Consider the following 56227-nt stretch of genomic DNA (forward strand, 5'->3'; position numbering starts at 1 on the left):
GCCAAGATTGTCGAGGAAATAGAAGAGGTTCGCGAGGCCGGTTTAGACACGGTAGAAGAGGAAATCGGCGACCTGCTGTTTGCCGTGACCAACTGGGCGCGGCATCTCGGTGTCGATCCCGAAGCTGCGCTCAGGGCCGGCAACGCCAAGTTCGAAGCACGTTTCCGGACAATAGAGGCCGATGGCGGCGACGCATTCGCCGCCATGACCCTCGATCAAAAGGAAGCCCTGTGGCAGTCGGTCAAGCGTCGCGGCGAATGAACCGGTCGTAATCGGTTTCCGACAAGCGCACGTCGTACGTGGTCTCGAGTTCGTCGTCCAAGCTGCCAAGAACCTCGCCGTGCGCATGCAGCCACGCCGCCCCGGCGCCATCGGTCGCGTCGAGCGTGATGCTGTACCGACGATGAGCCCCGGTCAGCTTGGCGGCAACCTGGTGGATCAGGTCATCCACCCCTTCCCCGCTCAGCGCCGAGATCGCGACGACGTCGTCTCGGTGTGCAGCCTGCGCGGCAATCTCGTCATGCGTATCGGCGTCGAGCAGATCGAGCTTGTTCCATACCTCGAAGCGCGGCGTGTTCTCGTCGACGCCGATCTCGGCCAGCACGGTTTCGACGTCCGTCCGTTGCGCCTCGGTATCGGGATGCGCGATATCGCGGATGTGGACGAGCAGATCAGCGGACACGACCTCCTCAAGCGTCGCCTTGAACGCGGCAACCAACTGCGTCGGCAGATCCGAGACGAACCCCACCGTATCGGACAGGATCGCCTTGTCGATGCCAGGCAACTGGATCTGCCGCAACGTCGGGTCGAGCGTCGCGAACAGCAGGTCCTCGGCCATCACGTTGGCGCCGGTCAGCCGGTTGAACAGCGTCGACTTGCCCGCATTGGTATAGCCGACCAGCGCGATCACCGGCCACGGCGCGCGCTGGCGCCGCTCGCGGTGAAGCCCCCGCGTGCGGCTGACCTGCTCGAGTTCGCGCTTAAGCCGGGCCATACGGTCGCGGATCAGGCGGCGATCCGCCTCGATCTGAGTCTCGCCCGGACCGCCCAGGAAGCCGAAGCCACCCCGCTGGCGTTCGAGATGGGTCCAGCTGCGTACCAGCCGCCCCGCCTGATAATCGAGATGCGCCAGCTCGACCTGCAAGCGCCCCTCGGCGGTCGCCGCGCGCTCGCCGAAGATCTCGAGGATCAAGCCAGTACGATCGATGACCTTGGTTTCGAGCGCCTTTTCGAGATTGCGCTGCTGGACCGGGCTGAGGCTCGCGTCGAACACGACCAGCCCAGCCTCCTCCATCCTCACCTGCGTCGCGAGCAGCTCGACCTGACCGCTGCCGATCAGCGTCGCCGGCTTGGGCTGGCGAACGCGGTAGGCGATCCGCTCGACGACCTCGACGCCGATCGCCGCGGCGAGACCAGCGGTCTCCTCTAAACGGGCATCGACGTCGCGCGACGCATCACCCTGATCGGGTAACACCACGATCGCGCGCGTACCGCGGGTGAACTCGTCCCGATCACGTTCGAAACCGCTACTCAATCGTCATGGTCCGCGTCATCGGCATCATCCGTATCAGTGGGTTCCTCGGCGAGGTTCAGCGGACGCGCCGGCTGTATCGTCGAGACCGCGTGCTTGTAGACGAGCTGCGCCATTCCCTCGCGCTGGAGCAGCATGCAGAACAGGTCGAAGCCGGCGATCTGACCCTGCAGCATGACGCCGTTGATCAAGAACATCGTGACGCTGTCTTCGGACTTGCGCACCGCGTTGAGGAAAATGTCCTGCAACAACGGATGCTTCTTCTGGTTCTCTCCGACCGCGTCTACGATCGCTGACACGTCCATCGGTCCAGCGGGCATGATCGTCGAAATGGCGTGCTTGTAGATCAGCTGCGACTGACCATCGCGGCGGAGCAGCACGGAAAAATTATCGAACCATGTGACGATGCCCTGGAGCTTCACGCCCTTGACGAGGAACATCGTGACCGGCGTCTTGGAGCGCCGGAGTGCGTTCAGGAAGAGGTCCTGAAGCGAGCCTGGTTTATCGGCCAATGGGATAACCCTTTGTTTTTGGCGGGACTTTGCCCACAAGGCGCTGTTTCCCAGCGTCGGAGATGCACCCGGTTACCGGGCACCATATGTGATCTATGATCGACACGCCCATAGTTCCAGAGGGCGGCGAAATTACGGCGCGTTATTCGTCGCGTGTTTCGGTTATGCCGAGCAGCTTGAGTTTGCGGTGGAGTGCCGATCGCTCCATGCCGATGAAGCTTGCGGTGCGCGAGATGTTGCCCGAGAAGCGCCGGATCTGAACGCGCAGATATTCGCGTTCGAACGTCTCGCGCGCCTCCCTCAGCGGCGATCCCATAATCGCGGTCGACCCAGCAGACCCGATATCCCCCTGATCCCCGAGCACCTCCGCGGGCAACAGGTCGAGATCGATACGGCCAATCCGATCGCCCGGCGCCAGAATGATCGTGCGCTCGACAACGTTGCGAAGCTGGCGAACGTTGCCGGGCCAGTTGTAGGATTGCAGCGCGACCATCGCATCGGGCGCGATTTCGGGCGTCGGGACGCGCCGTTCGGAAGCGTAATGCGCGATGAAATGCTGAACGAGAGCTGGGATATCCTCGCGACGATCGGACAGCGGTGGGATCGTGACCGGCACGACGTTCAAACGGTAATAGAGGTCTTCGCGGAAGCGCCCCTCGGAAATCTCGAACACCAGATCGCGCGCGGTCGCAGATACGACCCGAACGTCCACCTTCACCACCCGCGTGCCACCGACCCGTGTAAAACTTTGATCGGTCAGCGCGCGCAGGATACGCGCCTGCGTGGCAATCGGCATGTCGGCGATCTCATCGAGGAACAGCGTTCCGCCATGCGCCTGTTCGAACAGACCAGGGCGGACAAGATCGCCCGCTTCCTCGACGCCGAACAACTCCTCGTCCATCCGCTCGGGCGTCATCCGCGCCGCGCTGACAATAATGAACGGAGCGTCGGTCCGTAAACTCCAGCCGTGCAGCAGACGCGCGGCGACTTCCTTGCCGACGCCGGCCGCCCCCATGATCAGTACTCGGCTGCCCGTCGATGCAACACGTTTCAACGTCGCCCGGACCCCGTTGATCGAGCCGGAATTGCCGGTCAGATCGGTCTCGCGCCCTACAGTCGCCCGCAGTGACGCCACTTCGCGGCGGAGACGCTCTGTTTCCGTCGCGCGCGCAACCATGATGAGCAAGCGCTCTGCTTCGAACGGTTTTTCGATGAAGTCCGAGGCGCCACGCCGGATGGCGGCGACAGCGGTGTCTAGATTGCCGTGACCGGAGATCACGAGGACCGGGATCGACGGGTCGCGACGCTTGATTTCGTCGAGCAGTTCGAGCCCGTCGAGGCGCGAACCTTGCAGCCATACGTCGAGCAACACGAGCGACGGACGACGCGCGGCGATCGCCTCGAGCGCGGAATCGCTGTCGCCAGCGTCGCGCGTGTCATAGCCCTCATCCTCGAGGACTCCAGCCACGAGTTCGCGAATGTCACGTTCGTCGTCCACGACGAGAATATCGAGCGCCATCAAATCATATCCGGTTACGGGTCATCACGGCGAGTTGGCCCTCCCCTGCCAACTCGGGTGCCGATGCCCCTTGGTCGAGCGCGGCCAGCGCCTTGGCGTCGAAGGTCATGGTGACGATTGTACCGCCACCGGGTCGATCGGAAAAGCCGATCGTACCACAATGCTCCTCAATGATCTTCTTGACGATGGCAAGCCCAAGTCCCGTGCCACGTGCGCGGGTCGTCACATAGGGTTCCATGATCCGGTCTCGGTCCGGGGGCAGGCCGATGCCGGTGTCCGCCACCGCGATGCTGACGCTGCGGCCCGGATCCTGGCTGAGCGTCATGGTCACCGAGCCGCCAGGTTCGCCACGCGATTCAACCGCTTCTACGGCGTTCTTCACGATATTGGTGAGCGCCTGCCCAATCTGGCGGCGGTCGCAGACGAGCGACAGCGCAGGATCGTCGTTGACGAGGTGGAAGCCGATCGCGGGGTGCGCCACCTCGTGCAGAAACAGCGCCTGGCGCGCAGCATCGACCAGCGACTCTTCGCGAAACACGGGCTTGGGCATCCGCGCGAACGACGAGAACTCGTCGACCATGCGGCGAAGGTCGCCGACTTGACGGATGATAGTGTCGGTCAGCCGGGAGAACGTGCCGTCCTGCGCCTCGATCTTGCCGCCATAGCGACGCTGGAGCCGTTCGGCGGCAAGCTGGATCGGCGTCAGCGGATTCTTGATCTCATGGGCGATCCGCCGCGCCACGTCGGACCATGCCGCGCGACGCTGGTCGAGCAATTGCTGCGTAATATCGTCGAACGTCAGGATCGGCCCGGTGGTCGGTCGCGCAATCCGGACGGCCAGCGTCCGCATGTCCCCCGCCTGCCCTACCTCGACGATCGCCTCGCGGTCGCCGCTGTCCAGCATGGCATCGAGTTCGGGCGCGACATCGACTAGCCGGCGACCGACCAGACTGTCGGTGCCGACGACGGTCGCCAGAAGTCCGGTGGCCGATTCGTTGGCGATCGTGATCGTCCGGTCGCGGCTCGTCGCGACGACGCCGGCGGACACGCCCGCCATCACCGCCTCGATCAGGGCACGACGATTTTCAAGTTGACCGTTGGCGGTGACAAGTTCGGTATTCTGTTCTTCCAGACGGCCCGTCATTTGATTGAAGGCGTTTGCAAGCGTACCAACCTCATCCCGACTGCGTGGGTCGGGTACGCGCGCCGTCAAGTCGCCCGCCGCAACCCGGCGCGCAGCATCGACCAGTTCACCGACAGGCCGCACCAGGCGATCGGCAACGGCCAGTGCGATCCATACCGCGACGCCGACGATCAACAGCGATATCAGCAACAGCGCCGCGTTGAATCGCAATTGCAGGCTTCGCGCCCTAGCCAGCAGCGATCGATAGCTCGTCAGGACGTCGTTCGCGCGCGTCGTCTGCTCGGACAGCGATTTTGTGTCCTCGACGCGTCCCGCATACAGGAACAGCTCGTCCGATCCCGGCAGCATCGTGATAGTCTGTATGCGGTCGCCCGTGACCGCGACGACGGCGCTCTTGCCCGATCGCAGTTCGGCGATCGCCGACGGCGTGACACGCCGCGTGAAATCGATCTCATACGGATTGACGATGGCAAGCGTCTGGATGCCCTGCTGCGGAGAGACCTTGAACAAAGCGGCCTCCGAAAGGCTGCGGTAATAGACTTGCTGGAGGAACCAGCCAGAGAAGTCCGGACTCTGCAGCGATCGCTCGCGTAGATAGGCGGACATGTCGCTAGCCATCGTCACGGTCGCTTCCTGCCACCGGTTGAGCTGACGCGCATACGAAGACTGGGCGAGACCAGTCGCGTTCTCGAGCATTCCGCGCGCTTGATCGGAATACCAGAACTGCACGCCGTACTGGAACAACAGCGACGCAAAGATCGTGACGAGCAGCATCGGCACTGCGGCGACGATCGAGAACAGGCCGACCAACCGGACGTGAAGGCGCCCGCCGCCCCCGACGGGCGAGCGTGCGGCACGCCGCATGGCGACGCGGCGTCCCAGCAACATCAGGAGTGCGATACCGGGCACAAGGTTCGCGACCAGCAGCAACGCAACGAGTGGCGGCGCAAGGAGACGCTGCGGCGCGTCGGTCCCCGTGATGACGAAGTAACTCGCTATGCCGATCGCGACCGCCACGGCGACGACCAGCGCCTCGATCGCAGGCGTCACGGCAAACCGCGGCGAAAGCCCGTCTTCATCCATAGGTAGCGCCGCGGAAGCGATCATCGGTGCCCCGATACAACGTCAACCGTTGCCATTAAACCACATAATGACCGAGTTCATGCCATTCCGGCGTTTTCACGCAGGAATTTCGCCGCCGAGATCGATCCCGAGCGTGTCGAGCCGCTTGCGAAGCGTGTTGCGGTTGATCCCCAGCGCCCGGGCGGCACGTAGCTGATTCTGTCCGTGGCGGGCGAGCATCGCCTCGATCAGCGGCCGCTCGACCTCACCGATCACCCTATCGTATAACGTTCCATCGTCGAGTGCGGCGGGATCCTCTCGTGCGATCCGCTCGATCATCGCGCGGACGGCCTGCGCGATGTCGACGTCGGGAAGCTCGTTCGCATCGACCTGCGTTCCTATCATCGTCCGGATCGCCTCGGCATCGATCACTTCGTCGCGAGCGAGGACGGCAAGACGACGCATCAGGTTTTCGAGTTCGCGAACGTTCCCGGGCCATGCGTGCGCGCCCAGCGCGGTGATCGCATCCGTGGCGAGCTGGCGTCGCGGCAATCCCTGGATCGCGGCATGATCGAGAAAATGCCGCGCGAGCAGGGCGATGTCCTGCCGGCGTTCTCGGAGCGCGGGGAGCGCGATGGGCACGACGTTCAGGCGATAGAAAAGGTCTTCGCGGAACTGACCAGTCGCGACTTGCGAGGACAGGTCCCGATTGGTGGCCGCGACGATCCGTACGTCGACGCGGATCGTGCGAGCCCCGCCGACGCTGGTGAATTCGCCGGACTGGAGGACGCGGAGGAGACGCGTCTGTGCCTCCATCGGCATGTCGCCGATCTCGTCGAGGAACAGTGTGCCGCCCGACGCCTGCTCGAACCGGCCGGCGTTGCGCGTCGCCGCGCCGGTGAACGCGCCACGCTCGTGCCCGAACAGCTCAGCCTCGATCAGTTCGCGTGGGATCGCGGCCATGTTGATCGCGACGAACGGCGCGGCACTGCGTCGGCCGAGATCGTGGATGGCGCGGGCGACCAGTTCCTTGCCGGTACCTGATTCACCCGAGATCAGCACGGTCAGGTCATTCGACACGACCCGTGCGATGATCCGGTAAACGTCCTGCATCGCTGCGGAGCGACCGATCAACGGAAGCGCGCGATCTTCCTCATGGAGCGCATCCTCGCTGACCATGCCGCCCCTCGCCAGGGCTCCGGTTACTGCGCGTGTAAGGACGTCGAGGTCGAACGGCTTGGGGAGGTATTCGTACGCGCCCACTTCGGCGGCGCGGACAGCGGTGGTCAGTGTGTTCTGCGCGGACAGGACTATGATCGGCAGCAGGGGAAAACGCGCGGCGACGCTGCGGACATGATCGATGCCGTCACCGTCGGGGAGGATCACGTCGGTGACGAGGACATCCGGCAGCGACGCCCCGAGCGCACGTTCGAGCTGAGCGAGACTGTCGGCGACGGTGACGTCATGCCCTGCACGGCGTAGCGCCTGCGCGACGACGGTCCGGATCGCGGCGTCATCGTCGACGACCAGAACGGTGCTCATGATGCCGCTCTGGGAAGCAACAGGCGGAGGACGGTCATCTCGGGCTTTCCTTCGCGGGCGTATTGGACGATTCCCCCCATGTCGCGCGTGAGCTTGTCGACCAGCGCGAGACCGAGCCCCTGCCCTTCGCGGCGGCCGGAGACGAACGGATCGAACAGATGATCGGCGATATCGGCCGGGGCGCCCGGGCCATTGTCGAACACGCAAATTTCGATCGGCAGCGGCAGGCGCGGTTTGCCGGGCGCCGAACTCACGGTGATGCCGTGGCGGTAGGCGGTGGTCAGCACGATTCGGGGTTCGCGTTCGTTTCGAACGGCTTCGCGCGCGTTCTTCAGCAGGTTTATGACGATCTGAAGCAACGCGTCGCGGTTGATCTGTGCGGGTGGGAGCGACGGATCGAAGCGTTCCTCGATCGTGATCCCGCGCGCGAACCCGGCAAGTGCGAGCCGGCGCGCATGACCGAGCAGTGGGTAGATGTTCTCGCTGGCAAGCGGCAAAGGTCGCGTGTCGCTGAAGTCCTGCATCCGGTCGATCAACGCGGCGATGCGGTCGACCTCTGTGACGATCAGCGTCGTGAGTTCGCCTGCACCCAGCAACTGCGCTGCACCGCGGATGCCGGACAGCGGGTTCTTGATCTCGTGCGCCAGCATTGCCGCCGCACCAACGGCGGCCCGCGCTCCGGCAGCACGGTCGGCAAAGTGCCCAAGACGCCGCGAGGTCGCGGACGCGTGCAGCGTGATCGCCCGCCAGCCGGGGTAATCGGCAATCTGCGTTTCGGCGAAATCGACGCGGATCTTCACACCCCGTGCCGTCGATATCTCCGTGTCGTAAACGGCCAGGCCATGGCCGTCGCGGTTACGCGGATCGTCGGGCGGCGGGATGATCGCGTCGAGCGGCTGTCCGATCATCAGCCGTTCGGACAGGTTCAGCAGTTGCTCGGCAAGCGAGTTCGCATGGGCGACGCGGTGATCAGGATCGACGACTACAACGGCGACCGGTAACGCGGCAAACAGCTCTGCAAAGCCCGGCCGCACGCGAGAGTGCCCGGGGACTTGGCCAAGGACCTGGGTGTCAGGCAGCCGCAAGGTCCCGCCAGGGCGCGTAGAACTCGGCCAGCATCGCCTTGACCTGCTTGGGGTCGGGAACCTGGTTCACCTTGTTGCGGAACTCGGCCGAACCGGGGAGGCCCTTGGTGTACCAGCCAATGTGCTTGCGCGCCATGTTGACGCCGGTCTCGATCCCATAATGCTCAAGCATCGCCTCGTAATGCCCTGCGATCGCGTCATATTGCTCGGTGATCGACGGGTCCTCGATGCGACGGCCGGTGGCGAACCATTCCATCACCTGACCGAGCACCCAGGGGCGTCCGTAAGAACCGCGTCCGATCATCAGGCCGTCCGCGCCGGACTGGTCCATTGCCGCCTCGGCGTCCTCGATAGTGCAGATGTCGCCGTTGACGATGACGGGCACGCTCACCGCGTCCTTCACCTTCCGGACGAAGCCCCAGTCGGCGCTGCCCTTGTACATCTGGTTGCGCGTGCGACCGTGGACGGTGATCAGCTTGATGCCGAGGTCTTCCGCGATGCGCGCGAGGTCAGGGGCGTTGAGGCTGTCATGGCACCAGCCCATCCGCATCTTGAGCGTCACCGGCACGTCGACCGCCTTGACGGTGGCGTCGATGATCGCGCTGGCAAGCTTGGTATCGCGCATAAGCGCCGAGCCCGCGTCGCCGTTGACGACCTTGCGCACCGGGCAGCCCATGTTGATGTCGATGATCGCCGCGCCGCGATCCTGGCTGAGCTTGGCCGCTTCGCCCATCTCGTACGGCGTGCAGCCGATGAGCTGCATCGATACCGGTTCCTCGAGCCGATCCCACGCAGCCTTCTGCAACGACTGGCGCGTCTCGCGGATGGCAGCCTGGCTCGCGACCATTTCGGTGACGTTGAGGCCCGAGCCATAGCGTCGCACCAGCGTGCGGAACGGCATATCGGTGACGCCGGTCATCGGTGCGAGCACGACGGGGCTTTCGATCCGGACGGGACCGATCTGGATGGGGGACAAGTTACGCATGAATGTGCCTGAAAAAGAGGCATCGCTCTACGGTGTCCCGCCGCTTTTCGCAAGACTGGCGAGTGTCGGAACGAACCGCTAGGTCGCGGGGATGACACAGACCCAGCGTATCGCCGCGATCATCGTCGCTGCCGGAACCGGCGTGCGCGCGGGGGGATCGCTTCCCAAGCAATATGCGCTGGTCGGGGGGCGGCCGATGATCGCCTATTCGTACGACGCATTTGCGGCGCATTCGTTAATCGGCGCGATTATCGTCGTGGTGGCCGACGGGCAACAGGCGCTGGCGATGCAGGCTCTGGGGCGCGACGCGACGATCGTCGTTGGAGGTGCGACACGGCGCGAGTCGGTGGCGAACGGGCTCGCTGCGATCGCCAACGCGACGCACGTGCTGATCCACGATGCCGCCCGCCCGTTCCTTTCTGCCGACGTCATCGATTCGCTCGTCGCCGCGCTGAAGACCAGGGACGCGGCCGTCCCGGTCCTCCCGGTGACCGATACGCTGGCGCGCGGCAGCGTCCTGCTCGGCGACATCGTGCCCCGCGCGGACCTTAATCGGGTGCAGACCCCCCAGGCGTTTGCCGTGGAAGCCTTGCACGCCGCGCACGCCGTCTGGCCCGCGGACGAAGAGGCCACCGACGATGCGCAGATGGTGCGGCGACTTGGCGTCGGCGTCGCGTTGGTGCAGGGCTCGACGATGCTCGAGAAAGTCACGCACCCCGAAGATTTCGCGGCCGCCGAAGCGCGCGCCAACGCGAACACGACGTATGAAACCCGCACCGCGATGGGGTTCGACGTCCACCGTCTGGAAACCGGCGAGGAGCTTTGGCTCGGCGGCGTTCTGATCCCGCACGACAAGGGGCTGTCGGGGCATAGCGATGCCGATGTCGCGCTCCATGCGCTGACCGACGCGTTGCTCGGGACGATCGCGGCAGGGGATATCGGCACGCATTTCCCGCCGAGCGACCCGCAGTGGAAGGGCGCCGACTCCGCGCAGTTCCTGCAGCACGCGGCCAAGCTGATCGCCGACAAGCGCGGGCGGATCGATTTCGTCGACCTGACGATCATGTGCGAGGCGCCGAAGATCGGGCCGCACCGTGCGGCGATGACTGCGCGGATCGCACATCTGCTTGGGCTCACGCTCGACCGGGTCAGCGTCAAGGCGACGACCACCGAACGCCTGGGCTTTACGGGCCGCGGCGAAGGGATCGCGGCACAGGCCGTGGCGACCGTACGTGTCCCTGGAATGCCAGCATGAGGGTCCGCATGAAGATCGGCGCGATGATCGCCGCCGTCGCGCTCCTCGCCAGCCCCGCGGTGGCACAGCAGCGCTGCATCACCGGACCCGAGGCCGAATCACTGACGCTGGTGGCGATGCCCGACATTATTCGCGAGACGGGGCGCGTGTGCGCTGCCCAGCTTCCTACCACCAGCCTGATCCGGCGGCAATCGAGTGCGCTGATCGGGCGGTACGAGACCGAAGCCGAGCGAGCCTGGCCGGCGGCGCGGGCGGCGATCGTGAAGCTGAGCGATCCCGCTGTGGATGCGCTGCTCGATTCGGACTTCGCGCGGCCGTTGCTGACGACCCTGCTGGTGCCGCAGATCGTCGGGCGCATCGCGCTGCGGGATTGCGGCACGATCGACCGTCTGGTCACGTTGCTCGAACCCCTGCCCCCTCGGAACACGGCGGGGATCGTCGTCGAGACGCTGCGCTACCTGAAATCGCAAAAGGCGCGGGGCGGTGCTATCTCGGTGGCGTCGTTACCCCTTTGCTCGGTGGAGACTCGCTGATGGATACGATCCTTCCCGCCGAACTCGTCGACGCCGCACGCAAGGTGATCGAGCAGAACCGCGCGATCGGCCGACGCGTGGCGGTTGCCGAAAGCTGTACCGGCGGGCTCGTCGCCACCGCGCTGACCGAGATTCCGGGATCGTCCGACGTGTTCGAAGTTGGCTTCGTCACCTATTCGAACGACGCCAAGCTGGGCGTGCTCAAGATCAGTTCGGACGTATTGGAGACGTTCGGCGCAGTCTCGATCGCGGTAGCCTGGAGCATGGCGCAGGCGGCGTTGAAGCAGTCCGGCGCCGATATCGCCGTCGCCATCACCGGCGTCGCGGGCCCCGGCGGCGGATCGCTCAAGAAGCCGGTCGGCACGGTCGTGTTCGGCCGCGCGGAAAAGGGGCGAGACCCCTCTGACGTCCACGCCGATCGCAAGGATTTCGGCGATCTCGGCCGCGGCGGCATCCGGCTTCAGGCGGCGTTGTGTGCGCTCGAGCTCTTGCTGCCGGACGCATCCGAACCGTAAAGCTCGGCGGCGCGCGTTTCGAACGCGCCGATCATTTTGCGCAGTGCAGCGCCGAATACCTGCCCGGCGATCATCTCGAACATCCGGTTCTTGAACGCGAAGTCGACGGTGAAATCAACCGCGCACCCTTGCGGCTCGGGTCGGAAATGCCATTCGTTGCGCAGGTATTTGAGCGGGCCGTCGACATAATCGACGGTGAGTTCACTCGGCTGGACCTTCTCTACGCGTGACGTGAACGTCTCGCGCAGGCCCTTGAAGCCGACGATCATGTCGGCAAGCGTTTCCGTTTCGCTGTTCGATCGCACCCGCATCGCGCTGACCCAGGGCAGGAATTCCGCGTAGCGACCGACATCCGCCACCAGGTCGAACATCTGCTCAGGCGTGTACGGCAAATGACGCGTTTCCGAATGCTTCGGCATCAGATGCGCGTCACGCCCAGCTTGGCGTCGCGGTTCGCACGAAGCTGTGCGAAGTCGTCGCCGGCGTGATAGCTGGACCGTGTAAGGGGGGACGATGCGACGAGCATGAAGCCCTTCGCACGAGCGATCGAGGCATAGGCGTCGAATGCCTTGGGGGGCACGAACTCGGCGACTTTCGCATGGCGCGGCGTGGGTTGGAGATATTGGCCCATCGTCAGGAAATCGATGTCGGCGCAGCGCATGTCGTCCATCACCTGATGGATTTCCAGACGCTCTTCGCCGAGCCCGAGCATCACGCCGGACTTGGTGAAGATCGACGGATCGTGACGCTTCACGCTCTCCAGCAACCGCAGCGACGCGTAATAACGCGCACCTGGACGGATCGTCGGATAAAGCCGCGGCACCGTCTCGAGATTGTGATTGTAGACGTCGGGACGCGCCTCGACGATCGACTCGATCGCAGCCTGCGCCTTGTTGCGAAAGTCCGGTGTCAGGATCTCGATCGTCGTCGTCGGGTTGGAAGCGCGGATCGCCTGGATCACCTTCACGAACTGCGACGCACCACCATCGGGCAGGTCGTCGCGATCGACCGACGTGATGACGATATGGTTGAGGCCCATCTGCGCGGCTGCATCCGCAACGTTCTGCGGCTCCATAGCGTCGACCGCGCGCGGCATGCCGGTCTTCACGTTACAGAAGGCGCACGCTCGCGTGCACGTGTCGCCTAGGATCATGACGGTCGCGTGCTTCTTCGACCAGCATTCGCCGATGTTCGGGCATGCCGCCTCTTCACACACCGTCGTCAGGCTTTTCGAGCGCATCAACTCACGGGTTTTTGCAAAGCCAGCGGAGGTCGGCGCCTTGACGCGGATCCAGTCGGGCTTGCGCGCACGAACCGGCGCAGCCATCGGGGTCATGTCGTTCATGGATGCCAGATAGCCCCGCCCTGCCCGTGAGACAATGGTGGCGGGTGACGGCGACGGGTTGGAACGACCGGACGAAACCGATAAATCATGGAACCAGTTTCAACATGACAAGTTTTTCATGTTGCATCGCAAACTGATATGGAAGGCTAACCGTGCCAACTCACTTTCCGGAAATGATCGAAGGCTATCACCGCTTCAAGGACGGCCCCTGGGAGGAGCAGCGCGAGCGCTGGAAGGAACTGAAGGACGGCCAGAGCCCCAAGGTGATGATCATCGCCTGCTCCGATAGCCGCGTCGAACCCGCACAGATTTTCGATACGCTGCCGGGCGAAGTGTTCGTCGTCCGCAACGTCGCCAATCTCGTACCGCCGTTCGAGACCGGTGGCGGCCATCACGGTGTCTCGGCCGCGATCGAGTTCGCTGTCACGCAGTTGAAGGTCGAAGAGATCGTCGTGATGGGCCACGAGAAGTGCGGTGGCTGCAAGGCGGCGCTGACTCAGGCGTTCGCCGATGCCGAGCGTGGTGCAGGCGGGTTCGTTTCCGACTGGGTGAGCCTGCTCGACGGTGCCCGCGAGAAGGTCATCGCGAAGTACGGCGACAGCGAACAGGCCGGCCGCGAGATGGAACTTGAGTCCGTCCGCACCTCGATCGCGAACCTGCGCACGTTCCCGTTCGTGACCGAGGCCGAGGCCGCCGGTACGCTGGCGCTCCGCGGTGCTTACTTCGGTATCGACAAGGGCCAGATGCTGCTGCTCAACGAGGATGACGAGTTCATCCAGGCCGAAGCGGCAGAGGCCAAGTCGGCGAAGGCCTAACGGGTCAGCGAAGGCCTAACGCCTTCTCCCCCACGCGTTTGACCTTCGGGTCGAGCGGTGGCGGAACCATCGACACGCCGGCTTCGAGGCGGTCCGCGATCAGCGTCAGCGCTGCGATCCGGGCCGCCTTTTTGTCGTTCCCGTCGATCACGGTCCACGGCGCAGTCGCGGTATCGGTACGCGCGAACATCTCGGCCATCGCCTCGAGATAATCCTTCCGACGCGACCGGTTATGGAAATCGTCGAGCCCCGTCTTCCAATGCTTCCAGGGATCGTCGAGCCGTGCCTTCAGCCGACGATCCTGTTCCTCCTGCGTGGTGTGGACGAACAGCTTGATCAGCGTCGTGCCACTTTCGACCTGCTGCGCCTCGAATGCGTTGATCTCGTCATAGCCGTGGCGCCATTCGGTTTCGCTAGCGAAGCCTTCGACGCGCTCGACGAGGACACGGCCGTACCAGCTGCGATCGAACACAGCGATGTGTCCGTTGCCGGGCAGGCGGTTCCAGAAGCGCCAGAGGAAATGGTGTGCCTTCTCATCCGCAGTGGGCGAGGCAATCGGCCACACCTTGTAGTTGCGCGGGTCCCATTCGGCGGAGAGGCGCTGGATGATGCCGCCCTTCCCCGCCGCGTCCCAGCCCTCGAACATGACGATCGCCCGCGCTCCGCCGACGATGTGCGCGACCTGGATATGCTCGAGGCGTTTCTGGAGCGCGGCCAGGTCATGCTTGTACTTGCCGTCATATTCGTCGCCGGCTTCGTAATCGGACAAGTGTATCGTCATGCGCTGCGCTCCATCACCGGTGTCGATTACCCTGCGTTCGGTGCGACCGCCTTGGTCACATCCTTCGGGCCATCGACGGTCAGGCGGATGTTGAGTTCCTTCAGCTGCTTGGCGCTGACCGGGCTAGGTGCGCCCATCATCAGGTCCTCGGCCTTCTGGTTCATCGGGAACAGCACGACCTCGCGGATGTTCGGCTCGCCCGCGAGCAGCATCACCATCCGGTCGATGCCCGGTGCCGAGCCACCATGCGGCGGTGCGCCAACCTTGAACGCGTTGATCATGCCGGCGAAGTTCGTGTCGACGTCGGCCTGTGTGTAGCCGGCGATCTCGAACGCCTTGTACATGATCTCCGGACGATGGTTCCGGATCGCGCCGGACGACAGCTCGACACCGTTGCAGACGATATCATACTGGTACGCCAGGATATCGAGCGGATCCTTGTTCTCGAGCGCGTCCATCTCGCCTTGCGGCATCGAGAACGGGTTGTGGCTAAAATCGACCTTCTTCGCGTCCTCGTCATATTCGAACATCGGGAAGTCGACGATCCAGCAGAACTCGAAGCGGTTCTCGTCGATCAGGCCGAGGTCGGCACCGATCCGCGCACGCGCGGCGCCCGCGAGCTTGGAGGCGGGCAGTTCCTTTCCGGCAGCGAAGAAGATGCCGTCGTTCGGGCCGAGGCCCATCTCCGCGATCAGTTTCCGCGTCGCTTCCTCGCCGTGGTTCTTGGCGATCGGGCCGCCGAGTTCGCCGTTCTTCTGGGTGATGTAGCCGAGGCCGGCATGACCTTCGGCGCGCGCCCAGTCGTTCATGTCGGTGAAGAATTTGCGGCTCTTGTCCGCGGTGTTCGGCGCTGGGATCGCACGGACCACGTCACCACCGGCGACGATCCCGGCGAACAGGCCGAAGCCCGAGTCGACGAAGTGATGACCGACGTCATGGATCAGGATCGGATTGCGCAGGTCAGGCTTGTCGCTGCCGTATTTCAGCATCGATTCGCGGTAGGGGATGCGCTTGAACGGGAGCGCAGACACTTGGCGTCCCTTCCCTTGCCAGTCGCCGAACTCCTCGAACACGCCGTGCAGGACGGGCTCGATCGCGTTGAACACGTCGTCCTGCGTGACGAAGCTCATCTCGAAATCGAGCTGGTAGAACTCGCCCGGCGAACGATCGGCGCGCGCGTCCTCGTCGCGGAAACAGGGCGCGATCTGGAAATAGCGGTCGAAGCCAGCTACCATCAACAGCTGCTTGAACATCTGCGGCGCCTGCGGGAGCGCGTAGAACTTGCCCGGATGGACGCGGCTCGGCACCAGATAATCTCGTGCGCCCTCGGGCGACGACGCGGTCAGGATGGGCGTCTGGAATTCGGTGAAGCCTTGCGAATTCATGCGATTGCGCAACGACGTGATCACCTGGCTGCGGAGCATGATGTTGGCATGCAGCCGCTCGCGACGCAGATCGAGATAACGATAGCGTAGCCGGATATCCTCGGGATACTCGGCCTCGCCCGCGACCGGCATAGGCAGCTCGCCGGCCATCGACTGGACGGTTGCGGCGGCCGCACGGATCTCGATCCCGCCGGTGGGCAAGTTCGGGTTCACGGCTTCGGGCGCGCGTGCGGTCACCTTGCCGGTGATCGTCACCACGCTTTCGCTCTTCAGACCCTCGATGACCTTGAACACCGGGCCGCTGACGTCGGTGACGATCTGCGTGATGCCGTAGTGATCGCGCAGATCGATGAAGACGAGATCGCCGTGATCGCGCTTCTTGTGGACCCAGCCGGAGACGCGGACCTCTTCGCCGACCTGTTCGGGGCGGAGGGCGGCGCAGTTGTGGGTGCGATAGGCGTGCATGATGGGTCTTCTCGGACGATAAACAGGTGGTCCGCGCTTCCCTTCATCACCCGCCTTTGTCAACCTCGGCGACCCTCGCTATGGAAACCTGATGCATATCCACCCGCTTATCTCCGACAGTGCCACGCTCGCCAATCTGTGTGCGCGCATGGCCGACGCCGACTATGTGTGCGTCGACACCGAATTCATGCGCGAGAGCACCTATTACCCGGAACTCTGCCTGATCCAGATCGCAGATGACAAGGAAGCCGCGGCGATCGATCCGATGGCGCCGGGCATTGACCTGAAGCCGCTGCTCGACCTGCTCGTCGAGAATCACGACGTGCTGAAGGTGGTCCATGCCGGCGGGCAGGATATCGAGATCGTCTACAACCTGACGGGTAAGACGCCCTTCCCACTGTTCGACACGCAGGTCGCGGCGATGGCGCTCGGCCAGGGCGAGCAGATCGGCTATTCGAACCTGGTCGACAGCTGGCTCGGCATCGCGGTCGACAAGGGCGCGCGGTTTACCGACTGGGCGCGCCGACCGCTGGACGCGCGACAGATCGAATATGCGATCGGCGACGTGACGCATCTCTCGAAGATCTTCCCGAAGATGCTGGAGCGGTTGCGGAAGACAGGGCGCGGCGTGTGGCTCGACCAGGAGATGGAGCGGCTCGGGGATACCGCCAATTATGCGAACGATCCGGATCTGGCGTGGAAGCGCGTGCGGATATCGGGGCGTAAACCTGATGTGCTGGGGCGGTTGAAGGCACTCGCGCGGTGGCGTGAACTGGAGGCGCAGGCAAAGGATCTGCCGCGCGGGCGGATCGTCAAGGACGAGACGCTGGGCGACATGGCCGGGCATCCGCCGAAGAAGCAGGCGGATTTGGCCCGCGTCCGCGGGTTGTCGGCGACCTGGGCGGGCAACGATATCGGCGGACGCCTGATGGCGGCGATCGAGGGTGCACAGGCGCTCGGCGAGGATGAACTGCCGCCGCGCGACGATCGCAAGCCGGGGCTTGGCAAGGAGGGATCGCTGGTCGCGGACCTCCTCAAGCTGTTGCTGAAGATCCGCTCCCGCGACATTGATGTGGCGTCGAAATTGTTGGCGCGGACGGATGAGCTCGAGGCGCTGGCTGCCGGCGTGCGGACCGGGCTGCCTATGCTGGAGGGCTGGCGGTTCGATCAGTTCGGGCGGGATGCGCTCGATCTTGTCGAGGGGCGACTGGCGTTTGCGGTGATCGGTGGCAAACTGAAGATGACGCGTACGGAGGATGCCGCATGAAGATCTTGGCAATCATCACTCTGCTGGCCGCGGCGGCGTGTACGCCAGTCGAGATGCGGGGCGAGACGCCTGTCGTCGCCCCGGTCACGGCCGGATGCAATCCCGCGTCGCTAGGCGATCTGGTAGGCAAGCGAGCCAGCGACGCGCGGGCGGACGTGATGCAGACCCGCTCGGGCGCGCGGACGCTTCGCTGGATCGCGCCGAACACGATGGTCACGAAGGATTTCCTGACCGATCGGCTGAATGTCTATGTCGACTCGAAGGGTCGGATCGAGCGTTTTACCTGCGCCTGAACCTGGTCCTCCCCTTGAAGGGGAGTATCTAGTCGAGGGCCAGCGCGGGCTTGCGGCCCAGAGCGGCAGCAAGGGCGGCGTGACGACGCTCCACCGCTTCCCCGTATAATCCGCGATCCTCAGGGCGCAGTGTGAGCGTCAGTGACACGCCGTCGTCAGTGAGGCGCGAGCGTTTCAACGGTCCGGCTAAACCGCCGCTCATGCGCTGGCCCAGTCGCATCGCCAGGCCCCAGGCAGTTGCGCTCTTTACGGCTGCAGGTGTGGCCAGCTTCCCGATCGTTTCGCCGGCGGACAGATCACCGCCTAGACTCGTGTAGAGCGCCTGCCCCAGCATTCCCCGGCCCGGCGCATCGATCGCTACCCAATTGCCGTGCAACGCGACCTCGACGCCACGTTCGGCGCGGAACTCCGGATTGGCACGCCAGCCTACGTCCGCAAGGAGGCATGCCGTGTGGCGGATGCGTGCCATTGCGGGCGGCTCGGTGGAGAACAACGGGGCGATCCAGCGATCGAGGAGGTCGCCATGCTCGGGAAAGCGGCCCAGCAGGCGACCCTCTTCGCGCGCGGCGACGATCAACGGGTCGAGCGCACGCGTGGCGGGCTTCAGATCGTCATACAACAGGCCCTCGCGCAGGCCATAAGCGGACACGATTGTCGTCTTGCTGCCCAGCTGACGCATCAGCACGCCAAGCAACGCTGCGGCGTCGGCAAGTGTGGCGGTACGCCCCGAGGAGAGACCGGGGATCGCCTTGAGGCGTGGCTTGGAGAGTTGCGGAATCGTTCGGCTAAGCCGCGTTATCGTCGCGGGCGTCATCGCATATTGGTGGATGATCGGTAGCGGATAGTCCGACAGTTCCATGTCGAGCCGCGCGAGCGCGCGCCACGATCCGCCGACGAGATACAACGGAAGCCCCTGCCCCTTCGCGGTCCAGCCGGCCTCGCGCACCAAGCGCGCGACGTAGCGGGCGAGCACCTTGCCGCGCTTCGCCCGGATCGGGCCGATCCGCAGCACGCCGAGAGGAAACGAGACGCGGTCCTCGATCTTGCCACGACGGACGCGGACGAGTTCGAGACTGCCACCGCCGAGATCGCCGACGATGCCATCCGCTTCAGGGATCGCGGACAAGACACCGTAGCCGGCCGCGCTGGCCTCCTGCTCGCCAGACAGCGTCTCGACGGTGAGCCCGAGTTGTTCAGCCGCGGCAATGAGTTCGCCACCATTCTTCGCATCGCGAACCGCCGCCGTGGCAACCGTGCGGAGGGTGGAGCATTCCATTTCCTTCGCCACCGCAGCGAACCGTGCGAGCGCCACGCGCGCCGTCTTCAGCGCGGACTTCTCAATCGACCCCGTCGCCGCCAGACCGCGACCGAGTCCGGCCAGCACCTTCTCGTTGAAGCGGATCGCCGGGAGCCTCGGCGGCCCCTGATACACCACCAGGCGGATCGAGTTCGAGCCGATGTCGATGATCCCGGTGCGCGGATGATCGTCGGTCTCGGTCTTGGGCGGGGAATTGCCGAACAGGATATTCGTGACGCTCATCGTTTTCGCCGGAGCGACAACGTCGGCACGGCATTGCTGGTCGCTAGCGAAGCACCACGGCCGGAGAGGGACGGGTTGGTCATGAAATACCGATGTAGGTTGAACGGACGGTCGGCGGGATCGACGCGGATATAGTCGCCGTCGGGTTGCAGTTCCCAGCTCTGTTCGTTGTCGATCAAATTGGCGACCATGACCTGATCGAGGATCTGGTCGTGGACGGTCGGGTTGAGGATCGGCAGCATATATTCGACGCGGCGATCGAAGTTCCGCGGCATCCAGTCGGCGGACGAGATGAACAGTTTCGCGCCGTCGTTGGGCAGCGCCTTCCCGTTGCCGAACGCCCAGATGCGGCTGTGTTCGAGGAACCTGCCGATCACCGATCGTACGCGGATCGTCTCGGACAATCCGGGCACGCCGGGACGAAGGCAGCAGATGCCGCGGATGATTAGGTCGATCTCGACGCCCGCCCCGCTCGCCTCGTACAGTTTTTCGATCACCGCTGGATCGACCAGCGAGTTCATCTTTGCCCATACGCCCGCCTGCTTGCCGGCTCGTGCGTTGGCGATCTCGACGTCGATCAGGTTCATCAGGTTCAGGCGAAGATCGCGTGGGCTGAGGCTGACCTTCGCCATGTCGGTCGGTTCGACATAGCCGGTGATGTAGTTGAACATCTGCGCCGCATCGCGTCCCACCGCGGCGTCGGCGGTGAAGAAGCTGAGGTCGGTATAGATCTTTGCGGTGACGGGGTGATAATTGCCGGTGCCGAAATGGCAGTAGGTGCGGAACGCCTGCCCTTCGCGGCGAACGACCAGCGACACCTTGGCGTGCGTCTTCCAGTCGATAAAGCCGTAGACAACCTGCACGCCGGCGCGCTCCAGTGCGGAGGCCCAGACCATGTTCTGCTCTTCGTCGAACCGCGCCTTCAGCTCGACGACCGCGGTGACGGACTTGCCCGCTTCTGCCGCGGTAATAAGCGCGTTGATGACCGCGGGTTGCTTGCCGGCGCGATACAGCGTCTGTTTGATTGCGACAACGTCAGGGTCGTTCGCCGCCTGTTTCAGGAATGCGAGAACCACCTCGAACGTCTCATACGGGTGGTGGACGACAATGTCCTTGGCCTTGATCGCCGCGAAGCAATCGCCGCCGAATTCGCGAATTCGCTCGGGGAATCGCGGGGTGAACGGCGGGAACTTGAGGTCGGGGCGATCCTCGTCGACCAGACCGTCGAGATCGACGATGCCGAGCAGGTTGCCGCTCTCGGTGATGATAGCGTCGGCGCCACCGAGCTCGTCCTTGAGGACCGCGGCGAGCACGTCGGGGATGCCCGTTTCGAGTTCCAGGCGGATCACGCGACCACGGCGGCGGCGCTTGATCGCGTTGGCGAAGTAGCGGACGAGGTCCTCCGCTTCCTCCTCGATCTCCATGTCGCTGTCGCGCAGGACGCGGAAACTGGCAGCGGCAAGGACTTCGTAGCCGGGGAACAGGACCGGCGCGAACCGCTTCAGGATCGATTCGATCGAGATGTAGCGTGCGGGCTCCCCGGGAAGGCGAACGAAGCGCGTCATCGTGTGCGGCAGCATCACGAGTTCGCGAACCGGCTCGTTATCCGAGCGGCGGACGAGATCGAAGATTACCGACAGGCCGCGGTTCGGGATGAACGGAAACGGATGCGCGGGGTCGAGCGCCTGGGGGGTCAGGATCGGGAAGATCTGATCGCGGAAATGCGTTTCGAGCCACTCGTCAGCTTCGCCCTCGACGGCATCGCGCCGCAGCACGAAGAGTCCGGCCTCGTCGAGGAGCACGCGCAGGTCGCCCCACACGGCCTGCTGGCTGGCCATCAGTTCGTCCGCCTCGCGGATGATCGCGGTTAGCTGCTGTCCCGCGGTAAGCCCATCCGCGGATCGCCGATCGACGTCCTGCGTCTGTTGTCCCTTCAGGCCGGCAACGCGAACCATGAAGAATTCGTCTAGGTTCGACCCCGAGATCGACAGGAAGCGGAGCCGCTCGAGCAGCGGATGCGCGGGGTTACACGCCTCCTCCAGCACGCGGCGGTTGAACGCCAGCCAGGACAGCTCGCGGTTGAAGAACCGATCGTTCGGCTCTGCGCCGATGGGATCATCGTCGTCTTCCGCTTGGCGGACGATATGTGCTGGACGGTTCATCGGGCCTCTGGGGGTCTTATGGTGGCGTGAAGAGCGGGAGGTCGAGAGCGAGTTGCGGCCGGAGGATCAGGCCAGCCTCGGTTAGTGTGGTTCGTGCTAGAGGAATGGACAAGCGCTTGCGGCGTTCCATAGCCTCCTGATCGAGCGCATCGACGGTTCGCGTTACGGTAATATGACTACGCTCGATTCTGGTCGCGAGCCAGTCGATCAGATCGGGCCGCGCGTCGAGGCTGCGGCGCTCGAACAGATGCGCGAGCAGCAGCCGCATGAGCTCGTCGTCGGGCGCGCCGATCGCTGCGATCGGGCTGGCGGCGAGACGCGAGCGGAGATCGGGCAGCTTCACCTTCCATTCCGGCGGCGCAGCGTCGGCGACGATCAGCAGCGGCTTGTGCTCCTCCTGCGCGCGGTTCCAGGCGTGGAACAGCTGCGCCTCGGGCACGCGCTCGGCATCGTCGATGATCGTGCCGCCGCTCTTCGCCGCAAAGATCCGCGCCAGCAGGCTGCGGCCCGATTTGCGCGGGCCGGTGAGGATGGCGGTCATGACGGGCCAGGTCGCGGTGTGCTCCAGCGTGTGGACCGCGCGCGAGTTGGAGGGGGTAACAAGGAAGGCGTCGTCGCGAGGGTCCGCCGGCCACCCGAGTGGCAGCGCGATTTGAGTCATCTTGGTCGCGCTCACCCTGTCGTCACGGTATCCGCGGGAAGGTCCTGCGGAAGAAGTTGGGAAACCCGGCGGATGCGGATCGTCTGGCCGGCGCCGAATACCTGATAGCCGCGGGCTTCGAGCGCGGACTTGAGCGCGACCGGATCGCCGTCATAGGCAACGCGCATCAACGATACGCCGCCGAGTGCGAGGCTGGTCGTGGCCGCCGAGCGGACGCCCGGGATCGCGCGGAGTGCGGCCTCGGTCGACGACACTGCGGTGGCTGCGGGTGTGTCGAACTGGACGATGATCGAGATACCCTCGCCGCCTGTCAACGCCGCCGTGTTGGCGTCCGCGGTCTCGTCGGTGGGCAGGTCGTCAATCACCGCGGCTTCGGGCGTTGGCGGCGGCGAGAGGCTGTAGTCGACGCGGAGCGAGCCGTTGCGACGCGCCTGCTGATACAGGTCGTCGATACGCTTCACGCCGGTGTCGAGCAGTTGCGGCAGGCCGTCGGACGTTCCTACACGGAGCGTGAAGCGGCCGATCAGGTCGTTGTCGGGGCCGTGGCGTGCTTCGAATACGCCGATCACCGGGCCGCCGGGCCATTGGCGATAGAGCTTCACGACTGGGGACAGCACGTCGCTCGCGCCATATTGGTCGAGGATCGTCCGCCACCAGCCTCGGCCGGGACGCTGCGTCTGGCCGACGTTGAGCAGGAGCGCATCGGGGCCCGAGCCTGACGGACGGACATAGTCGATGCTGCTGTTACCGGTGCGATAGCGCGCCCAGGCCTGCTGCCACTGCGTGCTCTGCTCGAATGCCTGGCCGACGCCGCCCGAATATTGGATCGGGACAACGAGCATGGGCTGCGAGCGATCGGCATAGGTCGAGATGCCGAGGAGCGATCCGGCGCGGGTGCGGTCGAACAGCACGCCTAGCTTGGCGATGTAGCGCAACGGGCCGATCTGTTCGTTCTCGACGACGATTCCCGAGACCAGCGAATCGAGCGTGCCGTCGGAGACGAGGCCACCACCACCGCCGAGACGGTTCGACAATTGTACCCAGGCCTTGCGCTGGGCGAGCCGCCAGCCGCCGTAGCGGGCTGCGGCGGCGGTCTTGCCCGCGACGTCGACGGTGACGCCGCTCACCTCGTACGCGCTGCCGCTGTCGACCGGGGCTGCGCCGCGGCTGCCGCCCTCGATCTGCGCGAGCACGGCTCCACCGCTGAGCAGGAGAGCGGCGCCGGCTAGGGCTGTGGGGAGGGTACGGATACGCATCAAGCGGGCCTTTTGGCGAAGCAGACGTGGAAATCCAAGCGCGATGTGGCTAGCAGCACCGATCATGACCGATACGCCAGACTCCGCCACTCCCGACACGGGCTCCTATACATACGCTCAAGCAGGCGTTTCGATCGCCGCGGGCAACGCGTTGGTTCGCGCGATCGCGCCGCTTGCGCGCTCGACGCGGCGGCCGGGCGCGGATGCCGATCTCGGTGGGTTCGGCGGCATGTTCGACCTGAAGGCTGCGGGGTTCGTCGACCCGTTGCTTGTCGCGGCCAACGACGGTGTCGGGACGAAGTTGAAACTGGCGATCGAGTGGGACCGGCATGAGGGCGTGGGCGTCGACCTGGTCGCGATGTGCGTCAACGACCTGATCGTGCAAGGTGCCGAGCCGCTGTTCTTTCTCGATTATTATGCGAGCGGGAAGCTCGATGCCGCCGTTGCAGAGCGCGTTGTCGCCTCGATCGCGGAAGGGTGCAAGACCGCCGGCTGCGCGCTCATCGGGGGCGAGACCGCCGAGATGCCGGGTATGTACGCGGACGGCGATTACGACCTCGCGGGCTTCTGCGTCGGTGCGGTCGAGCGGAACAATGTGCTGACCGGGCGCGAGATCGCTTCGGGTGACGTGATGCTCGGATTGGCGTCGTCGGGCGTACATTCGAACGGGTTCTCGTTGGTTCGGCGCCTTGCCGCCGATCGTAGTTGGAAGCTCGATCGCCCCGCGCTGTTCGACCAGGACCGGTTGCTGATCGATCATCTCATGGCGCCGACTCGGATCTACGTCGCCAGCCTGCTGCCGTTGCTGCGCGAGCGCCGGATCAAGGGACTGGCGCATATTACGGGCGGTGGCCTGCTCGAGAACATCCCGCGCGTGCTGCCCGACGGCGTGCATGCGGTGGTCGATGCGGACGCGTGGGAGCAGTCGCGGCTGATGGCGTTCCTGCAGGCGCAGGGTGCGATCGAGCCGGAGGAGATGGCGCGGACGTTTAACTGCGGGATCGGCATGGTCGTGATCGTCAGTGCCGACGAGGCTGAGGCGGTTACCGCGGCGCTTCAGGCGGCGGACGAGACGGTGTTCACGATCGGGCAAATCGAGACTGGGGCGCATGGCTGCACGGTTCGTGGGTCGGCGGGCACGTGGAGCGCGCGCGAGGACTGGACCGCGACGCATGGCTGACAAGACGCGCGTCGGCGTGCTGATCTCGGGGCGCGGATCGAACATGATGGCGCTGGTCGGCGCATCGCGTGCGGCGGAGTGCCCGTATGAGATCGCGCTGGTGGCGTCGGACAAGCCGGATGCGGCTGGGCTCGCATGGGCGCGGTCGGAGGGAGTGGCGACGTTTGCGCTGTCGCCCAAGGGTTTGGGGAAGCCGGCTTACGAGGCGGCGATAGATGCGGCGTTGCGCGAGGCCGGCGTCGAGATCGTCGCACTGGCAGGTTATATGCGGTTGCTGTCGGACGGGTTCGTGGCGGCGTGGCGTGACCGGATCGTCAACATCCATCCGTCGCTGCTGCCCAAGTACAAGGGGCTCGACACACACGCGCGGGCGATCGCGGCGGGGGATGCGGTCGGCGGGTGCTCGGTGCATGTCGTGACCGAGGAACTCGATGGCGGTGTGGTGCTGGGGCAGGCCGAGGTGCCGATCCTTGCTGGCGACGATGCTGATGCGCTTGCGGAGCGCGTGCTGGCGGCGGAACATGCGCTGTACCCGAAGAGCTTGGCGGAGTTCGTGACGCGATGACCGATCTGTCTCCCCTCGACCGCGTTCGTGCGGCGGCGCTTGCATTGCCCGAGACCGAAGAGAAGGTTTCACACGGCCAGCCGACCTTCTTCGTGGCCGACAAGCAGTTCGCGCAGTTCCGCGCGGATCATCACGGCGATGGACTGACGGTCGTGTGCGTGAAGACCAGCGGCACCGATGAACAGGCAACGCTGATCAAGGCGAACCCGACGGTGTATTCGCAACCGGCTTATCTTGGCGCTACCGGTTGGGTCGGAATGAATGTTGCGTGCGATCCGGATTGGGCTTTGGTCGAGGACCGGATCGCGCGGAGTTGGGAACTGGCGGCTCCTGCCCGCTTGCTGGAGGCTGGCGGGCGATGAGCACCGAGACTCCGACCGAACGCCGCGAGGCTGCGGCGACGCGCCGCCGCTGGGTGACGCTGGCCGAGGTCGTCGCGGTCGCGGGCGTGTTGATTGCGGCGCTCACGCTGTGGACCAACTGGTCGGATCACCGCGCGAACGAGGCCGACAAGATCGCCGCGCAGTCGAGTGCGGCGCGCGAGCGGACGAAGATCGATCTCTCTGCGATCGTGCAGGATGGCGGCAGCACGCTGTTGCTGAAGGATGCGCGACATGATCTTCAGGACGTGACCATCACCTTCCCGCGGGCGCTGGGCGTCTCGCCGCAGCGGCCGCCTGCCGAGCCGGTTATCGATGCGTCGTGGTTTTCGGCACCGTTGTTGAAGCTTACCGATGGCGGGTCGGATGATCGTGCGGGACGGCTGCCGGTGCTGGTCAGCGTGCAGTATTTCGATGGGGATACGACGCGGTCGGCTAGCGGGATCTACGATGTGATCTGGAAGACGCATGGTCGCAGGATACTGGGTCGCTCGTTCAAGCTCGAGGGACTGCGGGTTCGCCAGCTTGGCGGGGATCGGGCGAAGCTCGATGCGATCTGGGCGAAAGAGAGGCCGGCGGCTTGACCACCACCCCGGCGAAGGCCGGGGCCCAATTGGGAAACGTTTGCTAACGGAGTGCGGCGCGCTGTTACTATGGCCTTGCCACTTGGGCCCCGGCCTTCGCCGGGGTGGTATCGTTGCAGTGCGATGGGGCGCTTTCGCCACCGAACCTCAAACCGCTCGCGCGTAGACTGGGTCTTCGTGGAGGGTGGTGCCGACCGTAAACTGGCGGGCGCCGATTACCTTGAAGCCTTGGCGTTCGTAGAAGGTTCGGGCTCGAGCGTTCTGGTCCCATACGCCCAGCAGGATGCGGGTTCGCTCGTGCGAGGCGGCGTCTTCCAGGGCGCGGGCCATCAGGGCGACGCCTAGGCCGGTGCCTTGGGCTTGTTTCATCAGGTAGATGCGGCGGAGTTCTATGTCCGCGGGGCCGGGTTCGATCGGGAAGTCCGGCGCGGCCAAAACCGTGTAGCCGATCGGCGCGTGACCGGGCTCGTATTCAGCCATGGTGACGATCGTCGCGGGATCGGCCAGCCACGTCTCGAACGTGGCGATGCTATTCTTCATCGTGCAGTGGGCGACGATGTCGGCCCCGCTCAGCACGGTCGCGTAGGTATCGAGGAACGTGGCGGATGCGACGAGCGATAGCGCGGGCGCATCGCCCGGCTCAGCCCGTCGCAGCCGCCAGGTCATCAGCCGACGATTTCTTCGGGCTTGAAGAAGTACGCGATCTCGATCTCGGCGTTCTCGTCCGAATCCGAACCGTGCACCGAGTTCGCTTCGATCGACTCGGCGAGTTCCTTGCGGATCGTGCCGGGCTCGGCGTTGGCGGGGTTGGTGGCGCCCATGATGTCGCGGTTGCGCTGCATCGCATTCTCGCCTTCGAGAACCTGGACGACGACCGGACCCGAAATCATGAACGAGACGAGCTCGCCGAAGAACGGACGCTCCTTGTGGACAGCGTAGAAGCCCTCGGCCTGCTCGCGGGTCATCTGGATGCGCTTCGAAGCGACGACACGCAAGCCGGCTTCCTCGAGCATCTTGGTGACCGCACCGGTCAGGTTGCGGCGGGTTGCGTCGGGCTTGATGATCGAAAAGGTACGGTTCGCGGCCATGATGGTCACGGGCTCCTGTGTTGACGGTAATCGGATGCGCGGCGCTTAGGCGGGGCACGCGCCTAAAGCAACCTATGCGGCCTGTTCCCAGCGGCCGGAGTCGTTCTGCTTCCAGTAGCGGCGCTCGACACCGTCGTGGTCGGCGAGCGCCTTCCAGGCGAGGCGGGCTTCGCGGATGGCTTCGTCGTCGAAGATGTGGAAGGCGCGGTCAAAGGTTAGGATAAGGTCACGCCAACGACCGTCTACCACCGCGACGTTGCGGGCGGCGTTGGCGGGGGCGGTTTCTTGGATATCTTGAGCGATTAGAATGGGTTGGGCGGTGTCGTCGTTGCTGCCGGCTTGCGCGTGGGGGAGGAAGCTCTCGGGGGCGTAGGACCAGAGGAGGCGATCGAGGGCGACGCGTTGTTCCTGAGGTTCGGCGACTATCAGGAGGCGGCCGCCGGTTGCGACGACGCGCTCGGCGATGCGTGGGAGGACGCGGTCAAGGGGGCTGGTTAGGTGGTAGAAATCGACCTGCATTGTTTCCATCCCCTGCCCAACCCACTTCGTCATCCTGACGAACGTCAGGACCCAGAGCCTCAGAGCGCATCGTTTGGTATCCTGGGTCCTGACTTTCGTCAGGATGACGGGAGGGAGTTGGATTCCCCCTACCCGCCGTTCAGCCCTTGAATCAGCCCTCGAAATTATCGGCGACGAACTGGTCGAGCAGGCGCACGCCGTAGCCGGTTGCGCCCTTGTCGTGGTTGGTGCCGGGCTTGTCGGACCAGACCATGCCGGCGATGTCGAGATGCGCCCACTTCACGCCTTCATCGACGAAGCGCTTGATGAACTGCGCCGCGGTGATCGAGCCGGCGCCGCGGGGGCCGACGTTCTTCATGTCGGCGATCGGCGAATCGATCAGCTTGTCGTAGGCGGGCGACAGCGGGAAGCGCCAGAGCGTGTCGCCGGTGGTCTTGCCAGCCGCAATCAACTGATCCGCCAGCGCGTCGTCGTTAGCAAAGATGCCGCCATTCTCGGTACCGAGTGCGACGATCATCGCCCCCGTGAGCGTGGCGAGATCGACGATCGTGGTCGGCTTGTGCGCCTGCTGCACCCAGGTCACGCAATCGCAGAGCACCAAACGGCCCTCGGCGTCGGTGTTGAGCACTTCGATCGTCTGGCCCGACATCGAGGTGATGACGTCGCTCGGGCGCAGCGCGGCGCCGTCGGGCATGTTCTCGACCAGACCCATGACGCCGACGACGTTCGCCTTGGCCTTGCGGCTGGCGAGCGCCTTCATCGCCCCGGCGACGGCCCCTGCCCCGCCCATGTCCCACTTCATGTCTTCCATGCCCGCGCCGGGCTTGATCGAAATGCCGCCCGAATCGAACGTCACGCCCTTGCCGACGAACGCCAGCGTCGGCGCATCAGCGCCCGCGCCGTTCCACTTCAGTGCAAGGATGCGCGCTTCACGACGCGAACCCTGGCTGACGCCGAGCAGCGAGCCCATGCCGAGCTCGGTCATCTGCGCCTCGTCGAGCACGGTGATCTCGAGCCCGAGACCCTCGACGTCCTTCGTCACCTTCTCGACAAAGCTCTCGGGATAGACGACGTTCGGCGGCGACGTGACCAGCCAGCGCGTCAGGTCCAACCCGCCCGAGACTGCAGCCTGTTCGGCCCACGCCGCATCGGTGCCGTCGGGTGCGCCGGCGATGGTCATCTCCGTCAGCGTCGGCTTTGACTTTTCGGCCAGCTTGGTCCGGTACGTGTCGTAGCGCCATGCGCGCTGGAGGGCGGCGGCAGCAAAGTGCGCGGCAGACTTTGCCGTCGGCGTGGCGCCAGCCGAGAGATCGGCAACGACCGAGGTTGCGCCCGAGGTCAGCAGGCGTGCAGTGATCGCACCGCCGGCCTTCTCCCAATCGGCAGTCTCGCCAGCGCCGACTCCGACCAGCAACACCTGGCGAACGGCGCCATCGACCGGCACGAACAGCTCGACGACCGACCCCGCCTCGCCCACGAACCGTGCCGCGCGCCCCGCGCTGGTCGCCACCGCTTCGGCATCGCCGCCGATCGCGCTCCAGGTGATGCTGGCCACGCCGTCTCTCGCAACCGGTACGGCGATGATCGGGGCGTTGGCGGGAACGGTCGGGGCGAAGACGATCTGCATGGAGAAACCTCGGGAAGCTTTTGAACGGATGTGCGTACGCCATAAGTTGATGCCGCGGGTCCGGCAAAGCAAGGTGGTCCCCCTCACTGCCCGGTGATTGCAGCGACACGCTGGGATGAGATTGCAGCGAAGCCCCGGTGATGCGATAGGCGGGCTATATGGCGGCAAACGGCTGCCCAGTGCCAAAGGGGTTGGTTCGGATCGTGTTGCGTATCAACCTTTTGACCGGTTGCGCCCTTTCGCTCGTGCTGTCGGCCGGACTGGCCGCGGCCCCGGCGCAGGCCCAGGATTTCCAGAACCGCCCGGTCGCGCCACCGGTGGCCGACGCCCCCGTACCCAATGCGCCGGCCACGACGCCTGCCGAGGACCAGGTGCAGTTCAGTTCGACGGCGCTGGAATACAACACCAACACCGATATCGTCACCGCGACCGGCGAAGTCCGCATGTTCCGCCAGGGCAGTCGCCTGCGCGCCGACAAGGTCGTGTGGAACCGCAAGACAGGCAAGGTCGTCGCGACCGGCAACATCGCGGTCACCAACCCCGAGGGCGACATCGCCTATGGTGACGAGATCAACCTGACCGATTCGCTGAAGGACGGCGTAGTCGACAACATGCTCGTCGTGCTCGAACAGGGCGGACGGCTCGCCGCCGAACAGGGCACGCGCGACGCCGATGGTACGGTCAACCTGCGCACCGCGGCCTACACACCGTGCAGCGTCACGAACACGGCGGGCTGTCCGAAGGACCCGTCGTGGAAGATCACCGCGGTCCGCGTCACCTATCGCCCCGAGCGGAAACGCATCTACTACAACGGCGCGCGCCTGCACCTGTTCGGCCTGCCCAGCCTGCCGCTGCCCAAATTCTCGAACCCGGTCGGCGGCGAGAGCGACAGCGGGCTGCTGTCGCCCAACGGCGGATACAGTCGCGTCAACGGCCTAGAAGTCAGCGTCCCGTATTATTTTAAGATCGCGCCCAACCAGGCGCTGGTCGTCACGCCGCACATCTACAGCAGCGTGTTGCCGATGGCGCAGGTGGATTATTCCGCGCTCAGCACCAAGGGGGCGTTCCGCGTCCGCGCCTATGCGACCGAAAGCCGCCGCAGCGACGACCTGACGACCGCTGTTTCGACCGATACCGAGATGGCATTCCGAGGCTATGTCGACGGCGTGGCGCGGTATCAGCTCTCGCCCAACTGGACCGCGAGCGGATCGCTTCGCCTGACCACCGATCGCACGTTCCTGCGGCGGTACGACATCTCGCGCGACGACCGGTTGCGGACCACCGCCAGCCTTGAGCGGATCGACGATACCAGCTATTTCGCGGTCAGCGGCTGGTATGCGCAGACCCTGCGCGTCGACGACAGCCAAGGGCAGCAGCCGATCGCGCTGCCTGAAATCGATTATCGCAAGCGGTTCGACGACGGCCTGGTCGGCGGTAAGTTCCAGCTCCAGCTCAACACACTGGCGCTGACCCGCACCGATGGACAAGATACGCAGCGTGCGTTCGCCAGCCTGCAATGGGACCTGCGCCGGCTGACCAACTGGGGCCAGGAAGTCACCTTCACGGCGTTCGCGCGTGGCGACCTGTACAACACCAACGATACGCTCGCGACGACCAACGTCAGCTATCGCGGTCTCGAAGGGTTCAGCCAGCGGGCGATCGGTGCGGTCGCGGTCGACGTGAAATGGCCGTTCATCGGCACGTTTCTGGGTGGCACGCAGCGTTTCACGCCACGCGTTCAGTTGGTCGCCGCGCCGAAGGTCGCGAACATAACGCTGCCGAACGAGGATTCGCGCGCGGTCGATCTCGACGACACGAACCTGTTCTCGCTCAATCGCTTCGCCGGCTATGACCGCTTCGAGGATTCGTCGCGTGCGACCTATGGCGGCGAATGGGCGTTCGACCTGCCCGGCATCAGCTTCACGACGAATGTCGGACAGAGCTATCGGTTGAGCACGCGCCCGACGATCCTGCCCGATGGGACCGGGCTCAGCGATCGCTTTTCCGATATCGTCGGGCGGACCGAACTGCGCTTCCGGGATTTCGTCTCGATCGTCCACCGCTACCGGCTGGACAAGGACGGGTTTGCGATCCGTCGCAACGAGCTGGACGCGACGATCGGTTCGCGGGCGACCTATGTGCTGCTCGGCTATCTCAAGCTGAACCGCAACATCGACGCCTCGATCGAGGATCTGCGCGACCGCGAGGAAATCCGCGCGGCCGGCCGCGTGCAGTTCGCGCGCTTCTGGTCGGCGTTCGGGTCGGCGGTGGTCGATCTGACGAACAAGTCGGAAGATCCGCTATCCGTCAGCGACGGCTTCACGCCGATCCGTCACCGCCTGGGCTTCCAGTACGAGGACGACTGCCTTCGCCTGGGCGCGACCTGGCGGCGGACCTACAACGACACGGGCGACGCGCGGAAGGGCAACAGCTTCCTGTTGACGCTGGCCTTCACCAATCTCGGCCGCTAAGCCCGCATTCAGCTACGATGAGGCAAGCCTTGCCGGATGCGTCGCCATGACGTGACGACGCGGTCCGCTAGGCCGATGATGGGATATCGACACTTGAAGCATGATGTTCGACTGGCAGCGCGTGGCAGCCGTGTGATCGGGACGGTCGTCCTGGCAGCGCTCGCGGCGAGCGCGATTGCGCAGACTGCGCCGCGTTCGGCACCTACTCCGTCCAAGCGGGCCGCGTCCAAGGCGGTCCGGTCCCAGCCTGCCCCGTCCCAGCCCGCCCCATCTCAGCCAGCAGCCGACCAAGCCGGCTCGGGTCAGACGGTGCAGGATCAGAGCGTACCGGACAATACCGGCCTCGACATCCCGACCAACCTCCAGATCTTCGGTAAGGTCGATCCCAACGTTCGCAAGCCGACCGCGGTCGTCAACGACACGGTGATCACCGGTACCGATGTCGACCAGCGGGTCGCGCTCGTGGCTATGGCGAACGAAGCCAAATTGTCGGCCGAGGATCGCGAACGGCTGAAGCTGCAGGTGCTGCGCCAGCTGATCGACGAGACGCTCGAGATCCAGGAGGCGAAGACCGCCGATATCACGATCACGCCCGCCGAACTGACGCAGAGTTTCGACGGCGTGGCCAAGCGCTTCAACCGGACGCCCGCAGCGATGCGTACTTTCCTGCGCGAGTCGGGATCGTCGGAGCGGTCGCTGCGGCGTCAGATCGAAGGCGAACTTGCGTGGCAGCGTTACCTGCGGCGCCGGGTCGAGCCGTTCGTCAACGTCGGCGATGAAGAAGTGAAGTCGATCATCGATCGTCTTCAGGCGGCAAAGGGTACCGACGAGTTCAACCTCAAGGAAATCTATCTCGCGGCGACGCCGGCGAACGGCCAGCAGGTCTACGCGAACGCCAAGCAGATCCTTCAGGAAATCCAGAAGGGCGCGCAGCCGTTCGAATATTTCGCGCGTCAGTTTTCCGAGGCATCGACCCGGGCGGTCGGCGGCGATCTCGGCTGGATCCGTGCGGCGACCCTGCCGGGTCCGCTGTCCGAGGCCGCGACGTCGATGCAGGTCGGCCAGGTGGCCGGACCGATCGAAGTGCCGGGTGGATATTCGATCCTGTATCTGACCGACAAGCGCCAGGTGCTGACGGCGGATCCGCGCGACGCCAAGCTCAGCCTGAAGCAGCTGACGCTACGCTTCCCGCCCAACACCAACCAGGCACAGGCGACTGCGCGCGCGCAGGTGTTCGCCAAGGCGACGCAGGACCTGCGCGGTTGCGGTACGGTCGAGAAGGTTGCAGCCGGGATCGGTGCCGATGTGGTCGACAACGACACGGTGCGCATCCGCGACCTTCCGCCGCAGCTTCAGGAGATCATGCTGAAGCTGCAGGTCGGCCAGTCGACCCCGCCGTTCGGCTCTGCGGAACAGGGCGTGCGCGCGCTGGTGCTGTGCGGTCGCGACGAAGCGGCCGGCGGTTCGGTGCCGAATTCGGAACAGATCCAGGGGCAGCTCGAACAGCAGCGCGTCAATCTGCGTGCGCAGCAGAAGCTGCGCGATCTGCGGCGCGATGCGGTCGTGGATTATCGTTGAGCTTGGCCGCGAGATGACCGGCGTGCGGCCGCTTGCGATTTCGATGGGCGATCCTGCGGGAATCGGGCCGGAGATCATCGCGAAGGCTTGGGACGCCCGGAACACGCATGCCCTGCCGCCTTTCGTCGCGGTCGGCGATGCGCGCGCGATCGAGCGGGTATGGGCCGGACCGATCGCACGGATCGCCGATCTCGGCGAGGCGGTCGCGGCCTTTGCGTCCGCGCTGCCCGTGTTGACGGTTGGCGATGGCGGGGAAATCGTACCCGGGCATCCCGATGCGGACGGTGCGCGCTGTGCCTTGCATGCGCTGGAGCTTGCCGTCGGGCTCGTCCGTACCGGCGCGGCGCGCGCGCTGGTGACGGGACCGGTGTCGAAGTCACAATTGTATGCGATCGGCTTCACGCATCCTGGGCAGACCGAGTTCGTTGCCGAGCGCTACGGTGTCTCGGGCGACAATGCGGTGATGATGCTCGCCGGGCCTTCGCTGAAGGTCGTGCCGATCACCACGCATATCCCGCTGAATGCGGTTGCCGGTGCGCTGTCGATCGAACTGATCCTGGCGAAATCACGCGCGACCGCGCGCGGGTTGTCCAAGAATTTCGGGATCGCCAATCCGCGGCTCGCCTTTGCGGGGCTCAATCCGCATGCCGGCGAACAGGGTGCGCTTGGGCGCGAGGAGATCGAGATCCTTGCGCCGGCGATCGCGATTTTGCGTGACGAGGGCATCGATGCGACGGGGCCGTTCGCGGCGGACACGATGTTCCATCCGCGCGCACGGACGGGCTACGACGTGGTGATGTGCTGTTATCACGATCAGGCGCTGGTGCCGCTGAAGACGATCCATTTCGACGAGGGCGTCAACATGACGCTGGGGTTGCCGATCGTGCGAACGTCGCCGGATCACGGCACCGCGTTCGCGATCGCCGGCAAGAACCTTGCCGAGCCCGGCGCGATGATCGCCGCGATCGCGATGGCGGGCCAAGCGGCCGACCGGCGCGCGCTGACCGCCGCCTGCAAGTCGTGAGCGATGCGGTGACAGACCTGCCGCCGCTGCGCGAGGTGATCGCGCGGTACGGGTTGAACGCGAGCAAGGCGCTGGGGCAGAATTTCCTGTTCGACATGCAGTTGCTGAAGCGCATCGCGGCGGTGCCGGGCGACTTGCGCGACGCTGAAGTGCTTGAGGTCGGGCCGGGGCCCGGTGGCCTTACGCGCGCGCTGCTCGCGGCAGGTGCGCGGGTGACGGCGATCGAGCGAGACCGACGCTGTATACCGGCGCTGGCAGAGCTTGGCGAGGCGTATCCGGGGCAGCTTCGCGTGATTGAGGGCGACGCGATGGACATCGACGCGCGCACGCTGTTCGAGGGCAAGCCGCACATCGTCTCGAACCTGCCGTATAATATCGGCACGGCGTTGCTGGTCGGGTGGCTGTCGGCGTCGTGGTTGCCGTGGTGGCAGTCGTGCACGCTGATGTTCCAGAAGGAAGTGGCCGAGCGGATCGTCGCGAAGACGAACGACGATCATTACGGGCGACTGGCGGTACTGGCGCAGTGGCGCTCGACCGCGCGGATCGCGATGCCGGTGCATCGGTCGGCGTTCACGCCGCCGCCTAAGGTGATGTCCGCGGTGGTGCATCTGGTGCCGGTGGAGGCACCGGAAGGGGTGAACTTCGCAGTCTTGGAGCGGCTGACCGGGGCGGCGTTCGGGCAGCGGCGCAAGATGTTGCGGCAGAGTCTGAAGGGCGTGCCGGGGGCACTCGATGCGCTGGAGCGGATCGGGGTGGAGGCTACGCGACGGGCCGAGACGTTGTCGGTCGCGGATTTTACAGCATTGGCGCGCGAGACCCGCTGATCTCCTCCCCTCCCTGGCAGGGAGGGGGGCGCGTCAGTCCTTGGCGGCGACCGGGGTCTTCTCGACCTGCGCCGTGGCGATCGGCGGGCCCTTGGCGATTACCGCGGCTAACTGCGTGGCCTCGGGGCACACGCCCTTGCAGAGCGTCCGGATCTTTACGAGATTGTCCTTCGCGCGGACCACGGCGCCCTTGGCGACCAGAGCCTCGCCCTGCCCTTTCAGCGCGGCGACGTCGTTCGGCTCCAGAAGCAAAGCCTCACGGTACAGGCGGATCGCCTTGCCTGGCAGGTCACGCGTTTCTGCGACGCGTGCCAGCAGGAGGAACGCCGCACGATTGCGCGGATCGACCGCGACCGACGTTTCGAGCACATCCGTCGCGCCGTCGAGGTTACCCGCAGCGACCAGCGAACGCCCTTGCGCCAGCAACTGCATCGAGCGCGCGTCGATCTGGGCGTCGGGGCGTTGCCCGCTGAGCGAAGTCGACACGCATATGACGGTCAGCGCGGCGGCAAGGGCAACGGACGAAAAACGCATCATCGTCTCCAGGCGGGATACAGGTTTGGCCGTGAGTTGAGCCATAGGTCGGCTGGCTAGCACGCAGCCCGGAGGCGCGCGACAAAAAAGCCGTCGGTGCCGTCGCGGCCGGGCTCCAAGCGGACGCCGTGGCCGTGCTTCGCGCCGGCGGGGAGCGTCAACGGCTCGGTCGTCCAGCCGGGATGCGCGTTCAGGAACCAGGTGACCTGGTCCGTTCCTTCGGCGTCGAGCAGCGAGCAGACGATGTAGACGAGCGCGCCGCCGGGCTTGACCAGCGTGGCTGCGACCGAGAGGACCTGCTGCTGCGTCGATTGCAACCGTGAGACGCGGTCGGGGGTGAGACGCCAGCGCGCCTCAGGATTGCGCCGCCAGGTGCCGGTGCCCGAGCACGGGGCATCGACCAGCACGCCGTCCGCGCGGCGTGCCCATTCGCTGAGCGCTTCGATCTCACGCGTCGGGTTGAGCAGGCGGCTCTCAACGATCGTCGCGCCGGCGCGCGTGGCGCGAGGAGCAAGGCGCGAGAGGCGGTTGCGGTCGGTATCGCAGGCGAGGATCACGCCTTCGTTCTTCATCGTAGCGGCGAGTGCGAGGGTCTTGCCGCCGGCGCCGGCGCAGAGATCGACGATCCGCTCGCCGGGCTTCGCTTGCATCGCGAGACCGACGAGCTGGCTGCCTTCGTCCTGCACTTCGAGCGCGCCTTCGTTGAAGAGCGGGAGTGCCTCGACGTTGGTGCCTGTGGGCAGGCGGATGCCGTCGGGGGCATGCGGGGTGGCTTCGGCGTCGGGCAGTGCTGCGAGGACGGTCGCGCGGTCGGCGATCAGCGTGTTGACGCGGAGATCGAGCGTAGCGCGGCCGGCTAGGTCTGTAAGGGCGGCACCGTCGAGGCCGGAGGCGCGGAGGGCCTTGCTCAGCCACTGCGGGGCGACGCCCGCGCGAGCGCGGGGTTCATCCTTGGCGATCGGGGCGGGCGCGTGGGTGGAGCCGTCGAAGGTTGCCGCGACTTCCGGATCGGCGTCGGCGACGAGGAGCATCGCGGTGCGACCATTTTCGGGGCGGTCTCCGGCCTTGCGGATCGCGGCGTAGACGAGTTCGCGGACGGCGCGGCGGTCCTTGGAGCCGGCGTAGCGGCGGGTCTGGAAATAGCGCGCGATCAGCGTGTCGGCGGCGGCGCCGGACTCACGGGCGGCGGCGATGATCTGGTCGAGGAGTTCGATCGCGGCCTGGGTGCGTGCGGGGGGAGTCACTTCTGGGCTCCCGACTTCGCGTGGGTTCGGGGGGAGGCTTGGTACGGAGTGTTCGTCATCATCCCCTCCCCTAGCCCCTCCCGCGCGCGGGAGGGGAATAATTTCGGGAATTGGGGCGGTCGTTTGGTTAGCACCCTTTCCCTCCGTCATCCCGGCGGACGCCGGGACCCATGGACACGGCGTACCCGGCGATAGCGTGCAACCACCACCCAAACCGCAACCATGGGGCCCGGCATTCGCCGGGATGACGAAAAATGAAATGAGAGCGTTGGATAAGAGGAGCGAGCGCGGATAGCGGAGATCCCCGCGAATAGTCGCGGGCTCTGGCCACGACGGCGATTATGGCGCCACGTAGCGACGGGAACGACGATCTCCCCTCCCTGAAAGGGAGGGGTTGGGGGTGGGTTGGCTTGTTTTAGCCACCGGCAGACGAGCTTGAGGAAGCCGACCCACCCCCGGCCCCTCCCTTTCAGGGAGGGGGGAAGTTCCCGGCCTCAGCGCGTCGGGTAGTTCGGTGCTTCCCGGGTGATCGTCACGTCGTGGACATGGCTCTCCATAAGCCCGGCGCCAGTAATCTGCACGAACTCCGCCCGCGCCTGGAGATCCGGGATCGTCGCCGAACCGGTATAGCCCATCGCCGCCTTGATGCCGCCGACCAGCTGGTGGACGACATCCCTCGCCGGGCCCTTGTATGCGACCTGCCCCTCGATACCTTCGGGGACGAGCTTTAGCTGGTCCTTGATGTCGCCCTGGAAATAGCGATCCGCCGACCCGCGGCCCATCGCGCCGACCGAGCCCATGCCGCGGTACGATTTGTACGCACGGCCCTGATACAGGAACGTCTCGCCGGGGGCCTCGTCGGTGCCCGCGAGCAACGAGCCGATCATTACGGTCGAAGCGCCGGCTGCGAGCGCCTTGGCCATGTCGCCCGAGGTGCGGATGCCGCCGTCGGCGATCACCGGCACGCCAGCCTTGTGGCCTGCCTCCGCGCAATCCATCACGGCGGTCAGCTGCGGCACACCGACGCCGGCGACGACACGCGTGGTGCAGATCGAGCCCGGGCCGATGCCGACCTTGATCCCGTCCGCGCCTGCGCCGATCAGCGCGCGCGTCGCTTCGCCGGTCGCGACGTTGCCCGCCACCACCTGCACCGAGTTCGACAGCTTCTTCACCCGCTCGACCGCACGGCCGACGTCGCGGTTGTGGCCGTGCGCGGTGTCTATCACGATCAGGTCGCAGCCCGCGTCGACCAGCTGTTCGGTCCGGTCGAAGCCCTTGTCGCCGACCGTCGTCGCCGCCGCGACGCGCAGGCGGCCCGCCTCGTCCTTGGTCGCATCGGGGAACATCACCGCCTTCTCGATGTCCTTGACGGTGATCAGGCCGACGCAGCGATAGTCGTTATCGACCACCAGCAGCTTCTCGATGCGACGGGCGTGGAGCAGGCGGCGCGCCTCTTCCTTGCCGACTTCGGTCGAGACGGTGGCGAGGTTCTCGTGCGTCATCAACTCGCTGACGGGCTGCTTCGGATCGCCCGCGAACCGCACGTCGCGGTTGGTGAGGATGCCGACAAGCTTGCCGTCCGCTTCCACCACCGGGATGCCGCTGATACGGTGACCCGACATGAGGGCCTGCGCCTCGCCGAGAGTCGCGGTCGGCTTGATCGTGATCGGGTTGACCACCATGCCCGACTCGAACCGCTTGACCTGACGGACTGCGATGACCTGCTCCTCGACGGTCAGGTTGCGATGGAGCACGCCGATGCCGCCGAGCTGCGCCATGGCGATCGCCATGTCGGCTTCGGTGACGGTGTCCATCGCGGACGAGAGGATCGGGATGTTGAGCGCGATGCCGCGCGTCAGCTGAGTCCGGGTATCGGCCTGGCTTGGCAGCACGTCCGATTCCCCCGGATACAGGAGGACGTCGTCGAAAGTGAGGCCGAGGCGGATATCCATGAGAGCTGCCGTTCCTGGGTGTGAGGTGGCGCGCCATGTAACCAAAGGCGCGGCGTACGGCTAGGCCCTGTCGCGCGCGACGTGCTATAGCGGTGCGATACACGGATGGGGGATTGTTCGATGGGCCTAATCGTTGCCGCGCTCCTGCTGGCGCTGGTGCTGCTGTACCTCTTCACCAGCATAAAGATCGTCCATCAGGGCTATCAATACACGATCGAGCATTTCGGCCGCTTCACCACGGTCGCGCGGCCCGGGTTCAATTTCTATCCGGCGTTCTTCTACCGCGTCGGGCGGAAGGTGAACATGATGGAGCAGGTGATCGACATCCCCGGCCAGGAGATTATCACCAAGGACAATGCGATGATCTCGACCGATGGGGTCGTGTTCTTCCAGGTGCTCGACTCGGCCAAGGCGGCGTACGAGGTGTCGGACCTGTACCAGGCGCTGTTGCAGCTCACGACGACCAACCTGCGGACGGTGATGGGCTCGATGGACCTCGACGAGACGCTGTCGAAGCGCGACGAGATCAATGCGCGGCTGCTGAACGTGGTGGATCACGCGACGACGCCTTGGGGGGTGAAGATCACCCGCGTCGAGATCAAGGACATCCGCCCGCCCGCCGACATCGTCAACGCGATGGGGCGGCAGATGAAGGCCGAGCGCGAGAAGCGGGCTAACATCCTGGATGCGGAGGGTTCGCGGGCGTCCGAAATCCTGCGCGCCGAGGGGCAGAAGCAAGCGCGGATTCTCGAGTCCGAGGGGCGCAAGGAGTCGGCGTTCCGCGATGCCGAGGCGCGTGAGCGGGCGGCGGTGGCGGAGGCTTCGGCGACGCGCGCGGTGTCGCAGGCGATCGAGGAGGGTGGCGCGCAGGCGATCAATTACTTCATCGCGCAGAAATATGTTGAGGCGATCGGGAAGTTCGCCACGTCTCCGAATGCGAAAACGATCCTGTTCCCGGTCGAGGCTACGCAGTTGATGGGAACGCTTGGCGGGATTGGTGAGCTGGCGAAGGATGCGTTGCGCGATGCAGTCGCGTCTCCACCCGCCAAGCCCGCGGCGCGTGGGCCGTTCGAGTTGTCGAAGTCGGCCGAGGTTCCGAAGAGCTGATGGACGGGCTTGACGTGATTGGCGGTGCGGCTGGCGCGTGGCTGATCGCAGCGCTGGTGCTGGGGATCGCCGAGCTTGCGGTGCCGGGGGTGTTCCTGGTGTTCCTCGCTATCGCTGCGGCGGTGACGGGTGCTGCGGTGTTCGCGTTGCCGGACTTGCCGGGGGAGGTTCAATTAGGCGCGTTCGCGGTTTGGAGTGCGGTTACGGTGCTGATCGGGAAGCGCTGGTACCGGGATTATCCGGTCGAGGGCGGGGATCCGATGTTGAACGATCGCTCCGCGCGGCTGGTGGGTCAGGTTGTGGTGGTGGAGACGGCGATCGTTGGTGGGCGTGGCCGGGTGTTGGTTGGGGACGGGAGTTGGCCGGCTCGTGGTAAGGACGCTGCCGTTGGGACGCGGGTGAAAGTCACCGCAGTCGTCAACGGTGAAGTCGTGGTGGAGCCTTTTTGAACCTAGCGGCACGCCTCACACGCAAAGCCACCCGTTCACGCTCCCCCTCCGTCACCCCGGACTAGTTCCGGGGTCCACCGTTCCGCATACCCAGTTCTGTCGATTCTGCGGAACCGTGGATGCCGGAACGAGCCCGGCATAACGGAGAAGGAGCGAAGTGGATCAGGCCGCCTCTTTTACCTTTGGCGTCGCCTGACGGACGCCTTCCTCGACGTGTTCTGAGAACTGCGCGAAGTTCTCCACGAAGAGGTCGACTAACTTCGCCGCAGTCGTGTCGTAGGCATCCTTGTCCGCCCAGGTCGTGCGCGGATCGAGGATCGCGCTGTCGACACCGGGGACGCTGACCGGTACCTGGAACCCGAAGTTCGGATCGGTCCGGAACTCGGCATCGTTGAGGCTCCCGTCGAGCGCGGCGTTCAGCAACGCGCGCGTCGCCTTGATCGGCATGCGGTTGCCGACCCCGTATTTGCCGCCGGTCCAGCCGGTGTTGACCAGCCAGCAATCGACGCCGCCCTTCGCGATCCGCTCCTTGAGCAGATTGCCGTAGACCGACGGATGCCGCGGCATGAACGGCGCCCCGAAGCAGGTCGAGAAGGTCGCGTCGGGCTCGGTCACGCCGATCTCCGTGCCAGCGACGCGCGCGGTATAGCCCGAGAGGAAATGGTACATCGCCTGGTCGGGCGTCAGCTTGGCGATCGGCGGCAGCACGCCGTATGCGTCCGCCGTCAGCATCACGAGGTTGCGCGGTACCGGTCCCATGTTCTCGGCGGACACATTCGGGATGAAGTCGATCGGATAGGCACCGCGACTGTTCTCGGCGAGCGTGTGGTCGTCGAGATCGAGCAACCGCGTCGCGGGGTCCATCACGACATTCTCAAGCACCGTGCCGAAGCGCTTGGTGGTCGCGAAGATCTCCGGCTCGGCATCAGCGGAGAGGCGGATCATCTTGGCGTAGCATCCGCCCTCGAAGTTGAAGACCGCGGTGTCGGACCAGCCATGCTCGTCGTCGCCGATCAGCGTACGGCTCGCGTCGGCCGACAGCGTCGTCTTGCCCGTACCCGATAGTCCGAAGAACACCGCGGTGTCGCCGTTTGCGCCCATGTTGGCCGAGCAATGCATCGGCATAACCCCGGCCGGTGGCAGCAGATAGTTGAGCAGGCCGAACACCGACTTCTTCATCTCGCCGGCGTATTTGGTGCCGCCGATCAGGATGAGCTTGTCCGTGAAGTTGACCGCGATCACCGTCTCGCTGCGGCAGCCGTGGCGCGCGGGATCGGCGCGGAAGCTCGGCAGGTCGACGATCGTATAGTCCGCGACGAAATCCTTCAGCGCCGCCTTCTCGGGTCGTACCAACATCGTCCGGATGAAGAGGTTGTGCCACGCCAGTTCGGTGACGACGCGGACGTTCACCCGGTGATCGGACTGCGAACCGCCGTACAGGTCCTGCACAAACAGCTCGTCCTTGGCGGCGAGCGCGGCGAAAAAATCCTCCTTCAGCGCGGCGAAATGCGTGGGCTCCATCGCCGTGTTGCTCTTGCCCCACCAGACGGTCGTCTCGGTCTTGGCATCGCGGACGATGAACTTGTCCGGTGCAGAGCGCCCGGTATGCGCGCCGGTCTCGACCACCAGCGGGCCGTCGGCCGACAGACTGCCCTCGCCGCGCGCCAACGCAGCCTCGACGAGTTGGGCGGTAACCAAATTCCAGTGCAGGGTGGCGCGGGTGTCTATCCCCTGCGCGGCCAGGCCGCCGGCCGGAATACGTTCGTTGGACAAGGCATCTCTCCAGATGGTTTCGCATACGTATGTATGTCGTTGCGGCGGGATGTAGGCGGCGGCCCCGCACCGGTCAAATGGGCTGCCCTGACGCGGTCCCGATACGGCCCCAGTTGAGTGCCGCCGCGGATTGGCCTACGCCGATACGCCAATGACCGAGGCAAGCGAGCCAGAGATGACGGCCCAGAAATGACGGCAACGATCGCGCTGGTCGACGACGACCGCAACATCCTGACCTCCGTGTCGATCGCGTTGCAGACCGAGGGCTTCGTGACGCGCGTCTATTCGGACGGCGAGACGGCGCTCAAGGCACTGACCGACAACCCGCCCGATCTTGCGGTATTCGACATCAAGATGCCGCGGATGGACGGGCTAGAACTGCTTCGCAGGTTCCGCGAGAAGAGCCAGATCCCGGTGATCTTTCTGACCAGCAAGGACGACGAACTCGACGAGGCGCTGGGCCTCGCGATGGGCGCCGACGACTATATCGCGAAACCGTTCTCGCAGCGGCTGCTGATCGCGCGGATTCGCGCGATCCTGCGACGTACCGAACTCGCGCAGTCGCCGGGCACCGAAACCGAGGCGGAAGCCGCCGGGCCGCTCGATCGCGGGCGGCTGAGCATGGACCCGGCACGGCACCGCACGCTGTGGGGCGGCGAGCAGGTCACGCTGACAGTTACCGAATTCATGATTCTCGAAACGCTTGCGCAACGACCCGGCATCGTCAAGACGCGCAACCAGCTGATGGACGCGGCGTATCAGGACGACATCTATGTCGACGACCGAACGATCGACAGCCACATAAAACGGCTTCGTCGAAAATTCAGGCAGGTCGATCCAGCGTTCGACGCTATCGAGACATTATATGGTGCCGGGTATCGATTTTCTGAGGAATGAGCTCGGCGACGACGGCCGCGATCTCACGCTGCGCTGGTCGGGACAGATCTCGCTCACGCGGCGCATCCTTGCGGTCAACATATTAGCGCTGCTGATGCTGGCGGGCGGGTTCTTCTATCTCGATTCCTATCGCAGCCGGATCGTCGACAGCCGCGTCGCACAGACCGCACGCGAGGCGCGGCTGATCGGCGAGGCGATTTCGTCGGTCGATCCGACGCAGCGCAATCCGCTGGTGCTGAGGCTGGCTGCCGACACCGGTTCGCGCATCCGCCTGTTCGACGGTGGCGGCACGACGATCGTGGACAGCCGGACGCTGGGGCTGCGCAATTTCGTGTTGCAGGATCCCGACAAGGAGGACCGCGACCAGGTCGTCGCACGGTTCCTAGACGCGGCGATCGATATCGTCGTGATGGCGCCGCGGCCGCCGCTCTACCGCGAGCGCAACGAGGGCCAGCGGTGGCCCGACGTCGCCGCCGCGCAGGCACGGCGCCGGGTCGCGACGACCGTCTGGCGCGCGCCCGATCGCACCCCGGTCATCACCGCGGCCGCACCGCTTCGCGCGGGCGGGGTCGTGATGACGACGGTCAACGCGCGCGACATCACCAGGACGGTGCGGATCGAGCGCTTCCGGCTCAGCATGGTGCTGCTGGTCGTGTCGATCGTCTCGATCCTGCTGTCGCTGTTCCTGGCGCGGACGATCGTGCGACCGCTCCGCCGGCTGGCGCGGGCCGCGGTGCGGGTCCGGCTGGGGCGCGCGCGCGAAGTGGTGGTTCCCCGCCTCCCCTCGCGCCGCGACGAACTCGGCATGCTTGCGCGCGCGCTGTCGGACATGAGCCTTGCGCTGAGGGCAAGGATCGACGCGACCGAGGCGTTCGCCGCCGACGTCACGCACGAGATGAAGAACCCCCTCGCCTCGCTCCGGTCGGCGGTCGAGGGACTGTCACGAGTGAAGGACCCGGCGCTCCAGGCGCAGTTGCTGGCCATCGTCCGTGACGACGTCCACCGGCTCGACCGCCTGCTGTCCGACATTTCCGAGGTCTCGCGCCTCGACGCACAGCTCAGCCGCGCCAAGTTCGAGCCGGTCGACATCGCGGCGATGATCGAGGGACTGGTCGCGCAGCGCGATGCGCGCGGCGTCGAACGCGACATCCGCCTCCGCTTCGATCACGACCCCGACGACCGGACGACGGTGCTCGGCGAAGGGGCGCGACTCGAACGCGTGTTCGAGAACCTGATCGACAATGCGCTGTCCTTCTCCCCCGATGCTGGGCTGATCGCGGTCTCGGCCATTCCCGAGCGGGAGTACCTCGTGATCCGCGTCGAGGATGAAGGCCCCGGCGTTCCCGAAGAGGCGCGCGAGGACGTCTTCAAACGATTCCATTCGGTCCGCCCCGACAGCGAGACATTCGGCCGGCATTCCGGGCTCGGCCTGGCAATCGCCCGGACCATCGTCGACGCGCACCAGGGCGCTATCCTGGTCGAATCGCGCGAAGACAGGCTTTGCGGCGCGCGTTTCGTCGTACGGCTACCGCTTACCGATCCGTCGTTGTAAGAAACGCCTATGGATTCGCTATCCTCCGATCGGCTTCACGCCACGACGGTCGCGATCGACGGTGTGGCGGTCATGATCGAAGGCGCGTCGGGGTCCGGCAAGTCCGATCTGGCGCTGCGCCTGATCGATCGCGGCGCCGTCCTCGTCAGCGACGACCAGACCTTGGTCGTCCGCTCCGGCAGTACGCTGAATGCGCGGGCGCCGACGACGATCGCCGGGCGGATCGAGGTCCGCGGGATCGGTATCCTCGCGATGCCGCACGTCGCCGACGTGCCGGTCGGCTTGCTGGTTCGTATCGACGCCGCGATCGCGCGGATGCCCGAACCGGGCGTACGCCGGATCGCCGGCATCGATGTCCGCGAATTCGCCGTCGACGCGTTCCACGCCTCCGCCCCGATCAAGGTCGAACTCGCCCTACGCAATCCGGAGCCTCTCGAATGATCCCGCCGCTATGATTCTGCCGCTATGATCCGCCCCGGCAAGGATATCCTGCTGGTCACCGGCATGTCGGGGGCGGGCAAGACCACGGTCCTCAAGACGCTGGAGGACATTGGCTGGGAGGTCGTCGACAACCTCCCGCTGCTCCTGCTCGACCGATTGCTCGATGCGCCGCTGCCGAAGGGTTCGACCGACGATTCGCAGCCGCTGGCGATCGGTATCGGCGCTCGGACCCGCGATTTCGATCCCGAACGGATCATCGGCCGGATCCGAGACCTGCGCGATCGTCATGGGATGGAGGTCGGGATGCTGTTCCTCGACTGCGCCGGCCCGGAGCTCGAACGTCGCTATTCGGAGACGCGACGTCGCCATCCCCTGGGTCTCGACCGGCTGGCCAAGGACGGGATCGGTCAGGAGCGCGAGCTGCTGACGCCACTGCGCGACTGGGCGAACCGGCTGATCGATACGACCGACATGTCGGCGAACGAGCTTGCGCAGCAGATCCGGTCGACCTTTGCGGGCGATCATCTCGGCGAACCGACCCTATCCGTACAGTCGTTCGGCTTCGCCCGCGGGCTGCCGAGCAACGCCGACCTCGTGTTCGACATGCGCTTCCTGCGCAATCCGCACTGGGACCCGGACTTGCGCCCCGGCACCGGACTCGACGCCGACGTATCCGCGTACATCATGGCGGATCCCGCATACGAGGCCGCGGTCAGCCGGATCGAGGACCTGCTCGTGCTGTTGCTGCCCCGCTACAGGGCGGAGGGAAAGTCGTACGTCACCATCGCGATCGGGTGTACCGGAGGGAGACACCGATCGGTCCACGTGGTGGAACGCGTGGCGCGGCGGTTGCGCGAGGAGGGTTTTTCGCCCACTGTGCGGCACCGCGACCTGGGGGCCGCACCGCAGGATGCGCTTGAGGGGTCGTCGGTCGCCACATGAGTATGAATAGCCCGCTATGATCGGCCTTGTTCTCGTTACGCACGGTCGCCTGGCCGAAGAATTCGTTCGCGCGATGATCCATGTCGTCGGCCCGCAGGAGCGTGTCGCGACGATATCGATCGGTCCCGACGACGACATGGAGGGGCGACGCGCAGATATCGCTGCCGCCATCCAGGAGGTCGATGTCGGGCGCGGCGTGATCGTGCTGACCGATCTGTTCGGCGGCACCCCGTCCAATCTCGCCATTTCGTTGATGGAGCGCGGGCGGATCGAGGTGATCGCCGGGATGAACCTGCCGATGCTGATCCGGCTCGGCTCGGCGCGCAAGTCGATGACGGTCGTCGCGGCGGTCGCGGCAGCACGCGAGGCCGGGCGCAAATATATTTCGGTGGCATCCGAGGTTCTCGGCGAGGCGGCGGCGTGAGCGAGGTCTCACGGACCGTCCAGATCACCAACCGCCGCGGGCTTCATGCGCGGGCCAGCGCCAAGTTCGTCACGCTCGCCTCGTCGCATCCGGTCGAGGTCCGCGTGACCAAGGACGGCTCCGATCACGTCACCGGCACCTCGATCATGGGGTTGATGATGCTGGGCGCGGCGATGGGCGACGCGATCACGATCAGCGCGAGCGGCGACGGCGCGGAGCATACGGTCGCGGCCCTTGCAGAGCTCGTCGAGGCGAAGTTCGGCGAGGATTGACGTTACTGCTCTCCTCCCGCTTGCGGGCGGGGTCGGGGGCGGGCATGAGCGAGCGCGTGCTTACAAACCCAGATGCTACGCGGGAGCGGCGCTAGATGCCCCGCGAAATAACCGCCTTTTCGAACCCGCTGATCAAGTACGTCCGCGACTTGCGCGACAAGCGACATCGGCGTGCGGCGAGACAGTTCCTGGCCGAAGGCCTGCGCATCCTCACCGAAGCGCGCGAGACCGGCCGCCTGCCCCGCACGTTGTTTTACGCGGCGGCCAGCGCGAACCATCCGCTCGTCCACGCGCTGTCGATGGACGTCGAGGAAGCCGGCGGCGAGTCGATCCAGACCACGCCGGATATCCTCTCGAAGCTGTCGGGGAAGGATAACCCGCAAGCCGTCGTCGGCGTGTTCGACGAGTTCGACGCGACGCTGGAAACGCTCGATCGCGCGAGTTCGGGCATCTGGCTGGTCGCGGAACGCCTGCGCGATCCCGGCAACCTGGGCACGATCTTGCGCACCGGCGACGCGGTCGGCGCGGGTGGGTTGATCCTGATCGGCGAGTCGGTCGATCCCTTCTCGGTCGAGGCGGTCCGCGCGAGCATGGGGGCGCTGTTCACGATTCCGGTCGTCAAGACCGAGTGGGCGCCATTCCATAGCTGGTTGCGCACCGGTCTAGGCCAGCTCGTCGGGCTCAGTCTCGACACCGACATCGATTACCGCGCTGCGGCCTATGCTGGGCCCACCTTCCTGCTGACCGGTAACGAGGCGCAGGGCATGCCGCCGGAGATGGCCGAGGCGTGCGACGTGCTCGTCAAGATTCCGATGCTCGGCAAGGCGGACAGCCTGAATGCCGCCGTCGCGACCGCGGTGATGGCGTATGAGGTCCTAGCCCGGCAGGAAAAATCCACAGCGTCGGCCTGAACCGACGAATTGGGCCCGATTGGCAATGCTTAGCGACTCCGGTTCAGCTATGGTGGGGTTACGGCGTGCGAAAGCATCGACGAGTTACGGTTGGACAGGATGAGTATGGCGCGCGGTTTGGATGATGGACGAGTGAAGAGCGGCATGGTCCGGTCGGCGCTGGCGATTGCGGCAATGCCGATGGCGATGGCGAGCCCCGTGTTCGCGCAGGTTACGCCGCCGCCCGTCATGCCCACGGTGCCGTCCGCGATGCAGACGCCAATGCTCGCCCCGCCGGTGATTACCGTGCCGCCGCTGAGCGACAAGCAGGCAACGCAACTCGACAAGCTGCTCAACGGTGACATCGTCGCGCAGGGGCTGAAGTCCGCGTCGACCGCGTCGACAACCGCACTCAGCAAGGACGAACTCGTCCGCGCCGCGCTCGACCATGCCCGCGCGGTGCATGCCGGCCGGCTCAGCGAAGCCGATTTCCAGAGGGATTGGGGCCTGCGCCCGCCCGCCTATGATCCGACCGCGGCGTTTGCCGATGCGGTGCGGCTCGACCGGATCGCGGCGTGGTTTGCATCGTTGCCGCCGCCCTATGCCGGCTATGACGGGCTGCGTAAGGGCCTTCAGAATTATCGCGCGATCGCCGCTGCGGGTGGCTGGTCGTCGCTTGCCGCCGGTCCGGATTTCACGATCGGTGCCAGCGGTTCGCGCGTGGTCGCACTGCGCAAGCGGCTCGCGGTGGAGGACAAGGCCGTGTCGACCGATGGCGACACGTTCGACGCCGGCTTGCTCGACGCGGTCCGCCGCGCCCAGCGTCGCTATGGCCTGAACCCGAGCGGGATCGTCTCGACGCAGACGCTCGGCGCGCTCAACGTCTCGGCGATCGATCGCGTCCACCAGATCATGGCGAACATGGAGCGCTGGCGTTGGTTGCCGCAGGACCTGCCGCGCGATCGTATCCAGGTGAACATCGCCGCGGCCGTGCTGACCGTGTTCGACGGCGATGTCCCGGTGCAGTCGATGCGCGCGGTCACCGGTCGACCGGGCGACGAGACGCCGATGCTGTCGTCGACGATCCACAGCATCGTCATCAACCCGCCCTGGAACGTGCCGACATCGATCGCGACCAAGGAACTGTGGCCGAAGGAGCGCGCGAACCCCGGCTATTTCAAGCGCAACGGCTTCAAGGTGATCGGCGGTACGCGGTTGCAGCAGCAGGCGGGCGACCAGAGCGCGCTCGGCCGGTTCAAGTTCGACTTCCCGAACGACTATTCGGTCTATCTGCACGATACGCCTAGCCGCGCGAAGTTCGCCAGCTTCAGTCGGCTTTCGAGCCATGGTTGCGTACGCCTTGAAAAACCTGCCGAATTGGCCGACCTGCTCCTCAAGGGCGATCCCGCTTGGACGCCCGAGATGGTCGATGCCGCGGTCGCCAAGGGCAACACGGTCCGCGCACAACTGGTCAAGCCGGTGTCGGTTTATCTGCTCTACTGGACCGCGTTCGCCAGCAGCAACGGCCAGATGAACTTCCGCGCCGATCCCTATGATTGGGACGGCATCCTCGCCTCCAAGATCGAGGCGCGCACTGCCCGCCAGACGATCGCCGCCCGCTGAGAGACTGAACATGACGATGTCCACCCGCACCCGTACCGCCATCGCCGGCGGCCTGCTCGCCGCAATGACGCTGGCCGGCTGCTCGCGCTCCGAGCCAGAGCAGCCGCCGACGGATACCAACATGGTCGAGGATACCGGCGTGACCGAGTCCGAAGCAGCGCCAGCGCCGGTCGAGGCCGCGCCGGTCGAGGCGGCACCGCCTGCGCCGGCGGTGGTTGAACCGCCGCGCGAAAAGCCGATCGCGCCGGACGAGCAGATGCAGGACGATGCGGATGCCACGGGAATGACGTCGCGGGTCACGCGCGACGAGGCGCCGGTGGAGAACGACGCCGAACCGCAGCAGTAATGTGTTCTCCTGCGCATGCAGGAGTCCAGGGTTACAGGTGTTGACGTTTGTAACCCTGGGCTCCCGCCTTCGCAGAAGAACCTAGGCCGCCATCGCCGCCATAACCCGGTCTCGCAGCGCTACCGGGCAGATCAGCAGGTCGGGCATGTAGACATCCCGACAATTATACACGAGCGGCGATCCGTCGATCCGACTGCAATGTAGTCCAAACGCCGCCGCCACCGCTACCGGCGCAGCGGAGTCCCATTCATACTGCCCGCCCGAATGGAGGTAGATGTCCGCCTCGCCGCGAACCACCGCCATCGCCTTTGCGCCGGCCGACCCCATCGGGATCAACGTCGCGCCCAAGACATTGGCGACCTTCACCGCCTCGGGCGCGGGCCGCGTGCGGCTGACCACCATCCGCAGCGGATCGCCCGGGGCAGCCACCGGCGTGGGCTGATCGGAGCGGAGCACCACGCCAAGTCCCGGCAACGCGACGGCGCCGATCGTCGCGACGCCGTCGATCGCCAGCGCGACATGCACGGCCCAATCGTCACGTCCCTCGCCATATTCGCGCGTGCCATCAACCGGATCGACGATCCACACGCGCGACATCGCCGTCCGCGTGCCGTCGCATTTGCGTTCCTCGGACAACAGTCCGTCGTCGGGCCGCGCGTCCCGCAGCGCATGAACGAGGAACGCGTTCGCCGTTTCGTCCCCGGCCTTGCCGAGCGCGCCGGGCGAAAACACGCCCGAGCGGCGGACTTCGAGCAGCAGCCGCCCCGCCGTTTCCGCCAGATGCGCGGCAAGTTCGCCGTCGGTCGTCACGTTGCTCATGGGATCAGCATCGCGACGATCGCATCGGCGGCCTCGTCGGGAGTCATGCCGGTCGTATCGATCCGGATTTCCGGGTTCGCCGGCGCCTCATACGGCGAATCGATCCCGGTGAAGTTGGCCAGCTTGCCCGCCCTCGCCTTCGCATACAGTCCCTTCACGTCGCGCCGCTCAGCGTCGGCCAGCGGCGTGTCGATATGGACCTCGACGAACTCGCCCGGCGCCATCATCTGCCGCACCATCTCCCGCTCGGCACGGAACGGCGAGATGAACGCTGTGATGACGATCAGCCCGGCGTCGGTCATCAGCTTGGCGACCTCGCCGACACGCCGGATATTCTCGACCCGGTCCGCATCGGTGAAGCCGAGATCGCGGTTCAGCCCGTGGCGGACATTGTCGCCGTCGAGCAGAAAGGTGTGGCGGTTCATTCGCGCGAGCTTCATCTCGACCAGATTGGCGATCGTCGACTTGCCCGCGCCGGACAGACCGGTGAACCACAGCACCGCCGCCTTCTGGTTCTTCAGCGCGGCGTGTGCCTCACGGCCGATATCAGTCGCCTGCCAGTGCACGTTCTGCGCACGACGGAGCGAAAAGTGCAGCATCCCCGCCGCGACGGTCGCGTTGGTGATCTTGTCGACCAGGATGAAGCCGCCGAGCTGGCGGTTGTCCGCATAGGGCTCGAACACCAGCGGTCGGTCGGTCGAGAGGTTAGCGACACCGATCGCATTCAGTTCGAGCGTCTTGGCAGCAAGCCGCTCCATCGTGTTGACATTGATCTGGTATTTCGGCTGTTGGACGGTCGCAGTCACGGTCCGCGTGGCGAGTTTCAGCCAGTAAGGACGTCCCGGCAACATCTCCTCGTCCGCCATCCACACGATGGTCGCCTCGAACTGATCGGCAGCCTCGGGCGGCGACTCGGCGGCAACGATCACGTCACCGCGCGAACAGTCGATCTCGTCCGCGAGCGTCAACGTGACCGACTGCCCGGCGACCACCCGCGACAGATCACCGCCGAACGCGACGACCCGAGCGATCGTCGAGGTACGCCCGCCCGGCAGCACGCGCACCGGATCGCCCGGCGCGATCGCCCCACTCGCGACCAGCCCCGAAAAGCCCCGGAAGTCGAGATTGGGCCGGTTCACCCACTGCACCGGCATCCGGAACGCGCCAGCCTGATCCTCGCTGACGTCGAGCGTCACCGTGTCGAGATGGTCGATCAGCGTCGGACCGTCATACCAGGGTGTGTTCGCGCTGGCGGCGGTGATGTTGTCGCCCTTGAACCCCGAAATCGGCATCGGCGTGAAACCGGCGATCCCGATCGACTCCGCGAACGTCGCATAGTCCGCCACGATCCGGTCGTAGGTCGCCTGATCGTAGCCGACCAAGTCCATCTTGTTAACCGCGAGCACGAGGTGACGGATGCCGATCAGATGCGCGAGATAGCTGTGCCGCCTAGTCTGCGTGAGGATGCTCTTGCGCGCATCTACCAGGATGACCGCGAGATCCGCGGTCGACGCGCCGGTGATCATGTTGCGCGTATATTGCTCATGCCCCGGCGTATCGGCGACGATGAACTTGCGCTTCTCGGTCGAGAAATAGCGGTAGGCGACGTCGATCGTGATGCCCTGCTCGCGTTCGGCAGCAAGCCCGTCGACCAGCAATGCGAAGTCGATCTCCTGGCCTTGCGTCCCGACCTTCTTGGAATCGCTCTCCAACGCGGCAAGCTGATCCTCGAAGATCATCTTAGAATCGTAGAGTAACCGCCCGATAAGCGTCGACTTTCCGTCATCCACAGACCCGCAGGTGATGAACCGCAACAGGCTCTTGTGCTGATGCTGGAGCAGATAGGCGTCGATGTCCTCGGCGATGATGTCCTGCACCTGATAGGCGGACTCGTGCGCGCGCGTTGCCATCAGAAATAGCCCTCCTGCTTCTTCTTCTCCATGCTCGCCGAGCCGGCGTCGCGGTCGATCGCGCGGCCCTGACGTTCGCTGGTGGTGGTCAGCAGCATCTCCTGGATCACCGCGGACAGGTTGTCCGCCTCGCTCTCGACCGCACCCGTCAGCGGGTAGCAGCCGAGCGTCCGGAAGCGAACCAAGCGCTCGACCGGCACCTCGCCGGGTTCCAGGCGGAAGCGATCGTCGTCGACCATCAGCAGCATCCCGTCGCGCTCGACCGTGGGGCGCGGCGCGGCGAAATAAAGCGGGACGATCGGGATGTCCTCGAGCTGGATATATTGCCAGACGTCGAGTTCGGTCCAGTTCGAGATCGGGAAGACGCGGATGCTCTCGCCCTTCGCTTTCCGGGCGTTGTAGAGGTTCCACAGCTCGGGGCGTTGCTGCTTCGGGTCCCAGCGATGATGCGCGGCGCGGAACGAGAAGACGCGTTCCTTGGCACGGCTCTTCTCCTCGTCGCGCCGTGCGCCGCCGAACGCCGCATCGAAGCCGTGGAGGTCGAGCGCTTGCTTCAGCCCCTCGGTCTTCCACATATCGGTATGGAGCGCGCCGTGATCGAACGGGTTGATCCCGCGCGCCTCGGCCTCGGGGTTCTTGTAGACGAGCAGCTCCATGCCGCTCTCCGCCGCCATCCGGTCGCGCAGATCGTACATCGCCTTGAACTTCCACGTCGTATCGACATGCAGCAGCGGGAATGGCGGCGGCGACGGATAGAACGCCTTGCGCGCAAGATGCAGCATCACCGCGGAATCCTTGCCGACGCTGTAGAGCATCACCGGGCGCTCGCACTCGGCCACGACCTCGCGCAGAATATGAATGCTCTCAGCCTCGAGCCGCTGGAGATGCGTGAGCGACACGGGGCCGGTATCTGTAAGTTTCGTCATCCTCCTCGAAGTAGGGCGTCGGGGCGGCGCGTACAGCATCGTATTTCTCGCCCGCCCCAAAGATCGAGCACTACCCCCCGATCGGATCCATCATCAGCGGAGCATGGCGATCGACCAGCGTGGCACTCGCCGTATTGAGGCCGATGACCTCGACCTCGCGGCCGTGGCGGCGCAGTTTGCCGACGACATCTTCGAGCGCGGCGACTGCCGTGACGTCCCAGAGATGGGCGTTGGTCAAGTCGATGCGGACGGCGCGGGCCGCTTCGCGCAGGTCGAAGCGATCGGCGAAAATGTCGGCGCTGGCAAAGAAGATTTGCCCGCTTACCCGGTAGATACGCGTGTCGGTTTCCACGTCGTGATCGATCGCGACGTCCATCAACCGCGTGACCTTCCAGGCGAAGAACACGCCGCTGAGCAGCACGCCGACGCCGACGCCGAGCGACAGGTCATGCGTCGCGACGGTGACGACGACGGTCGCGACCATCACCACGCTCGACATCTTGGGATGCCGCGCGAGGTCGCGGAGCGAGCTCCAGGAGAAGGTGCTGATCGAGACCATGATCATGATCGCGACCAGCGCCGCGACCGGCACCTGCGCAACCCACGGCCTGAGCGGCACCATGACGATCAGCAGGAACACGCCTGCTACCAGCGTCGAGAGCCGCCCCGTGCCGCCATAGCGGACGTTACCGACCGTCTGGCCGATCATCCCGCAGCCGGCGATGCCGCCGAACGCGCCTGCGGCGATGTTGGCGAGGCCGAGCCCGGTGCATTCGCGCGCCTTCGAGCTAGTCGTTTCGGTGAGTTCGTCGACCACGCGAGCGGTCATCATCGATTCGAGCAGGCCGACGGCGGCCATCGCCAGCGCGTAGGGCGCGACGATCCGCAGCGTATCCCAGGTGAAGGGCACGTGCGGAAGGCCGAACGATGGAAGCGAATCCGGCAGGCGACCAAGATCACCGACCGTCCTCAAGGGCATCGGGAACCACATCGCGATTGCGGTAAGGACGACGATGCAGATCAGCGGCGACGGGATCGCCCTGGAGATCCGCGGCATGAGGTAGATGATCGCGAGACCGCCGGCGATCATCGCATAGGCTTGCCAGCTGACGCCGACCATCTGGGGCACCTGCGCCGAGAAGATCAGGATCGCGAGCGCGTTGACGAACCCGGCATGGACCGATTTCGAGACGAACCGCATCAATATGTCGAGCTTGGCGAGCCCGAATGCGATCTGGAGTGCGCCGGCGAGGATCGTCGCGACGAGCAGATATTGCAGGCCGTATGCGTGAACGAGCGCGGCGGCGACAAGTGCGACGGAGCCGGCCGCGCCCGAGATCATCGCGGGGCGGCCTCCGGCGAACGCGATGACGATGCCGATCACGAAGGAAGCGAACAGGCCGACTTCGGGATCGATGCCAGCGACGAACGAGAAGGCGATGACCTCGGGGATCAACGCGAACGTGCCGACCATGCCGGCGAGAACGTCCCGGCGCGCGGCCGTCGGACCGCTGAACCATTCGGCTCGGTAACCAGAAAGTGATGTCATGAATGTATCCGCATAGGACGCGAGAACCGCGGCGATATCGCGGGCGGTTCCTTGGAATGGCGTCGGTGCGTTGTCCGGCGGATCGGCGGCCGGAATAGCCACCCGGAATTGCACCGGGTCCAGGGCGAATGTGGGTCCGTTAGCGGGACAAGTGCTGCATTGCAACGGGATAACACCGCCGTCATCCTGACGAAAGTCAGGATCCAGAGTTACGGGACGCGCCTCTCTTGGCTCTGGATCCTGACTTTCGTCAGGATGACGATGGGAGAGTGGTTGGACGCGTAGCTTATGTGAACAGATCCACCACTTCGGCTCCCTCGCCTACCGCCTGCAGCAACAAGGTCCGGTGGCAGTGACACGGGTCGCGCTCGTAACACAGCAGCGCGCTGAGCTTCTCCGCGGCAAGCCCGAGCATGACCGCGGCCTGTGCCTGAGCCTCGGGCAGTTCGAGTTGCTCGTCGTACACCGCGGTCAACGTCGCGACGTCGCCTTTCTTCGCCGCATCGCGTCCGCGTTTCGGCGTCCCGAGGGCTTTCAGATGCACGTAATCGATCTCGACCTCGCGCAACGACGCGGCCAGCGACGTCTTCGAGAACCCCGGTCGTCGCGACAACGGGAGCGCGCGGACGTCGATCACCCGCTCCACCCCCGCCGCCTTCAGCGCCGCGATGAAATCAGCCATCGTCGTGGCCTCGTAGCCGATCGTGAAGATCTTCGTGGGGTGCGTCATGAGAAGGAAGTGGGATTGCGCCGCTGACACGACAACCACTGGCACGACAACCGCTGACAGGACAGGCGTCCCGCGCTATCTGACCGGAATGACCCACGATATTCACGTCATCGGCGGCGGGCTTGCCGGTTCCGAAGCCGCTTGGCAACTCGCCGAAGCGGGCCTCAAGGTCCGCCTCTCCGAAATGCGCGGCAGCGGCGAAGCCACGCCCGCGCACCAGACCGACGGCCTTGCCGAACTCGTCTGCTCGAACAGTTTTCGCTCGGACGATGCGGAGAGCAACGCGGTCGGATTGCTCCACCAGGAATTGCGCACGCTTGGCTCGCTGATCATGCGCCAGGCGGACATCCACCG

General features: G+C 65.4%; 55 protein-coding genes and 1 other annotated feature (2 of these 56 running past the window's edge). Of the genes, 27 read left to right on the forward strand and 28 right to left on the reverse strand.

The window, feature by feature from the left end; translation table 11 throughout:
• A protein-coding gene (gene mazG, locus U1707_RS01415; RefSeq protein WP_332798373.1) for a nucleoside triphosphate pyrophosphohydrolase crosses the window boundary here: on the forward strand, window positions 1-261 show its 3' end. The gene continues 474 nt to the left of window position 1, outside the view; only the last 261 of its 735 coding nucleotides appear in the window; the start codon falls outside the window, past its left edge; its stop codon occupies window positions 259-261.
• Here the strand turns inward: mazG and hflX are convergent.
• From hflX to dusB, 7 genes are all read right to left on the reverse strand, one after another.
• Entirely contained in the window at window positions 242-1534 is a 1293-nt protein-coding gene (hflX, locus tag U1707_RS01420) for a GTPase HflX (RefSeq protein WP_332798374.1), read from the reverse strand. The two genes, mazG and hflX, sit on opposite strands and share 20 nt — an antisense overlap.
• Complete coding sequence (gene hfq, locus U1707_RS01425) at window positions 1531-2097, reverse strand: RNA chaperone Hfq (RefSeq protein ID WP_443025649.1); 567 nt, start codon at window positions 2095-2097, stop codon at window positions 1531-1533. The genes hflX and hfq overlap by 4 nt, the downstream gene beginning before the upstream one ends.
• An 88-nt stretch (window positions 2098-2185) precedes the next feature.
• Window positions 2186-3562 carry a nitrogen assimilation response regulator NtrX gene (gene ntrX / locus U1707_RS01430; RefSeq protein WP_332798376.1) on the reverse strand — a complete coding sequence of 459 codons (1377 nt, stop codon included), beginning with the start codon at window positions 3560-3562 and terminating at the stop codon, window positions 2186-2188.
• Window positions 3563-3566: 4 nt separating this feature from the next.
• Entirely contained in the window at window positions 3567-5813 is a 2247-nt protein-coding gene (locus tag U1707_RS01435) for a sensor histidine kinase (protein ID WP_332798377.1), read from the reverse strand.
• A gap of 72 nt (window positions 5814-5885) precedes the next feature.
• Window positions 5886-7310 carry a nitrogen regulation protein NR(I) gene (ntrC, locus tag U1707_RS01440; protein ID WP_332798378.1) on the reverse strand — a complete coding sequence of 475 codons (1425 nt, stop codon included), beginning with the start codon at window positions 7308-7310 and terminating at the stop codon, window positions 5886-5888.
• The gene (locus U1707_RS01445; protein ID WP_332798379.1) at window positions 7307-8344 is read right to left on the reverse strand and encodes a two-component system sensor histidine kinase NtrB; all 1038 of its coding nucleotides are present in this window, start codon (window positions 8342-8344) and stop codon (window positions 7307-7309) included. Before U1707_RS01445 ends, ntrC begins: the two co-directional genes overlap by 4 nt.
• Before the next feature lie 37 nt (window positions 8345-8381).
• On the reverse strand, window positions 8382-9380 hold the full coding sequence (gene dusB / locus U1707_RS01450; protein WP_332798380.1) for a tRNA dihydrouridine synthase DusB: 999 nt from the start codon (window positions 9378-9380) through the stop codon (window positions 8382-8384).
• 91 nt (window positions 9381-9471) lie between these two features.
• On the opposite strand from dusB, the gene U1707_RS01455 reads away from it, so the two are divergent.
• Genes U1707_RS01455 through U1707_RS01465 form a run of 3 tightly spaced genes read left to right on the forward strand, consistent with a single transcriptional unit; the run spans window position 9472 to window position 11683 of the window.
• A complete protein-coding gene (locus tag U1707_RS01455) occupies window positions 9472-10635 on the forward strand; it encodes a bifunctional 2-C-methyl-D-erythritol 4-phosphate cytidylyltransferase/2-C-methyl-D-erythritol 2,4-cyclodiphosphate synthase (RefSeq protein WP_332798381.1) in 1164 nt (387 codons plus the stop codon).
• A complete protein-coding gene (locus tag U1707_RS01460; protein ID WP_332798382.1) occupies window positions 10632-11168 on the forward strand; it encodes a hypothetical protein in 537 nt (178 codons plus the stop codon). The genes U1707_RS01455 and U1707_RS01460 overlap by 4 nt, the downstream gene beginning before the upstream one ends.
• Entirely contained in the window at window positions 11168-11683 is a 516-nt protein-coding gene (locus U1707_RS01465) for a CinA family protein (RefSeq protein ID WP_332798383.1), read from the forward strand. The genes U1707_RS01460 and U1707_RS01465 overlap by 1 nt, the downstream gene beginning before the upstream one ends.
• Here U1707_RS01465 and U1707_RS01470 read toward each other — a convergent pair.
• On the reverse strand, window positions 11629-12102 hold the full coding sequence (locus U1707_RS01470; protein ID WP_332798384.1) for a type II toxin-antitoxin system RatA family toxin: 474 nt from the start codon (window positions 12100-12102) through the stop codon (window positions 11629-11631). The genes U1707_RS01465 and U1707_RS01470 overlap by 55 nt on opposite strands.
• A complete protein-coding gene (gene lipA / locus U1707_RS01475) occupies window positions 12102-13028 on the reverse strand; it encodes a lipoyl synthase (protein ID WP_332798385.1) in 927 nt (308 codons plus the stop codon). The genes U1707_RS01470 and lipA overlap by 1 nt, the downstream gene beginning before the upstream one ends.
• A gap of 173 nt (window positions 13029-13201) precedes the next feature.
• Between lipA and U1707_RS01480 the strand changes: the two genes are divergently transcribed.
• On the forward strand, window positions 13202-13843 hold the full coding sequence (locus U1707_RS01480) for a carbonic anhydrase (protein ID WP_332799019.1): 642 nt from the start codon (window positions 13202-13204) through the stop codon (window positions 13841-13843).
• 4 nt (window positions 13844-13847) lie between these two features.
• Here the strand turns inward: U1707_RS01480 and U1707_RS01485 are convergent, their stop codons facing one another.
• Window positions 13848-14624, reverse strand: coding sequence for a polyphosphate kinase 2 family protein (locus U1707_RS01485; protein WP_332798386.1), 777 nt, complete (start codon window positions 14622-14624; stop codon window positions 13848-13850).
• Window positions 14625-14650: 26 nt separating this feature from the next.
• Window positions 14651-16474: an aspartate--tRNA ligase gene (aspS, locus tag U1707_RS01490; protein ID WP_332798387.1), complete on the reverse strand. Its 1824-nt coding sequence runs from the start codon at window positions 16472-16474 to the stop codon at window positions 14651-14653.
• A 91-nt stretch (window positions 16475-16565) separates the two neighbouring features.
• Here aspS and rnd point away from each other — a divergent pair, with 91 nt between their 5' ends.
• Together rnd and U1707_RS01500 are read left to right on the forward strand one after the other, a co-directional pair.
• Window positions 16566-17741 (forward strand): ribonuclease D, encoded by a 1176-nt coding sequence (gene rnd, locus U1707_RS01495; protein WP_332798388.1) that lies wholly within the window; start codon window positions 16566-16568, stop codon window positions 17739-17741.
• Window positions 17738-18034 carry an I78 family peptidase inhibitor gene (locus U1707_RS01500; RefSeq protein ID WP_332798389.1) on the forward strand — a complete coding sequence of 99 codons (297 nt, stop codon included), beginning with the start codon at window positions 17738-17740 and terminating at the stop codon, window positions 18032-18034. The genes rnd and U1707_RS01500 overlap by 4 nt, the downstream gene beginning before the upstream one ends.
• A 28-nt stretch (window positions 18035-18062) precedes the next feature.
• On the opposite strand, the gene U1707_RS01505 is transcribed toward U1707_RS01500, so the two are convergent.
• The 4 genes from U1707_RS01505 to U1707_RS01520 are packed head-to-tail and all read right to left on the reverse strand — an operon-like array spanning window position 18063 to window position 23653.
• Window positions 18063-19574 carry a Ppx/GppA phosphatase family protein gene (locus U1707_RS01505; RefSeq protein WP_332798390.1) on the reverse strand — a complete coding sequence of 504 codons (1512 nt, stop codon included), beginning with the start codon at window positions 19572-19574 and terminating at the stop codon, window positions 18063-18065.
• Complete coding sequence (locus U1707_RS01510) at window positions 19571-21736, reverse strand: RNA degradosome polyphosphate kinase (protein ID WP_332798391.1); 2166 nt, start codon at window positions 21734-21736, stop codon at window positions 19571-19573. Before U1707_RS01510 ends, U1707_RS01505 begins: the two co-directional genes overlap by 4 nt.
• A 16-nt stretch (window positions 21737-21752) precedes the next feature.
• Window positions 21753-22397 (reverse strand): HdaA/DnaA family protein, encoded by a 645-nt coding sequence (locus tag U1707_RS01515; protein WP_056482954.1) that lies wholly within the window; start codon window positions 22395-22397, stop codon window positions 21753-21755.
• Between the two features lie 11 nt (window positions 22398-22408).
• Window positions 22409-23653, reverse strand: coding sequence for a heavy-metal-associated domain-containing protein (locus tag U1707_RS01520; protein WP_332798392.1), 1245 nt, complete (start codon window positions 23651-23653; stop codon window positions 22409-22411).
• A gap of 64 nt (window positions 23654-23717) precedes the next feature.
• On the opposite strand from U1707_RS01520, the gene purM reads away from it, so the two are divergent.
• The 4 genes from purM to U1707_RS01540 are packed head-to-tail and all read left to right on the forward strand — an operon-like array spanning window position 23718 to window position 26362.
• On the forward strand, window positions 23718-24833 hold the full coding sequence (gene purM / locus U1707_RS01525) for a phosphoribosylformylglycinamidine cyclo-ligase (protein ID WP_332798393.1): 1116 nt from the start codon (window positions 23718-23720) through the stop codon (window positions 24831-24833).
• Entirely contained in the window at window positions 24826-25398 is a 573-nt protein-coding gene (gene purN / locus U1707_RS01530) for a phosphoribosylglycinamide formyltransferase (RefSeq protein WP_332798394.1), read from the forward strand. Before purM ends, purN begins: the two co-directional genes overlap by 8 nt.
• Entirely contained in the window at window positions 25395-25760 is a 366-nt protein-coding gene (locus U1707_RS01535) for an MmcQ/YjbR family DNA-binding protein (protein WP_332798395.1), read from the forward strand. Before purN ends, U1707_RS01535 begins: the two co-directional genes overlap by 4 nt.
• Window positions 25757-26362, forward strand: coding sequence for a hypothetical protein (locus U1707_RS01540; RefSeq protein WP_332798396.1), 606 nt, complete (start codon window positions 25757-25759; stop codon window positions 26360-26362). Before U1707_RS01535 ends, U1707_RS01540 begins: the two co-directional genes overlap by 4 nt.
• 147 nt (window positions 26363-26509) lie before the next feature.
• Here the strand turns inward: U1707_RS01540 and U1707_RS01545 are convergent, their stop codons facing one another.
• The 4 genes from U1707_RS01545 to U1707_RS01560 all read right to left on the reverse strand — a co-directional run bounded on the left by U1707_RS01545 (window position 26510) and on the right by U1707_RS01560 (window position 29596).
• Window positions 26510-27028 (reverse strand): GNAT family N-acetyltransferase, encoded by a 519-nt coding sequence (locus U1707_RS01545; RefSeq protein WP_332798397.1) that lies wholly within the window; start codon window positions 27026-27028, stop codon window positions 26510-26512.
• Window positions 27028-27450 (reverse strand): nucleoside-diphosphate kinase, encoded by a 423-nt coding sequence (ndk, locus tag U1707_RS01550; protein WP_031393391.1) that lies wholly within the window; start codon window positions 27448-27450, stop codon window positions 27028-27030. Before ndk ends, U1707_RS01545 begins: the two co-directional genes overlap by 1 nt.
• A 72-nt stretch (window positions 27451-27522) precedes the next feature.
• Window positions 27523-27969 (reverse strand): DNA polymerase III subunit chi, encoded by a 447-nt coding sequence (locus U1707_RS01555; protein ID WP_332798398.1) that lies wholly within the window; start codon window positions 27967-27969, stop codon window positions 27523-27525.
• Window positions 27970-28120: 151 nt separating this feature from the next.
• Window positions 28121-29596, reverse strand: a complete 1476-nt coding sequence (locus tag U1707_RS01560; RefSeq protein WP_332798399.1) for a leucyl aminopeptidase — start codon at window positions 29594-29596, stop codon at window positions 28121-28123.
• A gap of 203 nt (window positions 29597-29799) precedes the next feature.
• On the opposite strand from U1707_RS01560, the gene U1707_RS01565 reads away from it, so the two are divergent.
• The 4 genes from U1707_RS01565 to rsmA all read left to right on the forward strand — a co-directional run bounded on the left by U1707_RS01565 (window position 29800) and on the right by rsmA (window position 35493).
• Window positions 29800-32067 carry an LPS-assembly protein LptD gene (locus U1707_RS01565; RefSeq protein WP_443025629.1) on the forward strand — a complete coding sequence of 756 codons (2268 nt, stop codon included), beginning with the start codon at window positions 29800-29802 and terminating at the stop codon, window positions 32065-32067.
• A 93-nt stretch (window positions 32068-32160) separates the two neighbouring features.
• Window positions 32161-33645 (forward strand): peptidylprolyl isomerase, encoded by a 1485-nt coding sequence (locus U1707_RS01570; protein WP_443025630.1) that lies wholly within the window; start codon window positions 32161-32163, stop codon window positions 33643-33645.
• 13 nt (window positions 33646-33658) lie between these two features.
• The gene (gene pdxA, locus U1707_RS01575; RefSeq protein WP_332799021.1) at window positions 33659-34669 is read left to right on the forward strand and encodes a 4-hydroxythreonine-4-phosphate dehydrogenase PdxA; all 1011 of its coding nucleotides are present in this window, start codon (window positions 33659-33661) and stop codon (window positions 34667-34669) included.
• An 8-nt stretch (window positions 34670-34677) separates the two neighbouring features.
• Window positions 34678-35493, forward strand: a complete 816-nt coding sequence (gene rsmA, locus U1707_RS01580) for a 16S rRNA (adenine(1518)-N(6)/adenine(1519)-N(6))-dimethyltransferase RsmA (protein ID WP_332798401.1) — start codon at window positions 34678-34680, stop codon at window positions 35491-35493.
• A 33-nt stretch (window positions 35494-35526) separates the two neighbouring features.
• Here the strand turns inward: rsmA and U1707_RS01585 are convergent, their stop codons facing one another.
• From U1707_RS01585 to guaB, 3 genes are all read right to left on the reverse strand, one after another.
• Entirely contained in the window at window positions 35527-36027 is a 501-nt protein-coding gene (locus U1707_RS01585) for a tetratricopeptide repeat protein (RefSeq protein ID WP_332798402.1), read from the reverse strand.
• A 56-nt stretch (window positions 36028-36083) separates the two neighbouring features.
• A complete protein-coding gene (locus U1707_RS01590) occupies window positions 36084-37271 on the reverse strand; it encodes an RsmB/NOP family class I SAM-dependent RNA methyltransferase (RefSeq protein WP_332798403.1) in 1188 nt (395 codons plus the stop codon).
• A 494-nt stretch (window positions 37272-37765) separates the two neighbouring features.
• Window positions 37766-39223: an IMP dehydrogenase gene (guaB, locus tag U1707_RS01595; protein WP_332798404.1), complete on the reverse strand. Its 1458-nt coding sequence runs from the start codon at window positions 39221-39223 to the stop codon at window positions 37766-37768.
• Window positions 39224-39343: 120 nt separating this feature from the next.
• On the opposite strand from guaB, the gene U1707_RS01600 reads away from it, so the two are divergent.
• Complete coding sequence (locus U1707_RS01600; RefSeq protein WP_332798405.1) at window positions 39344-40330, forward strand: SPFH domain-containing protein; 987 nt, start codon at window positions 39344-39346, stop codon at window positions 40328-40330.
• Entirely contained in the window at window positions 40330-40779 is a 450-nt protein-coding gene (locus U1707_RS01605) for an NfeD family protein (protein ID WP_332798406.1), read from the forward strand. The genes U1707_RS01600 and U1707_RS01605 overlap by 1 nt, the downstream gene beginning before the upstream one ends.
• A gap of 162 nt (window positions 40780-40941) precedes the next feature.
• Here U1707_RS01605 and U1707_RS01610 read toward each other — a convergent pair whose 3' ends face one another.
• Window positions 40942-42552 carry a phosphoenolpyruvate carboxykinase gene (locus U1707_RS01610; protein WP_332798407.1) on the reverse strand — a complete coding sequence of 537 codons (1611 nt, stop codon included), beginning with the start codon at window positions 42550-42552 and terminating at the stop codon, window positions 40942-40944.
• Window positions 42553-42741: 189 nt separating this feature from the next.
• Here U1707_RS01610 and U1707_RS01615 point away from each other — a divergent pair, with 189 nt between their 5' ends.
• The 9 genes from U1707_RS01615 (at window position 42742) to U1707_RS01655 (ending at window position 49939) form a co-directional block, all read left to right on the forward strand.
• On the forward strand, window positions 42742-43449 hold the full coding sequence (locus tag U1707_RS01615) for a response regulator transcription factor (RefSeq protein ID WP_332798408.1): 708 nt from the start codon (window positions 42742-42744) through the stop codon (window positions 43447-43449).
• Window positions 43418-45001, forward strand: coding sequence for a sensor histidine kinase (locus U1707_RS01620; protein ID WP_332798409.1), 1584 nt, complete (start codon window positions 43418-43420; stop codon window positions 44999-45001). The genes U1707_RS01615 and U1707_RS01620 overlap by 32 nt, the downstream gene beginning before the upstream one ends.
• Window positions 45002-45010: 9 nt before the next feature.
• Entirely contained in the window at window positions 45011-45442 is a 432-nt protein-coding gene (locus tag U1707_RS01625; RefSeq protein ID WP_332798410.1) for an HPr kinase/phosphorylase, read from the forward strand.
• Between the two features lie 24 nt (window positions 45443-45466).
• Window positions 45467-46384 carry an RNase adapter RapZ gene (gene rapZ, locus U1707_RS01630; protein WP_332798411.1) on the forward strand — a complete coding sequence of 306 codons (918 nt, stop codon included), beginning with the start codon at window positions 45467-45469 and terminating at the stop codon, window positions 46382-46384.
• A 16-nt stretch (window positions 46385-46400) separates the two neighbouring features.
• Window positions 46401-46808, forward strand: a complete 408-nt coding sequence (locus tag U1707_RS01635) for a PTS sugar transporter subunit IIA (protein ID WP_131585189.1) — start codon at window positions 46401-46403, stop codon at window positions 46806-46808.
• On the forward strand, window positions 46805-47080 hold the full coding sequence (locus U1707_RS01640; RefSeq protein WP_332798412.1) for an HPr family phosphocarrier protein: 276 nt from the start codon (window positions 46805-46807) through the stop codon (window positions 47078-47080). Before U1707_RS01635 ends, U1707_RS01640 begins: the two co-directional genes overlap by 4 nt.
• A 95-nt stretch (window positions 47081-47175) precedes the next feature.
• Window positions 47176-47991, forward strand: a complete 816-nt coding sequence (locus tag U1707_RS01645) for a TrmH family RNA methyltransferase (protein WP_332798413.1) — start codon at window positions 47176-47178, stop codon at window positions 47989-47991.
• A gap of 105 nt (window positions 47992-48096) precedes the next feature.
• Complete coding sequence (locus U1707_RS01650) at window positions 48097-49593, forward strand: L,D-transpeptidase family protein (protein WP_503676855.1); 1497 nt, start codon at window positions 48097-48099, stop codon at window positions 49591-49593.
• 10 nt (window positions 49594-49603) lie between these two features.
• Entirely contained in the window at window positions 49604-49939 is a 336-nt protein-coding gene (locus U1707_RS01655) for a hypothetical protein (RefSeq protein WP_332798415.1), read from the forward strand.
• Window positions 49940-50020: 81 nt separating this feature from the next.
• Here U1707_RS01655 and U1707_RS01660 read toward each other — a convergent pair whose 3' ends face one another.
• The 5 genes from U1707_RS01660 to U1707_RS01680 all read right to left on the reverse strand — a co-directional run bounded on the left by U1707_RS01660 (window position 50021) and on the right by U1707_RS01680 (window position 55873).
• A complete protein-coding gene (locus U1707_RS01660) occupies window positions 50021-50758 on the reverse strand; it encodes a 3'(2'),5'-bisphosphate nucleotidase CysQ (RefSeq protein ID WP_332798416.1) in 738 nt (245 codons plus the stop codon).
• On the reverse strand, window positions 50755-52668 hold the full coding sequence (gene cysN, locus U1707_RS01665) for a sulfate adenylyltransferase subunit CysN (protein WP_332798417.1): 1914 nt from the start codon (window positions 52666-52668) through the stop codon (window positions 50755-50757). Before cysN ends, U1707_RS01660 begins: the two co-directional genes overlap by 4 nt.
• Window positions 52668-53594, reverse strand: coding sequence for a sulfate adenylyltransferase subunit CysD (gene cysD, locus U1707_RS01670; RefSeq protein ID WP_332798418.1), 927 nt, complete (start codon window positions 53592-53594; stop codon window positions 52668-52670). The genes cysN and cysD overlap by 1 nt, the downstream gene beginning before the upstream one ends.
• Before the next feature lie 70 nt (window positions 53595-53664).
• Window positions 53665-55143 (reverse strand): SulP family inorganic anion transporter, encoded by a 1479-nt coding sequence (locus tag U1707_RS01675; protein ID WP_332798419.1) that lies wholly within the window; start codon window positions 55141-55143, stop codon window positions 53665-53667.
• Window positions 55144-55211: 68 nt separating this feature from the next.
• Window positions 55212-55267: a sequence feature (sul1 is cis-regulatory element that is thought to sense ions involved in sulfur or methionine metabolism; They are found in Alphaproteobacteria), on the reverse strand.
• Window positions 55268-55429: 162 nt separating this feature from the next.
• Complete coding sequence (locus tag U1707_RS01680) at window positions 55430-55873, reverse strand: DUF488 domain-containing protein (protein ID WP_332798420.1); 444 nt, start codon at window positions 55871-55873, stop codon at window positions 55430-55432.
• An 88-nt stretch (window positions 55874-55961) separates the two neighbouring features.
• Between U1707_RS01680 and trmFO the strand changes: the two genes are divergently transcribed.
• Window positions 55962-56227, forward strand: partial view of a methylenetetrahydrofolate--tRNA-(uracil(54)-C(5))-methyltransferase (FADH(2)-oxidizing) TrmFO gene (gene trmFO / locus U1707_RS01685; protein ID WP_332798421.1) — the 5' portion only. The gene runs 1102 nt beyond the window's last position; only the first 266 of its 1368 coding nucleotides appear in the window; it begins with the start codon at window positions 55962-55964; its stop codon lies off the right edge, out of view.

This window comes from Sphingomonas sandaracina, assembly GCF_036663695.1.
GTDB lineage: Bacteria > Pseudomonadota > Alphaproteobacteria > Sphingomonadales > Sphingomonadaceae > Sphingomonas.

Excerpts from the sequence above, each read along its gene's own strand:
- ntrX (WP_332798376.1), bottom strand. The coding sequence starts at position 3,562 with ATGGCGCTCGATATTCTCGTCGTGGACGACGAACGTGACATTCGCGAA.
- U1707_RS01435 (WP_332798377.1), bottom strand. The coding sequence starts at position 5,813 with ATGATCGCTTCCGCGGCGCTACCTATGGATGAAGACGGGCTTTCGCCG.
- ntrC (WP_332798378.1), bottom strand. The coding sequence starts at position 7,310 with ATGAGCACCGTTCTGGTCGTCGACGATGACGCCGCGATCCGGACCGTC.
- dusB (WP_332798380.1), bottom strand. The coding sequence starts at position 9,380 with ATGCGTAACTTGTCCCCCATCCAGATCGGTCCCGTCCGGATCGAAAGC.
- U1707_RS01455 (WP_332798381.1), top strand. The coding sequence starts at position 9,472 with ATGACACAGACCCAGCGTATCGCCGCGATCATCGTCGCTGCCGGAACC.
- U1707_RS01460 (WP_332798382.1), top strand. The coding sequence starts at position 10,632 with ATGAGGGTCCGCATGAAGATCGGCGCGATGATCGCCGCCGTCGCGCTC.
- U1707_RS01465 (WP_332798383.1), top strand. The coding sequence starts at position 11,168 with ATGGATACGATCCTTCCCGCCGAACTCGTCGACGCCGCACGCAAGGTG.
- U1707_RS01470 (WP_332798384.1), bottom strand. The coding sequence starts at position 12,102 with ATGCCGAAGCATTCGGAAACGCGTCATTTGCCGTACACGCCTGAGCAG.
- lipA (WP_332798385.1), bottom strand. The coding sequence starts at position 13,028 with ATGAACGACATGACCCCGATGGCTGCGCCGGTTCGTGCGCGCAAGCCC.
- U1707_RS01480 (WP_332799019.1), top strand. The coding sequence starts at position 13,202 with ATGATCGAAGGCTATCACCGCTTCAAGGACGGCCCCTGGGAGGAGCAG.
- U1707_RS01485 (WP_332798386.1), bottom strand. The coding sequence starts at position 14,624 with ATGACGATACACTTGTCCGATTACGAAGCCGGCGACGAATATGACGGC.
- aspS (WP_332798387.1), bottom strand. The coding sequence starts at position 16,474 with ATGCACGCCTATCGCACCCACAACTGCGCCGCCCTCCGCCCCGAACAG.
- rnd (WP_332798388.1), top strand. The coding sequence starts at position 16,566 with ATGCATATCCACCCGCTTATCTCCGACAGTGCCACGCTCGCCAATCTG.
- U1707_RS01500 (WP_332798389.1), top strand. The coding sequence starts at position 17,738 with ATGAAGATCTTGGCAATCATCACTCTGCTGGCCGCGGCGGCGTGTACG.
- U1707_RS01505 (WP_332798390.1), bottom strand. The coding sequence starts at position 19,574 with ATGAGCGTCACGAATATCCTGTTCGGCAATTCCCCGCCCAAGACCGAG.
- U1707_RS01510 (WP_332798391.1), bottom strand. The coding sequence starts at position 21,736 with ATGAACCGTCCAGCACATATCGTCCGCCAAGCGGAAGACGACGATGAT.
- U1707_RS01515 (WP_056482954.1), bottom strand. The coding sequence starts at position 22,397 with ATGACTCAAATCGCGCTGCCACTCGGGTGGCCGGCGGACCCTCGCGAC.
- U1707_RS01520 (WP_332798392.1), bottom strand. The coding sequence starts at position 23,653 with ATGCGTATCCGTACCCTCCCCACAGCCCTAGCCGGCGCCGCTCTCCTG.
- purM (WP_332798393.1), top strand. The coding sequence starts at position 23,718 with ATGACCGATACGCCAGACTCCGCCACTCCCGACACGGGCTCCTATACA.
- purN (WP_332798394.1), top strand. The coding sequence starts at position 24,826 with ATGGCTGACAAGACGCGCGTCGGCGTGCTGATCTCGGGGCGCGGATCG.
- U1707_RS01535 (WP_332798395.1), top strand. The coding sequence starts at position 25,395 with ATGACCGATCTGTCTCCCCTCGACCGCGTTCGTGCGGCGGCGCTTGCA.
- U1707_RS01540 (WP_332798396.1), top strand. The coding sequence starts at position 25,757 with ATGAGCACCGAGACTCCGACCGAACGCCGCGAGGCTGCGGCGACGCGC.
- U1707_RS01545 (WP_332798397.1), bottom strand. The coding sequence starts at position 27,028 with ATGACCTGGCGGCTGCGACGGGCTGAGCCGGGCGATGCGCCCGCGCTA.
- ndk (WP_031393391.1), bottom strand. The coding sequence starts at position 27,450 with ATGGCCGCGAACCGTACCTTTTCGATCATCAAGCCCGACGCAACCCGC.
- U1707_RS01555 (WP_332798398.1), bottom strand. The coding sequence starts at position 27,969 with ATGCAGGTCGATTTCTACCACCTAACCAGCCCCCTTGACCGCGTCCTC.
- U1707_RS01560 (WP_332798399.1), bottom strand. The coding sequence starts at position 29,596 with ATGCAGATCGTCTTCGCCCCGACCGTTCCCGCCAACGCCCCGATCATC.
- pdxA (WP_332799021.1), top strand. The coding sequence starts at position 33,659 with ATGACCGGCGTGCGGCCGCTTGCGATTTCGATGGGCGATCCTGCGGGA.
- U1707_RS01585 (WP_332798402.1), bottom strand. The coding sequence starts at position 36,027 with ATGCGTTTTTCGTCCGTTGCCCTTGCCGCCGCGCTGACCGTCATATGC.
- guaB (WP_332798404.1), bottom strand. The coding sequence starts at position 39,223 with ATGGATATCCGCCTCGGCCTCACTTTCGACGACGTCCTCCTGTATCCG.
- U1707_RS01600 (WP_332798405.1), top strand. The coding sequence starts at position 39,344 with ATGGGCCTAATCGTTGCCGCGCTCCTGCTGGCGCTGGTGCTGCTGTAC.
- U1707_RS01605 (WP_332798406.1), top strand. The coding sequence starts at position 40,330 with ATGGACGGGCTTGACGTGATTGGCGGTGCGGCTGGCGCGTGGCTGATC.
- U1707_RS01615 (WP_332798408.1), top strand. The coding sequence starts at position 42,742 with ATGACGGCAACGATCGCGCTGGTCGACGACGACCGCAACATCCTGACC.
- U1707_RS01620 (WP_332798409.1), top strand. The coding sequence starts at position 43,418 with ATGGTGCCGGGTATCGATTTTCTGAGGAATGAGCTCGGCGACGACGGC.
- U1707_RS01625 (WP_332798410.1), top strand. The coding sequence starts at position 45,011 with ATGGATTCGCTATCCTCCGATCGGCTTCACGCCACGACGGTCGCGATC.
- rapZ (WP_332798411.1), top strand. The coding sequence starts at position 45,467 with ATGATCCGCCCCGGCAAGGATATCCTGCTGGTCACCGGCATGTCGGGG.
- U1707_RS01635 (WP_131585189.1), top strand. The coding sequence starts at position 46,401 with ATGATCGGCCTTGTTCTCGTTACGCACGGTCGCCTGGCCGAAGAATTC.
- U1707_RS01645 (WP_332798413.1), top strand. The coding sequence starts at position 47,176 with ATGCCCCGCGAAATAACCGCCTTTTCGAACCCGCTGATCAAGTACGTC.
- U1707_RS01650 (WP_503676855.1), top strand. The coding sequence starts at position 48,097 with ATGGCGCGCGGTTTGGATGATGGACGAGTGAAGAGCGGCATGGTCCGG.
- U1707_RS01655 (WP_332798415.1), top strand. The coding sequence starts at position 49,604 with ATGACGATGTCCACCCGCACCCGTACCGCCATCGCCGGCGGCCTGCTC.
- U1707_RS01660 (WP_332798416.1), bottom strand. The coding sequence starts at position 50,758 with ATGAGCAACGTGACGACCGACGGCGAACTTGCCGCGCATCTGGCGGAA.
- cysN (WP_332798417.1), bottom strand. The coding sequence starts at position 52,668 with ATGGCAACGCGCGCGCACGAGTCCGCCTATCAGGTGCAGGACATCATC.
- cysD (WP_332798418.1), bottom strand. The coding sequence starts at position 53,594 with ATGACGAAACTTACAGATACCGGCCCCGTGTCGCTCACGCATCTCCAG.
- U1707_RS01675 (WP_332798419.1), bottom strand. The coding sequence starts at position 55,143 with ATGACATCACTTTCTGGTTACCGAGCCGAATGGTTCAGCGGTCCGACG.
- U1707_RS01680 (WP_332798420.1), bottom strand. The coding sequence starts at position 55,873 with ATGACGCACCCCACGAAGATCTTCACGATCGGCTACGAGGCCACGACG.